The sequence below is a fragment of the Virgibacillus byunsanensis genome (assembly GCF_042675965.1).
GTDB classification, from domain to species: Bacteria; Bacillota; Bacilli; order Bacillales; family Amphibacillaceae; genus Virgibacillus_R; species Virgibacillus_R byunsanensis.
On sequence record NZ_JBHTKJ010000007.1, the window covers coordinates 173,014 to 230,684 of the forward strand.

The following is a 57,671-nucleotide window of genomic DNA, read 5'->3' on the forward strand; positions in this document are numbered from 1 at the left end:
TTATAAATGAGTTAAAAAAATTGTTGTCTCATCTACGTCTTGCTTTTTATAAGAATAAGGGTGAACAGGAATCCCGAGTAGAAGGATTAAAGGGATTAAAGAGAGGTATTTTTATAACAATATTAATAGTATTTGGCGGGCTTTTAACAACTTGGTACCTTCAGCCGTCAATTATTGATGTCTTCTATTTTAATAGTGTATTTTTTGCTTCGGTATGTGCTCCGATTGTGATAGCTGTATTAAGAACACAGAAAAGTACACGATTTGTCCCATTGATAATATGTATCAGTGTAGCAACAGGCTACATCATTACAATATTTTGGGGCATAACAACAGCGTTAATAGCAGTATTTATCATTTCAACTAGCCTATGTGTGTTACGTGTAGGTCGCAACATATAAGGGGTCGAATACCCTTTGCTATTGATTTCTGACTCTAGGAGTAGCCCTCAATTTAGATTGTTTTATATTAACAGAATATTATATAACTATGAAGGAAATGGCAAACCAGTATATGAATCAAAGTGTTAAAATTAGGCTGGTTTGTTTTACGTTTTGTCCATTTGCAATCGATAGTTTTTGATGGATACTGGATTGCATTAAGTGGAAAATAGTTATCCTTGTCAATAAAAATGAAAATCACCAGCACTCTAAGGTGATTTTTTTTTAATCCATGTGACCAATAGAGAAAGACAAATACCAATAACAAGTCCAATAAAAATATCAATCAGTAATGTTGCTATGAAAGTAGCAAGATAAATGGCAGCATCTGTGGACTTATATTTAAGATAAATTATAAAGTTTTTAAAGTTAATGAGGTTTGAGACAGCTATTATAATTATAGCAGCAAGTGCTGCTTTAGGTAGATGGTAAAATAAAGGGGTGAGGTAAATTATTGATAGTAGCATGAAAATTGCAGTAATTAACAATGATAGATTACTTTTTGCACCGGATTGATAGTTAACAGCTGACCTTGAGATGGCTCCGGCTACCGGAATTGCACCAACAAATGAACTAGTTACATTTGCAAGTCCTAAACCGATTAACTCTTGATTAGGGTTTAACTCCTCGTTTTTTTTATTCGCTAACGTTTTTCCAATGGCATAAGATTCAATAAAGGAAATAAACCCAATCATCAGGGCAATTGGCACTAACAATAAAATAGTATCAAACGTTGTCGTGTGCATGGACATACTTGGCAGTTCCTGTGGGATTTCCCCAATAATGTCAACACCTTTTTTATGTAGATTAAAATAATCAACAATAATGATTGATGCAATAAGAACGATAAATGGGCCAGGAGAAACGGTGAATTTCTTTTTTAATACTAGTAAAATAAAAAGACTTCCTAGACCTATTCCAACTGAAAAAATGTTTGCTTTTGGAATATGGTTGGCAATTTCAATTAAATAATAAAAAAAATTGTGATAGCTAGGTAATTTTACACCTATAATTGATTTGATTTGGTTTAAAGCGATAATAATCGCAATTGCAGATGTAAAGCCACTAATCAATGCGGGAGATACATAATCAAAAATAGATCCAAACCGAATCAGTCCCATTATAATTTGAACTACCCCAACTAACAGGGCAAGGACGATCATTAAGCCCATAAATTGGGAAGAATGCGGTTGTACAATGCTGGAAATACCTGAAAAGGCTAATAGGGAGACAACAGACACTGGACCTACGGATAAATATTTTGAATTCCCAAATAGAGAATAAATAATCAATGGAAAAGTGGCAGCAACTAAACCAATGGAGAGTGGTACTCCTGCAATGGTTGCATAAGCCATGCTTTGTGGCAGTAATAAAAATGCAACAATCAATCCCGCTGTAACATCACCTACCAAGTTCTCATGTTTGTATTGCGTAAGTTGCTGTAATCCAGGCATAATTTTAAAAATCATAGAATAGATGCCCCTCCCCTAGTAAATAAAACTGTACTTGTACTATATTTATCGATTAAATTAAATATTCATTAACTTCTTTTGAATATCTATATGTAAGCTCCTATTTATAACCAGAGCGAACAACAAGCTTTAAGGGTATACTACTAACTCTTCACCAGAAAAAATTCAGTTAAGCGTTAGAAGGAGATGGAGTTAACACATTTTGCTATCACTTTCCTTCTAAAACATAGATTTCATGTTAGTTAGCCAGTTCACAATAATTAATACAATAGAAAGTATGAGTGTAGTTTGTTATTTGTGACCAAGCCTTCTTTTATCGATAGTAAGGGGGTCGAGGAGGCGGTTCTACTGCTTTATTTGCATTTATGTCCTCTTCATCAATTCTGCTTAACCTAATAGGAATTAAGCTTCAAAAAGCGGATAATATTTTTTTAGCCTCATTCTTTTGTGTTTATACAAAATGGCAGATATTTCATACATATATATTCAAAAAGAAGTCATTTTTTGAATAAAACCGATTGACTGTAAGTGAAAAGTGAATTATAATATCATAAAGTATTCAGATTATTTTTAATTGCCTTCTATATTAAAAAGTAGGTAATTCTCTGGATAATTCATTTTAAACCATATATAAATGGTGGAAAGTAAATAAAAGGAGTTGGAATTATGGGAAAAAATAGAATGCGTTTAGTCATCACATTTCTTTTATTTACTTCTGTCGTAATGATATTAGCGGCATGTGGAAATGAAGAAGAATCTGCGGAAAATTACCCTAATCGTGAGATAGAGATGGTAATTCCTTGGGATCCGGGTGGCGGCAGTGATATCGAAGGGCGTGTAGTCGTCGATCATGCGGAAGAAGCATTAGGTGAATCAATGGTTGTTGTGAATATACCAGGAGTGGGCGGCACAATTGGTGCGGAAGAATTATTAGAAAAAGAAGCTAATGGATATCATTTGGGACAAATCCATGAAGGCCATCTTGTAGCCCATCACACAGGCGTTACAGATGTAAATTATGATGATTTTGTGCCGATTGCATCTATGTCATCCTCTGATCAGATTCTTACAGTATCAAGTGAATTGGGTATAGATTCATTTGAAGAATTCGTCGAATACGGAAAAGAGAATCAAATAAATTTTGGAGGAACAGTTAGTGGTATACCACGTGTCTGGGTGGAACAGATTGGCAGAACTCTCGATATCAACTACAACCTCGTTGGTTATGAAGGACTCGGTGAAGCAATACAAGCGCTCGCGGGTGGACATGTTGATGCTGTCATTGCCGATTATCCATCAGCCGTTGAATTCGTCGAGGCGGGTCACATGAAATTCCTGGCAATTGGAACAGAGGAGCGATCAGATACATTACCAGATGTCCCAACGTTTGTAGAAGCAGGTTATGATATAACAATGGGAATAAATCGTGGATATGTGGCTCCAGCTGGCACCGACATGCAGATCATTGAGCACCTAAGTGAAAAACTTGGAGAGGTTGCAACTAGTGATGCATTTATTGAAGAGATTACAGCCCTTGGTGCAAGTGTAAACTTTATGGATCACGACAAATATGCAACGTATCTAGAGGAACAGAATGCTATAATAGAAGATACCATTTCCGAAATTAATGCAGAAGAATAGTATTATAATAGAGTTATGAGGGCGAAGCGAAGAATCGCCCTCTACTTTTTTCTAAAATGAATAAATCTAGGAGGTTATCATGGGTGAAATTTTGATTGGGATTCTATTAATTTTTTTTAGTGCGTTAATATATTTTAATTCGGGAGACTTCCCACAGCTTAATGAAACCCATTTGGATCCAGGGTCCTACCCCAAATTGATTGCCCTACTATTAATCTTATTATCGCTGGTCATGATAATTAAGAAGACAGTACAATTACTGCAGTCGAAAACAATCAGCTTCGATACAGGGATGAAGGACTTTGTGAAAAAACAATGGAAAGAATACCACTTGGTTGTTTATACGTTAGTGATATTGGCATTATATATCTTTTTATTGAATGTACTTGGTTTCATCATTTCCAGCATCGCTTTCATCATAGCAGCTGGCTTATTGATTGGCCCACGAAAGAAAAAGGATGTTATGGTCATCAGTCTTATCTCTTTCGTCATCACCTTTGGAGTTTATTTATTTTTCGAAAATGTGTTGTACGTCAGATTTCCAAATGGGATACTCTTTTAGTAACAAGTAAGGGGATGATGCAAAATGCTTGATTTATTATTGCTCGGAATAAGTGAAATTTTTCAATTACACATCTTAGTAGTCATCTTGTTAGGGGTTATAGCTGGTATTTTAGCTGGATTAATTCCCGGGTTTACTGTGACGATGGCAATCGTGCTAACACTACCATTAACGTTTGGAATGGAGCCGATTACTGGGGTGGCAGCAATGATAGGTGTCCTTGTTGGTGGAATGTCAGGTGGGCTTATTACAGCAGCTTTGCTTGGAATTCCGGGAACACCATCTGCTGTAGCAACCACTTTTGATGCCTATCCAATGTCACGGAAAGGACAGCCGGGAAAAGCCTTATCGCTTGGTATTTGGGCATCCTTTCTAAGTTCGATTATCAGTCTCTTTCTACTCGTATCCATTGCGCCCCAAATTGCCAATCTGGCATTGAAGTTTGGTCCATGGGAGATGTTTTCCTTAATTGTGGCGGCCTTAACAATCATTGCGAGTGTGACAGGAGAATCGATTCTAAAAGGCCTAATAGCTGGTTTGTTTGGCTTGTTAATTGCGACAGTTGGCGCAGATCCAATTGCTGGAATTACCCGTTTTTCTTTTGATATGCAAGTGCTTCGTGCTGGCATACCTTTCCTTGTAGTATTGATTGGTATGTTTGCTATATCAAGACTACTTAATTCTGTCGAGCGGTCGGAGTTGGACAGAGATATTTTACAAAAACAAGAAGATAAGATTAAAGGTATTCAGTTTGTGTTGAAACCAAAAGAAACATTTATTTCTGTTATAAGGAAACCAGTCAACCTCATTCGCTCTTCCGCTATCGGTTCCATTATTGGTGCCATACCAGGTGCTGGAGGAAGTATTGCTAATATAATTGCGTACGACCAAGCGAAAAAGTGGTCGAAGGAGTCGGAGAAATTTGGTACTGGCCATGAAGAAGGAGTAGTTGCTTCAGAAGCGGGTAACAACTCTACCGTCGGCGGGGATTTAATTCCTACTATCGCTTTGGGCATACCAGGCTCAGCTGTGACGGCAGTATTATTGTCCGCCTTAATGGTGCATGGAGTAAATCCAGGACCATTGCTAATTGCAAATGAACCAAATATTGTTGGAGGTATCTTCTTAGCATTTTTAGTGGCATCCTTTTTCATGCTGATTACACAGTTTGTGGGTATTCGGTACTTTATTCGAGTCACGGAGATACCCGCACATATACTAGTGCCGTTGATTCTGGTGTTATGTGTAACTGGTACGTTTGTATTGAATAATCGTATAACAGATATATATTTATTGTTCATAATTGGAATTGTCGGCTACTTTTTCACGAAATATAAATTCGCACTGGCTCCTATAATTATTGGAGTTATTCTTGGGCCAATTGCTGAAGTGAACTTGCGCCGGGCATTTATGTCAGATCCCAATTGGACGCTATTCCTGACACGTCCAATCTCATTGACTTTCCTAATACTTGGTGTCTTATCCATCGCGTTCACCATATGGCAAAGCAGAAGAGCTGGTGCGAGGTAATCGAATTGTTTGGTAGCGGATTTCCACTACTTCAAGTGCAAGTTAATACAATGTGCAACCCCAGAATTGCTTAATAGGAAATTCTGGGGTTTTGTGCATCTGCAAATAAATACGTAGCTCATTTTGTTCGAGTATTTATTAGCATAGAATTGCTACTTAACTATGAAATTCTGAGATGGAAAGATTAGAAGGTTGCAAGTTGCTACGTGATGGCGGAAGAGTATCAGGACTTTTAAAATATGGCATACGAATGTTCGGCGATTAGGGTTAAAGGGTTAGATCTAATTTTACATGCCATCAAATTGACAGTGAATATTTAATACTTCAGCTAGTTGTATATCTTCTCCTCTTTCCATTGACACTAGGTGCTAGGAATGGATTATTGCATGAACGCACTATACCGAAAATGGAAGCATGGGAACGGATCTTTTGCTTCATTTTTCTTTCAGATATACAGGAGCCCATCCTAATGACGAAACTGCCACATGAAGAACAAAATAATCTACATAGTTAACAAATATTGGGGACACGTTATACAAATATACCCAAGTGAAAAATGTAGCTATCAAATAATTGAAAATAATATGTCAAAATTTGCAGGTGCTCACATCAGCACTCGAATAAACACCGTAAAGTTATTATGCTCTGTGGTGTTTTTTATCGTCTATTTAAAATAATTTATTTTTCTTTTTCTGGAATTGAAACAAAAATATTTTGCCTAGGTGTTACCAACTGTTATTACAGAGTTCTTCATTTAATCACCATTACATAAATAAACCGCTATTCATAAAGTTTATAATTATTAGAGAATAAGTCAAAAAGTAGTTGACAAAAGCAACTTTTATCCCTAAAATTAGTTTGAATACAGAAAAGGAGGAATTTACAGATAAATGGGCGAGAGTGTTCAGGAAATTAAACGCTTTAATCGATTCTATTTAAGGATGATGGGACTTTTTTCTTTATATACAGATCAAAGTTCATATTCAGCCACCGAAGTAATGATATTGTTTGAGATTTATTCCAGTAAAAAATGTACAGCCTCATTTCTGTCTGAACACTTTTTATTCGATAAGGGTTATATAAGTAGAATGGTGAAAAAATTTCAGCAAAAGAATGTTATAGAGAAAGTTGCATCAGAAGAAGATCGTCGAATTCAGTACTTACAAGTAACAGAAAAAGGGTTGAAAGATTTAAATGTCCTGGCAAAAAAAGCAGATTTGAGTGTAAAGAGTATGATCAAAGATATTAGTCAGGAAGATCTTAAGGTAATGATAGATTCAATGAGAAAAATTGAAGATGTATTAGAAGGAAAATAATATTAAAAGGGTGGTATTTAATGAAGAAGTTCATAGTTGCACTTTTAGCTGTAAGTCTATTATTGGTGATCTCGGCTTGTACGGAAGGGACAAGCAGTCAGGACACTGAATCTGATGGCACTACGGATGGTAGTGAGGATACAAAAGATAGTATTGTTATCGGATTTGAATCTGACGCTGTTACTTTGATAGCTAACAATGATGTTAATTATACTACTGACGCACAGATCAGAAACATTTATGATCCTTTAATTGAAAGAGATGGTAACACAGGAGAGTTTGTCCCTGCCTTGGCTGAAAAATGGGAAAATATTGATGAGTTAACGTGGCGCTTGAAATTAAAAGAAGGTATTACATTCCATAACGGTGCAGAATTTAATGCCGAATCCGCCAAGTTCAGTATTGATTATATTTTAGATGAGGCAAATCAATCTTATTACCGCTCAAGATGGGCTAATGTTGAACAGGTGGAAGTACTTTCACCATATGAAGTAGAAATTACTACTTCTGAACCTTTCCCAAGCTTAATACAGCGTATTGCAGATGACCTGCTGATTATGGAACCAGGCTATGTAAATGAAGTTGGTACAGAACAGGCAGCGAAAGAACCAGTCGGAACGGGCGCATATAAATTTGTAGAATGGTCCCGTGATAACTACCTTAAATTAGAGGCTTTTGAAGATTATTATAAAGAAACGCCTGAAATCAAGAATCTTGAATTTCGTTATATTCCTGAATTTAGTTCAAGAATGTCCGCATTTTTAAGCGGGGAAATCGATTTATTTAAAAATATCCCAGTAGATTCAGTTGAGGAAATTAAAAATGCTGAAAACTCTAAAGTGGAAGAGGTTTCTTCATCACGTATCAATTACTTGGCGTTAAATACGTTCCATGATGGACCTATGCAAGATGAAAAAGTTCGTGAAGCTATTAATTATGCAGTTAACGTTGATGAGCTACTAGAGTCCATTTTAAATGGATTTGGAACAAAAATGACAGGGCCTTTATCCAAAATCAACTCTGGATACACGGAAACAGAAGACTATGGGCACGATTCTGAGAAAGCTGTAGAACTTTTGAAAGAAGCTGGGTATGATCCAGAATCACTTGAATTAACGTTAGATACTCCTAATGGCCGTTACCCAATGGATTCACATATTGCTCAGGGGATTGCGTCACAATTGCAAAAAATTGGAGTAACCGTAAATGTTCAAGTAAATGAGTGGGGGAACCACCTGGAAAAAATTCAAAACAGAGAGATGCAGGACATGTATATCTTAGGGTGGGGTCCAGCATTTGACGCACAGTCAACAATTGAAAATCTGTTTACAGAAGTTGCCCCATACAGCAGTTTCTATAATGAAGAGATCGAAGAAAAAATATACAAAACAAACGCATTGTTTAACCAAGAAGAAAGATTAGCAGGTTATGCGGAAATCCAGCGTGATTTAGTTGATAAAGCTGCATGGGTCCCACTATGGCAACAAGCAGACTTATACGCAGTACGAGAGAACCTGGAATTCAACCCAAGAGTTGATGAGAAAATGCAAGGATACTATATGTCCTGGGAATAGAACTGGATGAATAGAGGAGAGGGTTACACCTCTCCCATTCTATAATTAAAGTGATTTGGATAGAAAGGGGGACCTTACATGTTGGACTTTGTTATTAAAAGATTCTTACAGGTTATCTTGGTAGTCTTCTTAGCGCTTACTGTCGTTTTCTTTATGATTCGACTGTCTGGTGATCCAACTACGCTATTTCTACCACCTGATGCACCAAGAGAACAAATAGAAGAATATAGGGAGTTACTGGGATTCAATAGACCTCTATATGTACAGTATGGGGACTTCATGATAAATGCAGTACAAGGAGATTTCGGTGAATCTTTAAGAAGTCATGAGGATGCCCTGCAAATCGTACTGGATCGATTCCCAGCAACATTTCAACTCGCCATATCCGCTTTGATAATTTCCTTATCAATTGCTATCCCACTTGGTGTTTTATCTGCATATAAAAGAAATACAGTGTTCGATAAAATAGGTGTCGGGCTCACGGTTGTAGGACAAGCTGTACCAAGTTTCTGGCTGGGACTTATTCTGATTTATTTTTTCGCTGCACAGTTTAAGATGCTGCCATATGGCGGTGGTGGATCCTTGGTGCATATGATTCTTCCTACTATCACATTAGCGGCATATAGTGTTGCTAGATTTACCCGTTTTACCAGATCAGCAATGCTTGATGTAATGCGAAAAGACTATATTCGGACTGCTAAATCCTCAGGCGTCCCTACCAGAAGACTTATCATGCGGTACGCTTTACGCAATTCACTGATTCCAATTATCACTTTGGTAGCTCTTGATTTAGGGGTATTGCTTGGCGGAGCTGTTATTACAGAAGTTGTATTCTCCTGGCCTGGAATAGGAAGGTTGTTGATGCAGTCCTTAATGAATCGGGATTTTCCAATTGTTCTAGCTGGAGTATTTATCATCGCATTAACTTACGCAGTAATTAATTTTATTGCTGACGTGCTGTATGCATATGTTAATCCGCAAATACGTGTAAAGTAGGTGAAAAAAATGGCTTCAAGTCTTCCAGAAAGCGGACAGGTTTTAACTAATGTTGTTAAACCAAAAAGAAAATCGAAAACAAGTACATTTTTCTCTAATCTATCAAGAAGCTGGAGCGGGATGCTGGGCTTTTTGATCATAACTTTATTAATCGTCATTAGTTTAGTTGGCCCGTGGATTACACCATTTGATCCTTTATACGCAGAATTCAGTAAGAAACTATTACCGCCAATGACTGAAGGCCATTTATTGGGAACAGATCAGCTTGGAAGAGATATCTTCTCAAGGATATTAATTGGTGCTCGAGTGTCCGTCATTATTGGAGTTGCAACTGTGTTAATTGCAGGTTTATTTGGGACAATTATTGGCATTATATCAGGATTCTTCAGAGGATGGCTTGATGTAGTGTTAATGAGAATAGTAGACGTGCAGTTAAGCTTTCCATTTATTCTTTTGGTGCTTGTAATCAACGCGATAATTGGAGCGGGTCTTAAAAATATTATCATTTCGCTGGCTATTGGCGGCTGGGTTATTTTTGCCCGTGTAATTCGAAGTGAAGTTCTTGCATTACGAGAAAAAGAATTCATAACATCCTGTGTAGCAACAGGGGTTTCCAGGTTTGAAATTCTTATAAAACATATTGTCCCTAATCTATTTACACCAATCATTATTCTGGCATCGCTACAGATTGGTACGTATGTTATTGCAGAGGCATCTGTCAGTTTCTTAGGATTCGGCGTGCAGCCACCTACACCTGCTTGGGGAAATATGCTTAGTGAAGGAAAGGATTATATCTTAAGTTCCTGGTGGTTAATCACTTTTCCTGGACTTGCAATTGTTATCACGGCACTAGGTGTCAATCTATTTGGCGACTGGCTGCGAGATACGTTAGACCCCGAACTAAAGGGAGAATGATAGGAGGCGAAATTCATGTCTGATGCAATCCTTGAGATAAAAGATTTACAGATTCAATTTAAAAGCGGAAAAGAAACTGTTCAGCCGATTAGAGGGGTGGATTTCACTCTAAAAAAAGGAGAAACCTTAGGCGTTGTTGGAGAGTCTGGTAGTGGCAAGAGTGTAACATCATTAGCGATAATGGGGCTGCTTCCAGATAAAACAAGTGAAATTATTTCCGGGGAGATTCTATTTAATGGCAAGGATTTATCGAAGCTTAAAGAAAACCAGTACCGGAAAATAAGAGGTAACGAGATCTCCATGATATTTCAGGAGCCAATGACATCTTTAAATCCCGTTTTTACAATAGGGGAACAGTTAAGTGAACCGTTAAGGCAGCATAAGAAAATGCCAAAGAAAGAAATTAATGCTGCTATTATAGCCGTATTAAAACAAGTTGGAATTGCAAGAGCGGAACAAATTATTAACGAATACCCCCATCAGCTCTCTGGAGGCATGAGACAGCGGGTAATGATTTCACTCGCCTTATTGTGCCAGCCTGATTTAATGATCGCTGATGAACCAACAACTGCATTGGATGTAACGATACAAGCTCAAATACTGAAACTGATGAAAGACATTAAAAAGAAGAACGATATGAGCCTGCTGCTTATAACGCATGATTTGGGTGTAGTGGCTGAAATGTGCGACCGGGTTGTAGTTATGTATGCTGGGGAAATTGTTGAAGTTGCCGAAATAAACGAGTTGTTTAACAACCCATTACATCCATATACAAAAGGCTTAATAAATTCATTGCCTTCAAAGAACACAAGAAAAAATCGACTCTATTCAATTAGCGGGCAAGTTCCAAAGCCAAATGAAATAACCAAGGGGTGCGTTTTTGCCAATAGGTGTCCTGTCGCCTTTTCGAAGTGCTTTGAAGAAACGCCACCTGTCTTTGGAACAGGAAGTCATATCAGTAAGTGCTGGCTACAGGATCCAAACGAGGGTGAGGTGAGTTAAATGGAAGACAACGTGTTATTGGAAGTTCGGAATTTAAAAAAACATTATGAAATATCACAGGGAATTTTCAAGAAAAGTTTGATTGTCCGAGCGGTGGATGATATTAGTTTCAACGTTTTAAAGGGAGAAACGTTTGCATTAGTGGGAGAATCTGGCTGCGGAAAGTCAACAACAGGGAAAACAATTCTACGGCTGACAGATCCAACAGATGGACAGGTGGTATTTGACGGAGATGACATTGCTAACCTGCCATACAATGAAATGCGGTCATTACGGAAACGTATGCAAATGATCTTCCAGGATCCGTATGCCTCGTTGAATCCTAAAAAAACCGTCCAACAGATTTTAATGGAACCTTTACGTGTTCATAAGCAATTTGACGCAAAAGACCGGCATCAGAAAATATTAAATATCCTCGATATCGTTGGACTTTCAGAGGAACACCTGGAACGTTACCCCCATGAATTTTCTGGGGGACAACGGCAGCGAATTGGGATTGCCAAAGCGGTGATCCTTCAACCAGATTTCATTGTCGCTGATGAACCTGTATCGGCATTAGATGTGTCCGTACAGTCGCAGGTTATTAACCTGATGCTTGATCTACAAAAAGAATTCGGATTAACTTACTTATTTATTTCACACGATTTGAGTGTTATTGAACATATGACAGATCGGGTTGCGGTAATGTATCTTGGCGAAATCGTAGAGGTGGCAGAAACAGAAGAGTTATTTGCAAACCCAAAACACCCGTATACACAAGCTTTAATTTCTGCTGTACCTATTTCTCACCCAGCGGAAGAAAGGGAACGGATTATTCTGGAGGGCGATGTACCGAGCCCTGTAAATCCACCACCAGGCTGTTCGTTCCACACAAGATGTCCATTTGCAATGGAAGTTTGCCGGGAGTCAGCACCGCAGCCAACAACGTTCGCGGATGGTCATACGGCAAATTGCCATTTATATACAAAAAAAGAGGAGGAAACAAAACATGTTATTATCAATTCCTAAATACGAACTGAAAGCCCGTCAAGAGAAGTTTCAAAAGAGGTTATCTGAAAGAAATTGTGATGGAGCGGTTATTTTCGCTGTAACTGATATTTTCTATTTAACCGGATTCCATTTTCATGCTACAGAAAGACCAATGGGGTTAATGGTGGATCCAAATCAGAAGGTACATCTTTTTGTACCGCAACTGGAACATGAGCATGCTGAAGAATATGGAGCTGTAGACTTTGTACATTCTTACCCAGAATATCCTGGTATCAAGCATCCGATGCAATACTTTAAGGAAGTCCTGCAGAAATTTGATTTTGAAGGAAAGACAATTGGCTATGATTCATTAGGTTATGGATCCCCTATGGGATATCGTGGACCAACAGTAGACCAGCTTATTGAAAGTAAAGAATTCGTTTCGTTGCACGGAGTAATTGAAGAATTGCGTTTTATTAAATCTCCTAATGAAGTGGAACTAATTAAAGAATCATGTCGCTGGGGCAATCTCGCACACCGCCTTCTGCAGAAGTATACAAAAGTAGGACTAAGTGAAATTGAAATCACCAGTAAAGCATCACAGGAAGCTACGCTATCCATGATTGAAACATTGGGACCTGATTATAAGCCGCATGGAAAAACTGCATATGCCATTTTCAGAGGTCAAATTGGCCCAGAATCCGCATTTCCACATGCAGTAACTCAAAATCTAATCATGTCAAAAGGTGATACATTAGTAACTGGTGCTGCTTCGGATGTGTTCGGTTACCACAGTGAATTGGAAAGAACCATGTTTGTAGAGGAAGTATCAAAAGAACAGGAGAAATATTTTAATTATATGTATAAGGCACAGGATATTGCTTTCGAAGCTATTAAACCTGGAGTTACCTATGCATCAGTGGAAGAAACTGTCCAGAAATATTTTAAAGAGGAAGGTATTACCGAATTAACACGTCACCATACAGGACATAATATTGGCCTGCTTGGGCATGAAGCACCATTCTTTGACTTAGGAGACGATACTGTCATCGAACCGGGCATGGTTGTCACGGTTGAACCTGGTATTTATGTAAATGGTCTTGGAGGATTCAGACATTCTGATACTGTCCTTGTAACTGAGGATGGCATAGAGATGCTGACTTACTATCCAAGGGATTTAGCTTCACTTATTTGCTAATAAATCTGAGTGCTTGGTGAAATCTTTTTGCCAAGCATTTATTTTATCTATGTTTTGTGGTTGTGGAAATATCCTCACTTTCGTAGGCAATATACAAGCCTCCTCCCCGTGGGGTCTCACGCTTAACAGGATATATCATTCATCTCTGTCCGCCTAAACAGCTTATTGATCACAAACTTATAGAAGACAGCCTGTTAAATAAACAAAGAAGGGATGTACAATATGAAACTATTTATCTCAGCTGATATTGAAGGTATATCAGGTGTTGCAACAATACAGCAATTGGTAACCAATTCAGAGTATCAGCGATTCAGAAAGCTAATGACCAGTGAGGTGAACGCAGCCATCAGAGGGGCATTTAAAGGTGGAGCTAGTGAAGTAGTTGTAGCAGATGGCCATGGTAACATGTCTAATATCATTATAGAAGATCTTGACAACCGTGCCCGATTAGTTTCAGGTAATAATAGAGTAATGGCCCAATTGGAAGGTCTCGATGATACATATGATGGGATCATTTTTATAGGTCATCACGGTAGAGAAAGTGATTCAGATGCTGTCATTTCTCACACATTGGCTGGGGTATGTGTGAAAGAAATGAAGATAAATAATCAAGTGGTTGGGGAAACAGAAATGAATGCAATGGTTGCCGGTAAATTTAGTGTTCCTCCTATCTTTATTAGCGGAGATGACATGTATGTAAGTGAAGTTAAAGAAACATTGCCTAATGTCAGGTCTGTTGTTTCAAAATATGCGAGGAACCGGTTAGCTGCAGAGCTTATTCATCCAGAAGAAGTCCGCAAAGAAATTGAGCAGAAAGTTGAGACGGCTGTAAAAGACTTAGAACAGTATGAGCCATTAGTGATAAAGGAGCCTATAACATTTGAAATTAATTTCAAAGGCCCTCAACAAGCACAAATGACTACTACTATTCCAACTGTACAAATGATCACCCCAACACGAATAAGGTTTACTTGCGATGATATTGTAACTGCCTATAAACAAATGTGGGGTTGTGTGATTATAGCGATGGCTGCAACAAATGGAATATTAGGCAGCGTCAATTCTTAAAATTTTTAAAGAGGAGGGATTCAGGTGATTGCTCAAACGTCTCGAAGATTTTTTATGTTCGCAGCATCAAATAAAATGCTGAATAAAGCAGCTAGAAAATGGGGATTCCGTTTTGGTGCGGCCCAGGTTGTCGCAGGTGAAACAATTGAAAGCGTAATAGAAAAAGTAGCTGAATTAAACGAAAAAGGACTGGTCTGTACGCTTGATCACTTAGGAGAATTTGTAACGAGCAAGGAAGAAGCAATCGAAGCAACACAGTACAATGTGCGTACATTAGAAGCAATCGAAGCATCTAACGTAACAAGTAACTTATCCGTGAAAATGACCCAATTAGGCCTCGACATTGATAGAGAATTCTGTATAAAAAATATGATTAGCATATTAGCAACTGCTAAAAAATATGATAAATTTGTGCGGATTGATATGGAAGATTATGCACACTGTAAGGTTACATTGGACATAATGAAGGAACTTCGCGATGTTCACGGCTTTGACAACGTTGGTACTGTTATTCAATCATACCTGTTTCGTGCTGAGGAAGATGTTGAGGCACTGAAAGGCATCCCGCTGCGTTTGGTAAAAGGTGCCTATAAAGAATCGCCTGAGGTTGCCTATCAAAATAAGTCAGAGATTGATGACAACTATCTGAACATCATCAAAAAGCATCTGTTAAATAAGAGCTATACTGCAATAGCAAGTCATGATCATCACATTATTGAAAAAGTCATTGCGTTTACTAAGGAGCATAATATTTCAAGTAACCAATTCGAATTTCAAATGTTGTACGGATTTAGAAATGAGCTACAGATGGAACTGTTGGAAAAGGGCTATAAAGTCCGTGTATATGTCCCATTTGGCAACGACTGGTTTGGTTACTTTATGAGAAGACTGGCCGAAAGACCACAAAATATATCCTTCGCTTTGAAAGGATTCTTTTCTAAATAGTGATGAAGAGCTGGCGTGCTGTCAGTTCTTCTTAACAAGCAACCTATACATATATTGGGGGATTTTAGAAGTGAAGGGACACTTCTAGTGGTATACCCAAACCGAAGTAGAAGCCCTTTTCCCATCGGTTGGTGCAACCAACCGATACAGCTGATCCAAGCTCACACGTTTGTCATCTGGTGCCTGTCACTTCCCACTTTTTATCAAATTTTGTCGAATGAGTTTACTAGGTTTATAGTAGGTGTTAGAGCTTGTATTGGTACTAGCAGCTTTTAGTTTAAAGTGCAATAATCACCTCAAGTCATGCATAAGAATAAAAAAACGAAAGGAGAGAGTCATGGAGTTATTTGCAGTTATACTAATTGGGCTTTTATTGCTAATGGTTGGATGGAAAGTCGCCAAAAAAATCATTCGCTTTCTTATCTTTTTAGCGCTAGTTGGAGTGGCGATCTACTTCTTTATGAATTACTTATAACTACATAGAATATACATATTCGTAAAAATTCCCTTTCTACTTTTTTATATAGTAGAAAAGGAATTTTTTTGTGTCATATAACTTGTTACCTCGATCCATCGTTATAAGCCGTATATCCTTAGGTGGTGGAGCCTGTCACTTCCCAGGCAGGATTCGACTTTTTAATGTATAAAATAGAATAGTAGATACACCTGCTATATGATAAAATAAGAGATATCAGAAAGCAAATTAGGTTGGTGATTCCTATTGAAAAGACATCTGTTTAAGGTGGATAAAGAACTCTTTGAATTAAATGCGATGGAAATGGACGACTCGTTAATCCACTTCTTTAGGGAAATAGATATAGTAGAAAAGACATTTACTATGGTAAATGATCAGGGATTACATAGAAAGTTTTCCATTGATTGGAAAGAAGGTTTGCTACTAGGAAGAGGAATAAAGGGTTTCTTTGCTCCTTATTCAGCGGAGTGGTTGACGATTTACTATACAGAAGATCATAAAATAATAATTACTGCACAAAATCAGGTAGCCTTGAATAACTTTGAGGGTGAGTTCCATGATCAGGAACAGGCGCAAACTGTTCTCGACGCCTTAACTGGTTTTACTAATAATTCCGATAAATGGTTCCAACTACACCAGGTGGCACAGCAATTCCAAATTAATCCAAGTGATAATGAACTGCTTTGTTTGCCATATGTTCGTGAATTGGAAACATTTGATTACCAGATCAAATCTGTCAAATCGGTGATCAGCCGTTTTAAGGGACGGGTGATGCTGAGTGATGAAGTTGGACTTGGCAAAACAGTGGAAGCTGGATTGGCGATGCTGGAATATATTATGCGTGGGCTCGCAAGGAGAATCTTGATTGTTGTCCCGCCATCACTTGTTGGGCAATGGGAAAATGAAATGAAAAGGAAATTTAACCAGGACTTTATTCGTTCAGATCATCCCGATTTTAAGAAGATGGGTGAGGATGCGTGGACACATTATCCAAAGGTTATTTCTTCAATTGATACAGCAAAACAAAAGAAACATCGAGAAGCTATTTTCACGCAGCAATATGATTTAATCATTGTTGACGAAGCACATCATTTAAAGAATCGAACAACCCAAAAATGGAAGTTCGTCAATGGTATTAACAAAAAATATATTTTCCTATTAACGGCAACTCCAGTCCAAAACCATCTCGAAGAACTGTACAATCTGATTACTCTATTAAAACCTGGGCAATTAAGAACATACAGTTATTTTAAGAAAAACTTTGTTGAAAGCAAAGACGGAATTGAGGCCAAAAACGTAGAAAGGCTTAAAAACCTGTTAGCGGATGTCATGATTCGCAACAAACGAAGCAACGTTGATGTTACATTTACAAAAAGAACAGCACATACGAGGACAGTCGAAATTTCAAAGCGGGAAAAGGCTTTGTATGAAAACTTTAGTACCTTTGTTCGAAACAAATATAAAGAGCAGCATCCAATACTAAACCGATTTCGGCTTAAGAACCTTCAAGAACAAGCAGGCAGTACGATTACGGCGCTTATTCCCTCTCTGGAGAGACTTGCAGCCAATGAAAAGTTGTCTGAATATGACCAAAAAACAATGAAAAGATTCCTTAATGACGCGTATGAAATCATCTTAAACAAAGATGAAGTTCATGCGAAGGCAGAAGAACTTGTTTCTATTTTAACTGAATTTAACGATAAAATGATTGTCTTTACTAAATTTGCATCAACACAAGCGTATATTAGTAATTTGTTAAAGGAAAGCGGTTTTCAAGTTGCTGAATTTCACGGAAGGTTGCGTCGGAGGGAAAAAGAAGAACAAGTTACATTTTTTAGAGATGAAGCGGATGTGTTAGTGAGTACAGAAATTGGTGGTGAAGGAAGGAATCTGCAGTTCTGTCATGGGATGATTAACTTCGATCTGCCTTGGAATCCAATGGCAATCGAACAGCGGATTGGCAGAATTCATCGAATTGGACAGGAAAATGATATTTCTGTTTATAATCTTGTTGCCAAGGATACAATTGAATATTATATTTTAGATTTGCTGGATCGGAAAATTAATATGTTTGAACTTGTTGTTGGTGAAGTTGATGCTATTTTAGGTGATATAGAGGAGAAGGAGGATTTTTCCGAACTTATCATGAAAGCCTGGGTTGATTCCGAAACGAACGAAGAAGTGGAAACGGAACTTGATCAGATTGGAGAAGAACTTCTGAAAAATAAGCAAAAATTAGCTAAACAGAAACAACTGGATGACGCAATATTTTAAGTGAAATGGAGGTGCCCTATGCAGCTGCAACGATTTGTTACTGAGGTGTTTGAGGAGTTGGGCGGGGTTGTTATTCCGGTTGAATATGCCTTATGCCATGTTCTTGTTCCCGAAGCATATACGCCATATTTCCAAAACAAGACAGAATTGGAACTGGCCTTTGACTTTGAAGTTTCACAAGAACACCCCGAGTCAGAATTCGTTACGTTTGGAAGTTTTGTCTTAGAACAGTTACTAGCAATTGTCCATCAAAATGCAAATAGCACACTTCGATTTGCAGAGATTGAACGGCTTGAGCTCGGGAATCCTTTGAAAAAGATAACACGTTATTTGGAGAACGAGCCAGGGAAGATAACAATTGTCGGTGAAAGACCTGTGCTCGGTTTATGGGCTGTTTTTCAATATAATATTACTTATGTTGCAGATGAAAAAACGCAAGACTCTGAACAAATTTGGGTAAACCTGCTTACAAACGAAATTTGTCCAGAAATGAAACGGAAACAAAACTGGATTATTTATAAACAAGAGTCGCTTTACACGTACCCTATTCCGGAAACTGTTGAGATGTCTTATGCATTTGAAAAAGCAACAAAGTATGTGAAGAATAAGGCAGAACAGCAAAAAAACATTCAATCTAATCACACGATTTTAGAAAAAGATGTCGAAAGAATAGCAAACTATTACAAAGAACTTTTAGCGGAAAATAAGAAGAGAGTGAGTCGAAAAGGATTAAGTGATGACAAGAAGAAGGAACTAGCTACAAAATCAGAAACAATCACACTGGAGCGAGACAAACAGCTTCAAGAAATCTACAACAAATATAATGCCCAAATTGAAATGAATATTGATAATGGGATACTATATTTTATTCCATTGCTTGAATATAATGTGGAGATTCAATTTAGAGCTAATATTAAACAGAAAACCCTTTTTTATAATCCGATAACGAAAGACTTTTTTAAAAAGGATACATCGGTTTCAGTGGATGCTGTACAGACTACTGGAAGTATAGGCAATAATTAAATTTATCAAGTATATAAAAACAGAGTGGGATAGGATCGATGATAAGGGAAGTTGACATGATTAAGAATGGGGACGGGTCTAACAGGGGACAATCGGAAGTTTTGCGCGAAAAAAGGCACAATGAGAAGGTTTATTCTACTCGTGGTGCCTTTTTCTTGTTATATGTAATTACTCACCAGCAAAATTTTTGGTTACCTTACCCTAGAAAAATGAAGTCGCGAGAGGTAGTGCGTCCCCCTAAGATTCAATCTTTTTGGCTAGGTGCCTGTCACTTCTCGAATTTTGGAGGTATTTGTCGAATAGATTGCTAGGACTAATGTGTGAAGTTAGTTCTAGCAGTTTTTTTGGGATGCTTGTGAGGACGAGATGGGAATTTCTCCCGTTTCGTTAACAAAGGTGGAATTTCTGCTTCCGTAGAAATTCGTCTATTGGATTAGGAGCCTTGGGACGCGCAATAAATCAACGAAATTCGCTCGACTAGCAGTGAAACTTGCTCGGCAAAAGGCTTAGTACCTGTCACCCCCCCTGAAAGTTGGATTTGAGTGTTGGTTTAGAGTGGATAAAAAAGCTGATAACTTGATGGATTCTCTTTTGGACTTGACAGCTTTATTATTCTAAAAAAACACCACTTATAAAATTTATTTGTCAGATGTCTGAAGCACGTTAATTTTTTATTTTGAACATTATCAGACTGATATAGTTCAATTCTTTACGTTCTGGATGTAGAGAACTGTTTTTTAGGGAACCGAGGGAATTGACCCGGTTGTATTTGGAAATTCCAGGAAGTACAAGAACCGTCCCCATGCTTCACATGCTAGTATGATAAAATAATAGAAAAGCGACAATGTTTGGAGGGATAAGAATGAATCTGGATGAATTGTTGGTTGATGAAGAATTTGAAAAGAATTATTTTGAAAAACTTAAATGTACGTTGGATGCATTTGCTGCTGACTTATATGAAAACCAAGGGCTAAAAATGGAGACCATTAATCATCACACGGGGCGTTTGGAGCTCTTTGCAGAGTTTTTGTATCATCAAGATGTGAAATTACAAGAAATACACGCCGACTATATCATAGACTTTCTGGGAGACTATTATATTCGTAAAGTATTAAATAGCAAACACAGTGACATTGCGCCTTACCTAACTTTATTTAAAAAGTTTGCAAAGTATGCGTATGAAAATGAATATATAAATAAAAAAGTTTTTGATGAAATTAAAATGGTATGTAAACAGAAGCAATTCTTTTTGCATCGCTTTGACACTTATTTTTCATCGAGTGATTTGGAAGAGTGGTATTTTAACAATGATCTATACCAATACCTTGAAGAAATAGAGGACGTATATAGTTTGGCGGACGAAGAAAAGCTAGATATTGATACTAACTTTGTCCAATTACTAAAAGAGAAGAACGTGGAGGCCCCAACTGCAGTCATAGCCTTTTCTTCTTTCCTTAAAAAGATTCAAAGTGAAAAGAACGTGAAACTCACAAGTATGAGGCAAAATATTACACGAAACTTCTGGAAACAATTGGATGAGTTGCTGAATCTTCAGCTATTTAGTAAGCCGACGCTAAACCAAGAGGATATCGGACTATATCATTATTTCTATTTGCTGGGTATACAGTTAAAACTATTCCGGATTACTGGGAATAAAATCATACCGACTGAGCTTCTTAAACATTATCAAGAATTATCCCATGAGGAAAAATTTGTTTTAATGATTGGCGGGTTATGGAACCAACTTTCCTGGCATGAAATCCAACCATCCAATGTAGGGGGGCGAATTGAAGTTACTCAGGCAAGACGTTCCAATTTGGCGGATGTCCTTTCACAATTTCCGGTTGGGGAAAAAATCATTCTTAGTGAGGATCAGCTTGGTATATTGCTAATTAATCAAACATTTATGGGGGGATTACTTGATGCATCGGATGAGTTTATCAAGCACATCCTTCCCATCATGGAATACTTTGGATTATTTCATTTGGAATATGAATTAAAAGAAAGAAAATACGAAAACTATTATGAAATTGTTTCTATTGAACTAAATCAGTTGGGTTATTTTACATGTAATCAACTAAAAAATATGGGGAATACGATCCCCGAAAATGCACCTTCCAATAGCATATCGGATCTTTTTATTCAAATGGGGCCAAATCTTCCTGTTGTAAATCAGAAGGTTGGACGTAACGATCCATGCCCATGTGGAAGTGGGAAGAAATATAAGCGTTGCTGTATTTAGTGGGAGCAATTCTAACAGGGGACAATCGGAAGTTTTGCGCGAAAAAAGGCACAACGAGAGGATTTATTCTGCTCGTGGTGCCTTTTTCTTGTTATATGTAATTACTCACCCGCAAAATTTTTGATTACCCTAGAAAAATGAAGTCGCAAGAGGTAGTGCGTCCCCTAAGATTCAATCTTTTTGGCTAGGTGCCTGTCACTTCTCGAATTTTGGAGGTATTTGTCGAATAGATTGCTAGGACTAATGTGTGAAGTTAGTTCTAGCAGTTTTTTTGGGATGCTTGTGAGGACGAGATGGGAATTTCTCCCGTTTCGTTAACAAAGGTGGAATTTCTGCTTCCGTAGAAATTCGTCTATTGGATAAGGAGCCTTGGGACGCGCAATAAATCAACGAAAGTCGCTCGACTAGCAGTGAAACTCCCTCGGCAAAAGGCTTAGTACCTATCACCCCCCTGAAAGTTATCGATCTTAGTTGAAAGATATTTGTTCCATTATTATAATAATAGGGTAATAGAGATACTGTTAAACAGCTTATCGTTATAATTTTAATTTTCATAGGCGATCATATAATACTAGAAAGGAACTGGTACCAATGGGTAAAGGCAAGAAAAATTCCACCTGGGCAGAGGCTAAAAAACGTTGTCGCTTGAATCAGAATGATATTCAAATGGCGAAAGAGCTTAGCATGACACCGAAAAGCTTACTAAAAAACATTCCTTCACCTAATCAACAATGGAAATCACCCGTAAAGGTTTGGGTACGTGACCTATATGAAAAAAAGTTTGGCAAGGTACTTACCTCTGAAAAAAGTAACTCCATCATAGATCGAGCAGAAAGGAAGACGCATGATATATTGGATGAGGATTTTCCAGACGAGGAGCTGCCATTTTAATGAGAAAGAACCAAAATCAGTTATCAGAAGCAGAAATTCTTGCCATTTTGCGAGCAGCAGATGATATTATTGCGGAAGCGGGACGAACGCTACTTGCTAAAATTTTAAAGGGTTCGCGTGAGAAAAAAATTTTACAACTGGAGTTGAATTTGTGCCCAGTATACGGTTATTTCAAATCATATAAGTTAGCGGAGGTCATAGATAAAATTGACTGGATGATTGACTATGACTTTCTGGATATTCAATACAACGGGAAATTACCGATGATTATTTTTACGGAGCGGGGCTGGGAGATTGAGCGTGATCAGCGCGTGGATGAATTTTTAAGGGAATGGGATCAATGGCTGGAAAAGGGGCGGTCATCTATAGACATGAGCTATTTGAAAGATCGCAATAGGCCCATGATATTTTTACTTCTTGAGAAGGTTAGAGAAACAGGCAACAGGAAGTACATACCTTATTTAAAAGAATGGGAAAAAATTGATTACAAAAAAGTAAAAGCTGAGATTCGAGCGACAATCAATTCTTTGGAAGCAAATGAGTCAATTGATGATCAGCAAGCTGAAATAAAGAGAAAAGATTCAATCAAGGATGCGTTGCAAGGTTCCGCGCCTCAGGATATTCTGTTAAAATGCTGGAAGTGCGGTGATCGATTCACTTTCACAGTGGGCGAGCAACAGTTTTATAAACAAAAAGGATTTGTTCATCCTAAAAGATGTGAAGAGTGCCGAGAACTAAGATTTGGTGACATTCCTTAATAAGATTTGTACATCGGCTTAGGATGTAAATGAAAGAAAGGATGTGTACCATGACGAACACGAAGGAAAAGATAGAAAAAAGGAAATCAGAATTGATCTGGTTAACGTTAGATTTTAGCCAGCAGTATCTAAATGGGATTACAATGAAGTTATTGAAAAACTGATTAAAAAAATGGCTAGAAAAAGAGATGTCCCTTTTGTTACAGGCAGAATTGAAATTTGGGGTGCAGAAGTGATTCATGCACTGGGCACCATCAACTTCTTATTTGACAAGGCCACTCAGCCATATGTTTCTGTAGCTGATATTTGTCAGTTTTTCGATACGAAACAAAGTACTACCTCGCAAAAATCAAAAAAGATCAGAGATATTTTCAACATGTCTTATTTTGACGAGGATTTTACAATAGAATCGGTTGATCAGCGTAATTCGTTTAATCACATGGAAATGGCTAATGGCCTTCTGGTTCCAAAAGGCATGGTACAGGAATTGAAGACAGAGAATGTGGAGATTATCCCTGATGATTGGGAATTAGAAGTGGCACAAATATTAGGCATTTTGAAACTGGAAAAAGAGAAAAAATATAACGAAAGTGATTTATTTGATTGGTTGGAAGTGACAGATAAAAGGTTACTGGCATTCTATAATTATTTACATCATCATTTGAAGTTTCCTTTTTTGGCAGGTAAGAAAGTATAAATACTTTCTTACTGCATAAGTGCAACTATGGCATTCGCCATAAAGGCTTGGCGAATGCCAAGTTTTCTAAGGCTCATTTGAAGAGGAGGTAGGACCGCTAGCTTTTGCAGAATATGATGTGAATTGTATTCGATTGGATCAGGAAGTAAGGATTCATGAATTTTATGGGATTTTAGTGGAATGCAGTCACAAGGGAAAAAAGGCGATAATCCCCTTAGCCGATATTGGGGTAAACGAAGAACATGCTAATTTTTCACTGATAGAGTTGTATCAAGATTGGTTTTGGTCATATCGTTAGGGCATTTTCACACTATACGAGAAGGGATTGCAAAAGCATAGAGACGGTTCTTTAAGAAATTTACTCTTCAGTGCTGGCTCCTCTAACTATATCTTTTCAATCTAATCAAGATCATTTATACTGTTTACGAGGAGGTGAATGAAACTATGGAAAATGAGACAATGCTGAAGGAAATATTAAATGCCTTAACGTCCCATTCAGAGCAGGTCAATAATAAATTTGGTCAAATGGACAAGAAGTTTGAGCAAAAGTTTGACCAAATGGACCAGAAATTTGAGCAAAAGTTTGAGGAAATGGATAAGAAGTTTGAACGAAAGTTTGAGGAAATGGACAAGCGTTTCGATCGATTAGAGACAAAAGTTGATGGTATACGTATGGATTTAACAGAAACACAGAAAACCACTAATTTTTTATTAGGTAAAATAGTCCAACATGATGAAAAGCTTCTACAACTTTCTGAGGAATCTGAGCAATATAAATAACCTTCCTGTATACTATAATCCCAAATTTAAAGCAAAAATACCTCCATACCCATCTACTGGAATGGAGGTATTTTTATGTGATTTTAGGTCATAGGGACAGGTTTATAGTCAGATTTTTAACGTTTTACGCCCCAAGTTAATAAATTCTTTCTATGACTATTCAGATTACGAGTAATACATTCCCTATTAAATGTGTCGCTCTTTTACAATCCTAACAAAGGGTTGCTTACAACTTACTTTAACTATACAATTTGTAACCGGTTTATTGATATGCTTTTGAAAGAGCCCTCAAACCATCCAATTTGGAAAATAGAACCATCCCATGCTTCTCCATCTAAATATACTTTATTGTTTAACCTCTATTTGTCTTAGGATTTTAAGTATTTGAAATAAGTGAAATCAGGTCCATTTCCTGAGTTGGTGAAGGGATGAAGTGTTGCTCCATTTGCATTTAGATATCCTAATAAAGCGATTGTTTTAATCAAAAATAAGTGAAAGTGTTGACACTTTTTAAAAAGAATCTTAAATCCACCGAATTTGGAATTAAAGGATGCACAGGACCATCTCCCCACACCCCACGCGACAATCCCTACTGCGGATACACGTCTATTTAAGTTATAATAAAAAGAACTCCAGTTCGCTGAAGTTCTTCCGTCTTGTCTGGATTGTGAGTGGCTTACATAGCTGGATGTGCGCGCGACTTTGAGCGTGTACCGAGCGACAATTAACTAAGTACGAGTAAGTTTTCTAGTATCGTGCGCGATAAAATGATGATGACGAGCAACTTTAAGCGTCCCCCGCGCGACATCTGGTACGGATGCGAGATAACCTAATATATATCAAGAAGGTTAGACGTTATTTGTGACCAAGCCTTCTTTTATCTGAGGGAATCGAGGTGGTGATTCCACTGCTAAATTTGCATTTATGTCCTAATTAAACATTTGATTTAATCAGAGGCTAGTGTAGTGTGAAGAATTATCGACCTTCATTAAGTTTGGAAAAAGCAGGAAGTACAAGAACCCCCCATGCTTCCCCTGTCAAACGGGAAATTGGAAGGGCATTTTTTACTGTGTTATGTTAGGGTAATTGTTCTCTATTGATATGGAGATGATTCCATGACGTTGACACAGAATAAATTAATCCTTTATGCAATAGGTATTATGATTTTTACGCTTGGCATAGTTCTAACACTCCAATCAGGGCTTGGTGTTTCACCGTTTGATGCACTTCTGGTCGGTTTACACAGAACGATTGGACTTACAATAGGAAGCTGGGAAGTTATTCTTGGCGCATTAAACGCAATTTTGCTGCGATCCCGTCCCGAATATTTAGGAATACTTACGGCATTGATGATTGGAATCTGCATTGATTTCTGGGTGCTGGCACTCGACGGATGGGTTCAGCCTAAAACCTTAGCAGGTCAAATTGCTTGTTTTTCGCTGGGTTTGGTCGTCAACGGGTTTGGGATTGCAACATATCTACAGGCAAAACTTGCATCAGTTCCATTTGATGGTACGATGCTAGCAGTGACAAAGTTAACAGGGTTAAATGTAATCATTTCCCGAGCGCTACTTTTCCTAGTGTTGGTTATTCTTGCATTTATTTTTAATGGCTTAATCGGTATTGGAACTTTATTGATTACCTTTTTGAGCGGGGTAACGATCAATGTCTTTATCCCTTATGTTGGAAGATTCGAGAAAATTCAACAAGAGGGAGAAACAGGGACAGGATCGCTTTAAAATACTAACAGTCGGAAGCGCGGGGGCTGTTCTATTGCTTCATTTGGAAGTCGCGGGAAGCAGGACAAGAATTCTCCCGCTTTACTCCGTACAAAAGCAGATAAGACTTTTTATAATTAAAGGAACTCAAGTTCGCTGAAGTTCTTTCTGCTTATCAGGGTTGTGGGTGGCTTTGATAGCTGGGTGTGTGCGCTACTTTAAGGGTGTACCGGACGACTTTTTCGTGATGGTGAACGAGTTGACAGGTGTACCGAGCGACAATGAAGTAAGTGCGAGATGGTTTTCTAGTATTTTGTGCGAAAATATTATGATGACGCGCGAGTATAAACGCAGGTCGAGCCAATTTTTCATCATCACGAGCTAGTTAACGTGTAGGTTGCGCCACTTTTCCGTGATGACGATCGACTTTAAGAACACCCCGCGCGACATAGGTTAAAGGAAGAACCGCCCCCACGCTTCCCTAAAGATTTACTTCGTATACCGATTGGCATAACTACTGGCTACAACAGCATCGGGTTTAATTTTCGGCTCTAGTCCTAACGATTCCATTCGTGAAACCATTTCGTTCACAAACACTCGGGTTTTATTTCTACTGCCAGAACCGATATCGATATGCCCTTCGATGGTAAAGGACGCACCCTTATAAATGTGGGGCAACACAATATCAATAAGTTGTTGTTTCATTTCCTCTGAAAACAAGGATACTACTTCTTCTGTTAAAGTTGTCTCATACGATATCCGCTCATGAAGGTTAGTCATTTTTCTTGGTACTTTTACTTTACGTATGCAAGCCCATGCCCCTTTTCGCTCACGGTGGATGACAATTCCTGTAATGAAAAGGGTATGATCTGTATGGACTTGTGAGTCAGTTCCGAATATCAAGCGGTAATTCCCGATGACATCCTGCTTCATATACCGAACAATATTATGAAATACTTGATCAAGAGACATACTTTCTTGACTTAAGTTTTGGAATACATTACTATTTGTCATTGCTTCAGATTCCCTCTCTATAATGGAATAGGTGGCAAATTAGATTTATAATATATATGTTATTATATGTTATTCATAAAACGATTATTTGCTAAAAGGGTGTGAGAAATATGGAGGGAAAATTAAAAAGAGCGTTTGCGTTTCTAAACAAGGGGAACTTCAAGCAGGCTGAGATTCTTTATTTGGAATGCTTGGACAGGCTGGAGGATAGTGAGTCAAAGCTATATAAACAAGCCCTACATGGACTCGGGTTTGTAAAAAATGAATTAGAAAATTTTCAAGAAGCAACCGAAATTTATATGAAGCTATTACACATGGCTAGAAAAAAAGGAAATAAAGAAGAGGAGGGCATTAGTTATCATCAGCTTGGGATCGTTCAGCGTAAGTCTGGAAACCATGATCAGGCATTGCTCCATTTTGCGGATGAACATGACATCTACCATGCCCATTTTCCTGATTTTCATTTAGGTCTCGCAGTTAATTTATATGAAAGTGGAATGATATATCAGGTCCAAAACAAGCTAATGGAAGCAGCACATATGATGGAAGAATCGCTGCGCCATGCAAAGCAAACAGATGATTTGGTTGTTATTGGCAGTGTTTACCGAGGTCTTGGAGATATTTTTAAGCAATCCGGTGATAATGACAAAGCAGTGAGTCAGTATCAGAATGCCCTTGCAGTATTTAAGCAGGCTAATGATAGCCAGGCTGTCGAGGAAATGGATGAGAAATTGCGGGATCTGTAATAAGTAGGTCCACTTACCGGTATTCGTCGTTTAATGTCGATGTTAATAAGCCCCTATAATAAGATAAACAAACCATGGAGGTTATTATATATGTCACATCAACTCATATTGGCTTCATCATCGCCAAGGAGGCAAGCTTTGTTAAGGCAGGTTAACATGAATTTTACTGTACGTAAGCAGGATACAGATGAATCCATAGTAAAAGCAAGTGACCCACGTGAAAAAGTTGAGCAACTGGCTTTGCTTAAAGCGAGAAATACCGAGATTATGGACAAGGGTGAGGTTATAGTAACAGCTGACACGGTTGTTTCCTATCAAAACCAGATATTTGGAAAGCCAGAAGATGATAAAGATGCCTATACCATGCTTTCAACCTTAAGCGGTCAAGTACATGAGGTGTATACGGGTGTTGCGATCCGGGCCAATGCAGAGGAGATATTTTTTACGGAGAAGACATCGGTAGAATTCTGGACTTTATCAGACGAAGATATCATGAGCTATATTTCCACGCGTGATCCTTTTGATAAAGCTGGTGGATATGGTATACAAAGTGAAGGTGCAGTACTTGTGAGGAGCATCCATGGTGATTATTATAATGTTGTAGGATTGCCTATATCCCGTGTGGTTAGAGAGTTAAGAGGAGTAATAGGATAAAAGAAATAATAAACAGCACAATTGGAGATGACTTTATTGAACATACTTTTGAATAACCTATATTTTAATATGTTGAAGAGGAATGGTTTTTTGCTGTAAGGTTTGTGCGATTAATTTTCTTGGCAGTTTTTATTTTTGCTAGTAGTCGAAGTATGTGGATGGTTCTGTTACTTTTTTTGGATTCAACTAGTGTAACACCGTATGATGTCCTAAATCTTCCAAAACTAAAAAAACCTAGTCACTGCCTAATAGCAGGCAATAACTAGGGATATGAAACAACAGCTATTATCTAATCTGTCTGTTCCAATTTCATCATATTTTTATTCGTAAGAAAGCAGTCCCACGCGTACGCGTGCAGTTTTTGGGTGGATTCCAATTATCTTTTCGTCATCAATAATATATGCTTCCCCAATGCTTTTCATCAGTTCCTTAGCTAGCAACACTTGATCCATAGCTACATGTCTACCAGGTGAAACGGCTGTTGCTGATTCTTGAATCATGCTAGAAGTATTCGGCATCACGCGGATCACTTGCTGTCTATCGTTTAAATTCTCTTCCATATAAGAAGTAGAGATACCAGCCAAAACAGAAATGAGTAACTGATTGGCTGTGATTCTTCCGCGCAGGTCTTCCAATACCCCATCTATATCTTTCGGTTTCATTGCTAAAATAAAAACATCTATAGTTGAAAAGTCCAAGTTTTCTTTCGTTACTGCTTCAATACCATATTTTTTATTTAATTCGTTTAAACGATCTTGATTACATCGGTTTGTAACGATGATTTGCTCCGGATTTTCTCTAGTTTATTGAGTGCTTTATATAATCGATAAACATTGTTTATCATTTAAACGGATCACTCGGCAACTCATCAGACAAATTAACCACAACAGTTTTAACTTCTGTATACGCATGTAAAGCTTCTAAACCGTTTTCTCTCCCGTAACCACTTAATTTATACCCGCCATAAGGTAAGGTCCAATGAATTGGACGATAGGTATTAATTGAGATAAAACCTGCTTCAAGGTCTGCGGCGAATTTATGTGCACGTTTAATATCTTTTGTCCAAAGTCCAGCGACTAGTCCGTATTGTACGTTATTCGCCATTTGCAGCACATCTTCATCTGTGTCAAATGGTATTATCGCAAGAACAGGTCCAAATATTTCCTCTTGAGCCAAACGTGATTGATTATCAACTTCTGTAAAAACAGTAGGCTCGACGAAATATCCACGAGTAAATTCTTCAGGTTGTTTTCCGCCCACAGCTAAGTGAGCCCCTTCTTCTTTTCCTATTTCAATATACTGAAGGGTTTTATCTAATTGGGCTTTCGAAGTATGTGGTCCAATATGTGTATCTTTATCTAAGGGCATACCCACTCTTATTTGCCTTACTCTATTTATTAATTTCTTAACAAACTCCTTATAAATGTTCCTTTGTACGAATAAACGTGATCCTAACGAGCAGGATTGTCCAGTTGATCTAAAGGCAGAATGAAGGGCAACTGTTAATGCCTTATCTAAATCTGCATCATCAAAAATAATATGAGGGGCTTTCCCTCCGCACTCAAACGAGACCCGCTTTAAATTAACAGCTGCGTCTTTCATAATACTTTGAGCGGTTGAATATTCACCAGTGAAGGCAATTTTATTGACTAAAGGATGTTTAGCCAAGCTACTTCCAGCCACCTTTCCATAGCCAGGAACAACATTAATGACACCAGGCGGAAAACCAGCATCTTGACTTAAACGTGCGATTTCCATTGACGTTACCGGGGTCAATTCAGCAGGCTTAATCACAATTGTATTGCCCGCTGCTAAAGCTGGTGCAATTTTCCAACTATACATACTAATAGGGGAATTCCACGGGGTAATTGCACCTACTACGCCAACAGGTTCCCGGCGAGTGTATGCTAAAGAATCCGGATTATTTGGAATGGTTTCTCCTTGGATTTTATCCGCTGCACCGGCATAATAATAAAACCACTCAGCCGACCGTTTAATTTCCCCTAGTGTATCACGGTAAGGCTTCCCATTATCATTCGTTTCCAAAAAAGCTAATCTTTCTGCATTCTCCAGCAATATATCTCCCATTTTTCGTAAGGATGCCCCTCTTTCGGTAGCTGTCCATCTTCTCCATGGACCATAAAATGCTTCTCTAGCAGCTTTTACTGCAATATCAATATCTATTTCGTCTGCTTCAGCCACTTCAGCCCAAACTTCTTCGGTCACCGGATTGATAGATTTGATGAGACGACCTGAATGTGGCTGAACCCATTCACCACCAATAAAAATCTTTGGATAGGATTGTATTTCTGTACTCACTTTAACATCCTCCTTCTAGTCAACCTTCCGATACTTAAAGTATAAGTGAAGAGATAATAAAAGAACAGACTATTTTAAAATTTTAAAATTTAGTTTAATATAAAGGTGGAATAAAATAATAATAATAGGAGGCGCTTACATGAGTGTACTTATTCATGAACGATTGGGAGGTGGACAGATCTCCCTATTAAAAATAAACCGTCCAGGTTCTATGAACGCACTGAATACAGAATTAGCCCTAAACTTTATTGAGGCTTTGGATGAAATTGAAAAGAACAAAGAAGTTAGGGTAATCGTTATTACAGCTGAAGGAGACAAATCCTTTTGTGCAGGTGGTGATTTAAAAGAACGAAAAGGCATGACCGAAGAACAGTGGTTTGGCCAACATCGTATTTTCCAAGAAATGTATCGGAGAATTAGAGAAAATAAAAGACCTGTTTTGTCCGTGGTAAATGGTTTTGCATTAGGGGGTGGGTGTGAACTAGCCTTAAATGGGGATTTTATTTATGCAGTACCGTCAGCAAAGTTTGGTCTCCCTGAAGTAAAGTTGGGAATTATACCCGGAGTTGGAGGTACACAGACAATCGGCCGATTTTTACCTAGGGCTGTTGCATTAGAGCTACTGTTGACGGGTGATTTCATTTCTTCAGATGATGCCCTACATTATGGAATGGTTAACAAAGTGGCACCAAAAGAGGAGATTATGGATTACGCAATTGGTCAAGCTAAAAAAATTGCAGCTAATTCACCACTTGCCGTGAGAAGTGCGAAGAAGGCCTTTACGAAGGGGTTGGATATGCCACTTGGCGAGGGGGTAGATTATGCGCTACAACTTTATGCAAGGCTGGCCAGCAATGAAGATCGGAATGAAGGGGTAAACGCATTTAACGAAAAAAGAAAACCAAAATTTAAAGATGTTATTGAATAATTCTATTTAAGTGATTGAGTCATCATACTCATTCACTTTTTTAATTATTTTATTTATCTGAAAAAATTTATTGACAGAAAAATCAAAGTATTATAGAATCATTGTACAGGACAGTGTTCCAATAGATGGAACAATATAGGGGGCGGAGATGAATAGTTCAAATCGAAACAGTGTAATCGAAAAAGCATTTACCATTTTATTTGTGTTTATTGATGAGCAAGATGAATGGGGGGTTCGCGATTTAGCCAAGCGTCTTGAATATCCGACTAGTACACTACATAGGATGCTGCGAAGTTTACAAGATTTAGGCTTGTTAGAGTATAATTCCACTACCCGAAAATATGAGATGGGAGTCGAGCTACTTCGAATCGGATCAGTACTATCATCGAAACTGGATATTAAAAAGTTAGCTAGACCCTTTCTAGAACAGTTTGTAGATGAATACAAGGAAACGATTTGTCTCGTTCTCTATCATAGAAAAACTAAAAAGCTTATGTTTGTAGACCAAATCATCGGTCCAGCTCCATTTCAATATGTGATCAATCTTGGAGAGTTGCAACCAGTTCCTTATGGTTCAAGTGGAAAGTCTATTTTAGCTTTTTTAGAGTCCGAAGAAGTGGAACACATTTTACGTATAGAAGATTTTTCGGATGATCAGAAAAATAATATTAGAAAAGAACTTCAAACCATACGTAACAATGGGGTTGCATTATCTGAGGGGGAGAGAGTTAAAGGAGCTAGAGGGATAGCAGCTCCACTTTTTGATTCAAGTGGATTTCCAATAGGATCAGTCATATTTGCTGCCCCAATCATCCAATTAGAAAAAGATTACGAAACGTTACTCTCCTTAGCAATTAAAGAAATATCGACATCTATATCTCAGAAATTAGGATACGTAAACGCGGAGGCAAATGTAAAGAATCATTTAGAATTAAAAAAATGGAAGGGAGAGTGAGGAACTGCTATGCGCCACATTGTAGAGTGGGTAGATTATGAATTGCATACGTTAAATGAGCAAACTGAGAATTACGTAAAGAAATCGCTAGTAGATTTTATCGGAGTATCAATAGCGGCATTACAAGAACCTCTTTATGAAAAAATCGCAAAATATGTAAGCGTTTCCAGTAACGGTGATGTTCCACTTTTAGCAACTAAAGATCAAGTATCTCCTCAACATGCTGCATTAGCCTTAGGTGCGTTAAGTCATGCGATTGATTACGATGATATTTCTGTCCATCAAATTGGACATCCAACCGTAGTATTAGCCCCAATATTATTCACCTTAGGATATCAACAAAAGAAAAGTGGTAAAGAAATTTTTGATGCGTATGTAGCTGGTTATGAAGTGATTGCAAGAATATCCAAAAGTGCAGCTAGAACTCAGTATGAAAAAGGATGGCATACTACATCTACTATTGGCGTTTTAGGTGGAACAGTGAGTGCGGCCAGGTTACTAGGATTAAGTCAAGATCAAACGGAAAATGCCATTGGAATTGCCACTTCATTAGCATCTGGTCTACGAGCGAATTTTGGAACTATGACCAAACCTTTACATGCAGGTTGGGCAGCAAGTAATGCCATTTTTGCGGCTGAGTTGGCAAAGGATAATTTTGACTCATCAGAGGAAGCTTTGGATGGAGTAAATTCATACTTCCAGGCATTTGGAGGTCAAATTGATTATGAGGTATGGCAAAACAAAGAGGAGTTAGTTATTGATGATGGCTTAGTTTTAAAACCCTATCCATCATGTGGTTTAACGACACGGTTAATTGATTGTGGAATTGAACTTCATTCAAAAGTAATCGATCAATTACATGATATCAAATCGATCGATTGCCGAGTATCTCCATTAACTTTAAAGGTGTTGAAATATCCACAGCCAGCATCAGGATTAGAGGCAAAATTTAGTCTGGAATATTGTGTTGCTCAATCCATTATCAGTGGAGAAATGAAAATACAGCACTTTACAGATGAACACATTCAAAATAGCACAGCTTATAAGGAATTAATAAATAAGGTTAGACATGAAATCCCTAAGGATATGGAGAATTTAACGAGCTTTAATGATGAGTACGCCTCCCTAACGATTACTTTTCATAGTGGGGAAAGTATAACGACTAACAAGGTAAAACCAAAAGGCTACCCAGAAAACCCGTTAAGTAACAAAGAACATCAGTTGAAATTTAATGACTGCACAAAAGACTTTTTAGATAATAACAGTCAACAGGATATATATAACAAACTACTAGATTTATATCGTAGTGAAGATGTATCTGTTTTGATTGATCAGTTGAATCAGAGTTTAACATTAATAGATCCTAAAATATGATGGGGGAATGGAAATGGTTAAAATGAGTTGGTTTAAGCTTTTCGGGATTATAGGATTAATTTTGTTGTTTGTAGTTGGATGTGGAAGTTCTGATGAAGCAGGAGGAGAAGGAGATGGGGAATCCGTCTCAGAACCTGATTCTGAGACGATCAAGGTTGCTTATAACTTACCTGAGGAACATGCCGTTGGATTATTTTTTGAAACAATGGCCGATAAAATAGAGGAATACACCGCTGATACTTCTATAAGCTTAGAAGTTCAAACTTTCCCTAACGGCCAGTTATATACGGATGCAGACACACCCGATGCAATTAGTATGGGGAATGCTCATATCGGACAATTAAACTCTGGATTTATTGCAGGAGATAAAGCGGCTCCTTTACGCGTACTAGACTTGCCATTTTTATTCGAATCTTGGGATCATGTTTGGGCTGCAGAAGATGGAGAGTATGGTAGATTATTTGCTCAACATCTAGAAGAATTTGATATGAAAGTATTAGGATGGCCTGCTTATGGAACTGTTGAACTATTTGGAAACTTCCCAATTCAAGTACCAGAAGATATACAAGGTAAAAAGATGAGAGCTTTTGGTCAAGGGGCATCTCTTATGCTTGAGGAAATGGGTGCATCCCCAGTGAGTATGAGTTCCCAAGAAATTTATCAAGCAGTGGAACATAATACGATTGATGGGTTCACAACAGGTCCTTCCTCTGTTGTAGATCGTAGTCTACATGAAGTGAGTACACATGGATCTGATTTAGGATTGTCCTTCTTGTCCTTCCAAGCAGTAGCCAATATAGAATGGTTTAATAACTTGCCAGAAGATGTTCAAGATGCCGTTCAAAAAGCAGCAGATGAAGCGGAAGAAGTGAACCGTGAGACCGTTTTTGAAAGTGAACAAAAATATAAAGATGAACTTGCAGAACTAGGCGTAGAACTTTATCAAGCTACAGATGAAGAATTGGAACTTTGGAGAGAAGGCGCCAGTAGTCGGTATGAGTCTTATCGTGAAAATGCTGGAGAAGATGGTGAAGAATTCTTAAACGCTGTGGAAGAGGCAAAGCAGTAATTATTTTTAAGATGCGCACGATTATTCACCATAATCGTGCGCTATACAATAGAACCCTCCAGAGAGAAAGTAGGTGATTTCCATTAATAGTTATGTAAAATACGTGACAAAATTTGAAAAAGTGTTTTTAAATATTTCAGGGATTTTATTAGCGATATTAGCTTTGAGTGTCTTTTATGAAGTGGTATCCAGGTATGTTTTTAATAATCCAACGATATGGGCAAATGAAATCTCTATTTACTTGATGCAATTTATCGTGTTTTTCACGATGGGGATTTTACTCATCGAGGGAAAACATATACGGGTTACATTTTTGATTGAAAGACTTACAGGGAACGCGCGGAAAGCCTTTGAAATTATTATTGTGTTACTGATTTTCATTTTCGCTCTTGTCCTTATCATATATGGGTATCAATTTACCGGAAATGCTATCAGTCATGGGATGTCATCACCAACACTTTTGGAAATCCCCCTTTGGATACCCTATTCATTTATTCCAATTGGGGGATTTTTATTAGCTCTAGCCACTACATGTTCCATTATAAAAATTCTCGCTACTTCCTATGATAAGGAGGACATTATGTGATTTCCCTAGGATCAATTCTTACATTATTAGGTGTATTATTTTTACTATTATTTCTAGGTGTACCTATAGCTTTTTCACTAGGCTTAACAGGTATTGTTACAATCGTAACTTCCATGGGAATGCAATATTTAAGTCAAATTCCTCTAACGTTATATGGATCGCTATCGGAGTTTATCTTTGTGGCGATTCCATTGTATGTATTAATGGGTGAAATTTTATACCAAGGGAAAAGCGGCGAGAGGTTGTTCATGGCTACTAGAACTTGGTTTCATAAAGTTAGAGGGGGTACAGGAATTTCAAGTGTACTTTCATATACATTTTTTGCAGCCATTGTTGGATCAAGCATGACATCGGTCTTAACCATTGGAAAAATAGCAATTCCTGAAATGGTGAAGGAAAATTATTCAAAGAAACTATCTTATGGATTATCCGCAATCGGTGGATCGTTGGGAATATTAATCCCACCAAGTATCCCACTAATTGTCTATGCATCGTTAAGTGGAGCTTCTCCAGGTAAATTATTTATTGCGGGGATAGTTCCAGGTGTTTTAATTGCTACTCTATTAATTATATGGACCGTAATTAAATCACCAGTAAACCAATCTAGTGAAGGGACTATTTCTAAAGGGCATTATAAATCTACATTTATGGCCATTCCAGAAATGTTGTTACCGCTCATCGTACTAGGAGGTATTTATGCCGGGGTTTTTACACCGACAGAAGCTGCTGCTGTCGGTGTCGTGTACGCTTTCATCATAACTATGTTGATTCACAAAAGTATTAAACTAAAAGATTTACTTCATATATTAATAGAATCCGTTCGAACTTCCTCTATGCTCCTGATGATTGTTACGGGTGCGTTGATTTTTGGAGCGGCCTTAACCTTAATGGGATTACCACAATTCTTATCCGCCGAGATTTTAGGTTTGGATGTTTCACCGTGGATTGTTCTGTTAATGATGAACATTATTTGGCTACTGATGGGATTCTTCTTAGAAGTTGTATCGATCATGTTGATTACTACACCAATTTTCTTCCCTATTGCTATGTCGTTAGGATTTGATCCAATTTGGTTTGGGATTATCATGGTACTGAATATGGAGTTGGCAGTTATTACACCACCAATTGGTATGAACTTGTTTGCTATTAAATCTCTCTATCCAAAGGAGAAAATGGGGACAATTATACAAGGTGTTGCCCCATATGCATTGTTTATCCTATTTGTTCTTATTTTAGTATGGGTTTTCCCAAAAATCCCACTATTTTTAGTTGAATAAGGCTATCTATGATTTGAAGGAAAATAGTTTACAGGAGGATGATAAGAATGGCTGGACCATTAGATGGTACGAAAGTCGTTGATATCACAACAAATATATCTGGGCCAAGTTTGACCATGATTTTAGCGGACTTAGGTGCAGAGGTTATTAAAATTGAAAGATCAGGTACAGGTGATGATTCCCGAAGAATGGGACCTATGTGGAATGGTGAAGGAGCCTTTTTTTTGCAAATTAACCGAAATAAACGGTCGATTGTTGTCGATTTAAAAAAAGAAGACGGGAAAAGGATTGTTAAAAGATTTGTAAAAGAAGCTGATGTATTTGTTGAAAATTTTAGGTTCGGAAAAGCGGAACAACTAGGGTTGGGTTATGAAGATTTGAAAGAATTAAATCCGCAATTAATTTATGCCTCTATTAATGCTTATGGGAACAAAGGGCCTATGAAGGAGAAACCAGGTTATGATGCTGTTGTTCAAGCAGACACTGGTATTATGGGGATGAACGGAACAGAAAACAGTGAAATATCACGTGTTCCCGTTTCCATACTTGATCAAGGAAGTGCGATTTGGGGAGCCCTAGCAGTTGTAAGTGCTATATTAAGTCGTAACCGGATAGAAACGGGACAAAAAGTGGAGACTTCACTATATGAAACCGGGGTCTTTTGGTCAAGCTATAATCTTATGTCACATTTAGTTACTGGTGAAGAACCAAAAAAAATGGGATCAAATCATGCAGCGTTTACGCCCTATGGTGTTTTTCAAACGGCAACAGAACCTATTATGATTGGGGTTTCAAACGACCAATTGTTTAAAAAATTATGTGTAGCTTTGGAAAAGGAAATGTGGAGCGAGGATGATCGTTTTCGCCATAATCAACAACGCATAACGAATAGAAATGAATTGAATTATGAAATTGAAAAAGTTCTTAAGAGCCAAGAAGCTACTTACTGGGCTGATAAGTTAGACTTAAATGGAGTTCCAAGTGCTATTATTCGTAAAATCTCTGATGTCGCAACGAATGAACAGACTGAACAATTAAGTATGCTTCAGGATGTAGAACATTCAACGATAGACAATTTAAAACTTTACCGACTACCTATTTCCTTTTCCGGTAATTCAACCTCTCTACGGAAAGGTCCACCTTTATTAGGAGAGGATACGAAAGATATCTTAAAAGAATTTGGGTATGATGAAGTATCTATTAAACACTTTATCAAAAGTGGTGTTGTGAATTCATAAAAAGGGGGTGATTGATATGAATTTACCGGAAACAGTTACGATAAATGATGTAATGTTAAGAGATGGCTTACAGCTGGAAGATAAAATTCTCTCAGTTGATGAAAAGAATGATTTAGCAATTCGTTTAATTGAAGCGAATGTCAAGACCCTTGAGGTGGGTTCTTTTGTTCATCCAAAACTAGTTGAACAAATGTCTAATACAGGTGAGCTGTTCGACAGGCTAAAAAAATATGAAGCTATGAATCTCATTACTCTAATTCCTAATTTAAAAGGAGCACAACGAGCAGCAAATCATGGTGTATCTCAACTTAATTTTGTGTTTTCTGCGAGTAATACTCATAATTTACAAAATGTGAGACAAACAACAGAGGAATCACTTCTTCATTTTGAAACGATAAAAGACTTTTGTGACGAACATAACATCAAGTTAGATGTTTCCATTGCAACATCGTTCGGATGCCCATTTGAGGGTGAAGTAGCTGAGGAACGTATTCATTTTATTGTTAAGAGAATTATAGATAGGAAGCCTAATACCCTGACATTGGCTGATACAATAGGAGTGGCAAATCCAAAACAAGTATACCAACTAACCAGTAGTATTATTAATTTGTACCCGAATGAACGGTTTAATCTTCACTTTCATGACACAAGAGGGATGGGATTAGCGAATATTCTTGCTGGAATAAAAGCGGGTGTACGAAGCTTTGATACATCACTTGGTGGATTAGGTGGATGTCCTTTTGCTCCAGGTGCAACAGGTAACGTCTGTACCGAGGATGTCGTTCACATGTTACATAGCATGGGGATAGATACGGGTATTAACTTAGATGATTTAATTACAACGTCTGCTATCTTAAGAGATATATTAGGGCATGAATTATCTAGCAGTGTACTCAAAGCAGGCAAATATAATCGAAAATATCCGATACCACAATAAATCAAGAAGAGGTATATTGTGAATAACGCCAACCAGATTGGTGTGGTTAATAAATAGATAATAGTATTGTAATCTTAAGGAGGAATTTAAAATGGCAAAAGTAGCAACAAAAAGTACACCGGAAGAAATAGAAATGATTCGTAGTAGTGTGAGATCACTTTGTGAGAGATTTCCGGAATCGTATTGGAGAGAAACGGATGAAAAGAAGGCGTATCCAGAAGAATTTATTAGAGCATTAACAGAAGAAGGCTGGTTATCCGTTTTAATCCCAGAAGAATATGGTGGTGCTGGTCTTGGGATGATTGAGGCAGGAGTAATCCTAGAAGAAATTAATCGTTCAGGTGGTAATTCCGGTGCGGGTCATGCTCAGATGTATACAATGGGAGCTGTCCTTAGACATGGTAATGAAGACCAAAAACAACGTTATTTACCGAAAATTGCAAGTGGCGAATTGCGCTTACAGGCATTTGGTATAACCGAGCCTACTGCTGGAAGTGATACAACTAGTATAAGTACAACTGCAGAACGTAAAGGGGATAAATACATTGTAAATGGGCAAAAAATATGGATTTCACGAACAGAGCACTCAGATTTAATGCTCCTATTGGCTCGCACAACGCCAAAAGATCAAGTAGCAAAAAAGACTGACGGTTTAAGCCTATTTCTTTTAGATATGAGGGATCAAAAAGATAACCTTACGATCAGACCAATTGATACGATGGTTAATCATGCGACAACCGAAGTCTTCTTTGAGAATACCGAAATCCCTGTTGAAAATTTAATTGGGGAAGAGGGAAAAGGTTTTAAATATGTACTAAGTGGAATGAATGCTGAGCGAATTCTGGTCGCTTCGGAGAGTGTTGGGGATGGGAAGTACTTTGTTGACCGAGCTGTTCAATATGCAAATGAACGTGAGGTCTTCAATCGTCCAATTGGGCAAAATCAAGGCGTTCAATTTCCAATATCACAATCTTATATGGATATAGAGGCATCTAAATTAATGCGTGATAAAGCGGCTAAGCTATTTGATGAAGGTGAGAATTGTGGGGCAGAAGCAAACATGGCTAAATATCTCGCTTCTGAAGCAACATGGAAAGCCGCAAATGCTGCAATGACCACATATGGGGGATATGGATTTGCTACAGAATATAATATTGAGCGTAAATTCCGCGAAGCTCGTTTGTTCATAGTGGCACCTGTTTCAAATAATCTTGTGGCTAGTTATGTGGGACAGCACGTATTAGGGCTACCTAGATCCTTTTAAAAAAATGAAGGAAAGCAACATTAATGACAGGAGGGGAATCTTCTGTGACAAATGCTGCATTGAAAAAACTGGCTGAGAACTTTGATGGTTTTCAGCCTTAATTATTACGATTTAGGAAGGATTTTTTATAATATCAACGATACTTGTGTAACCCAACAAAAAGTTATTAATGATATTGTTAATAAATTACCTACGTTACGGAATAGTGATTTGGATCAAATTAACCATGCCATAGACACTTTAGTGGATGCAAGAAACAATGAATCAATGCATTATTTAGGACAAGTTTTTGGGGATTACTGAAAATGAGTAAGGTTATATGATGGAATTAGGAAAGCAAAATGAAATATATCTGGAGCTGCCCAAGGTGGTGCAGTATACACTTTAGCTTTGCTATTGGATTTTCTATTTTCAAGCAACTACAAGAAGAAGTAAATGTGTATACGCAAGAGTTAAAAATGAATTTTATTAAAAAAGGCGTGGGTGATTTTTTATATGCAATCCCAAACGTACTACATAAGGGTAAACGAACAGTAGTCGCTGACTGTAGCATTAAAGATGTGAATGGTAATTTAGTGGCCCAAGCACTTGATACATTTCATATTACAGGAAGATTGTGATGCGTATTTATCATAAAAGAAAAAGGTTACCGTACGCTCATTATAGAAAATTACATTGCATTTTATCTAGTCAGAGAAGAAGAAAAGCAAGTTGTTGTCATACGTGTTCTGTATGGTAGACAAAAGTACCAAGATCTTATTTAATACCGTCCCCTAAAAGCAAGGGGGCAGTTCCTAGGCTTCTGGGGTAAAGTTCTCAAAGAAGTGTAAGATTGGTTTAACTCTTTTAACTCTTTGATAATGCATACCCTTTTGGTTAATCCCTTACAATATCTGACTCAAAAACACCTTTGTATCGCTACTCATTGTTGTTACCCTTCAGATAATTGTTCTGGATATGCATTTGCTTTATCACTGAGCCCGAACTTTTCGAGTAATTGATGTGTCAGCTTTTCGGCACCAGTTGCTGACACTTTCCGGATCCGTTTCGGAGCGTGGGCGATATTAGCTAACACCCGCATATGTGGAAAGAGGTTAAACTGTTGAAACACCATTCCTACATCTCGTCGTATTTCATTTATATTTGTTTTACATCGTTCACTTTAACATCATCAGTAAAAATATTACTCGTGCAACACCGTATGATGTCCTCAATCTTCCAAAACTAAAAAAACCTAGTCACTGCCTAATAGCAGGCAATAACTAGGGATATGAAACAACAGCTATTATCTAATCTGTCTGTTCCAATTTCATCATATTTTTATTCGTAAGAAAGCAGTCCCACGCGTACGCGTGCAGTTTTTGGGTGGATTCCAATTTCTGCACCAAAGCTATCAAAGCGGGTTGAAGCATTGTGGTACAATGCGGCTGAATCAACTAGTTTCATAAAAAGTTATTTCTGAAGTGCCAATTCCTTCTCCGGCTGTTTACTCAACTCTTTCGAACGAGAAGCTGCACTTTTCACGGCCTCTATAATTGCCATGCCACCGCCATAAGCATTCAATGCATCCAGTCCGGCTGCTGTAGTTCCTTTTGGAGACGTTATATTTTCTCTAAGCTCTGTTGGCGTTTCTTCCTGTTCGAGTATCATTTTTGCAGCACCGTAAAGGGTCTGTGCTCCAATTTCACGTACCAGTTCTCGATCAAATCCTGCTTGATGGCCAACTTCTTCAATGTGTTCGATTAAGTTGTAAAAGTAGGCTGGCCCACTACCAGCGATACCGGTGTAAATATCCATCTTTTCTTCATCGATAATATATGCTTCCCCGATGCTTTTCATCAGTTCTTTAGCTAGTAACACTTGATCCATTGCTACATGCCTCCCTGGGGAAACGGCTGTTGCTGATTCTTGAATCATGCTAGAAGTATTCGGCATCACGCGGATCACTTGCTGTCTATCGTTTAAATTCTCTTCCATATAAGAAGTAGAGATACCAGCCAAAACAGAAATGAGTAACTGATCGGCTGTGATTCTTCCGCGCAGGTCTTCCAATACCCCATCTATATCTTTCGGTTTCATTGCTAAAATAAAAACATCTATAGTTGAAAAGTCCAAGTTTTCTTTCGTTACTGCTTCAATACCATATTTGTTATTTAATTCGTTCAAACGATCTTGATTACATCGGTTTGTAACGATGATTTGCTCCGCTGCCAATTTTCCTGATTGTATAAATCCCGACATAATTGCTTCCGCCATATTACCGGCACCTAAGAATGCAATTCGTTTAGTTTTCAATTGTATACGCTCCTATTTACGTTTTCTAACACCGTTTCTTATCTTAACATGTACATATCATACTTCAAGCGTCTTTGTGCAAGTCGGGTGTATATAGCCGAAAAAGTGATGGTAAGCGGTACCATATGGAGATATATTTATTTCATTCGTATAGGGGAGGTTAAATCGCTTTATATTGAAAGATAAAAGAGGACGATGCGCTCGATAGATAGAGAAAGTCGCGCACCATTGACTTGTAGTCGCGCGATAATAAGTGAAACTCACGCGGCAAGAGATAAAACAAGCGCAATAATGTTTAGACTCGCACGTCAATTGTCAAAAGTAGCGCGGTCACAGGGAAGCAGTGGTGTCTTTCACTGTTTTGAAGCAGTAAAGTAAGGCAGATGAAATTCATTTGTGGAGAAGAATGTAGTAATCCCCATCCGAGCTATTCAAATGGGGATTATACTATGTTCACTATTATTCTCTTTGACTATAATCCTGTAAATACTTTTTTATTTGGGACTACTAATTCCCTTCACAAACTCCAAAATAGTATCATTAAAAGCCTCAGCTTCATCCTTTAAAACATTGTGGCTGCTATTTTCAAAGACAACAAATTCACTATTCGGTATTTTTTCGGCTATCAATTCATTCTCATCTACAGGAGTAATCCAGTCGTGTCGGCCGGCAATGACTAGTGTTGGTACTTGAACATTAGGAAGTTTATCAATTATATCAAACTTTCTTAAAAACCCACCAAATCCTTGATTTATTGCCTCATAAGATTTCTTTGTTTCCGGTCTTAGTGATGGATCAGCAGCTGATTCATCAGCCGTGGAGTATAGTGGTGCCATAAGTGTATAGTACTTCGCTAATTGCTCGCTTGATGTGAAGGCACCGTCCCATAAAACATTAGCTATTTCTTTCTGTTCTGGTGTACCATGTTTTGCTACGTAAGATATTGCTTTTTCAATAAAACGATAACTGGGGGATGTTGCAACAAGTATCATCCCTGTTAGATTCTCTTGATACTTGTCTGCGTAACTCATTGCAGTCATACCGCCATACGAATGACCAAGCAGTAAGATTTTATTCAGGCCAAGATATTTACGCAATGATTCAATATCTTCCACATTGTTTTCTAATGTATACGTGGATTGCGGCCCTTCCTCTGAAAAACCACTCCCACGATTGTCGATATATACTAGCTGCATTTCTCCCGTCAATTTGTCTAGATACGGTTTGAAATTCACATGATTACCACCTGGACCGCCGTGCAACACAAAGCAGACAGGTTTTTCCTTTAGTTGGTCTTTATTCACCGTCCAGCCAGCACCATCGATATCAAAAAAGAGTCTAGTTCCGTTGATTTGTGCAAACATATTATCACGCTCCTTTACTTTTTGGAAAAATGTATATGATCAGAAGTACTATGCTAAGGGTTAACGCTACTAAAGTAATTAAAATGAGATATGGCCATGTGTTCAGGTTCATCATTCCTAAGAGGAACAAGACAAAAAATACACTGATTACACCAAGGAACTTCAAATCTTTTGATGCCACAGATTTAAACTGAAATACATCTCCTTTTTCAAAATCTTCCTTCGTAACTAAACTACCAATTACAGTACCGGTAATGGAGAATAGGATACCGATAATGACCGGATCTAAAGCTGTTTGGGCAATGACAGATATGATGGTTGTTAAACCACCAAGAATAATCCCTGCCGCAGCACCTGCTGCATTTGCACGTCTCCAGTAAAGACCAAATAAAATAGGTGCAAACGTTCCCCCAGCAAATAACCCTAACGTGGTAAGTAGTAATTCCATAATGGACGGTGTCATGATAGCAGCCACTGTACTGAGTACACCAATAATCACGATTGTCCATCTTGTCACAACGATACTGCTTTTTTCTTGAACTTCTTTTCCGGCACCTTTTCTTTGTCGTTCATATAAGTCCCTGGAAACGTGAATTCCAGCTCCTAATAGATTAGAATCCACTGTGGACATACAAGCACCTAGTATCCCGGTTACAATGATCATCCCCATAAATGGATTAATCACTTCCATCGCCATCATCGGGAAAACTGTTTCTGGATTACCGATATCAGGTATGATGCTTTTTCCTAGAATACCAACAAGTGCAAGAGCGAAAGCCGTAAATAGACCGACAAACAACACCATAACAAGACTTGTCCGTTGAATGCTTTGTTCACTTTTAGCTGCGTATATACGTTGAATTTGCGTCTGTGAAATTGTATTTAGTGGCATAAACGTAATTACCCACGCTAATACCATCACAAATGTCATACCTTCAGTAAGACTTAGAAAATCACTGCCAACTACTCTTGATAATACATCTGTAATTTGAAATGAAGAACTAATAACACCACTATCTGGCACTAGAGCAGACATACCAAGAGCTACAACAAGAATCAGTCCAACAATCATAATGATAGATTGTATCCAGTCCGTCAGTGCAACTCCCATCAAACCACCAAGCGTTGTGTATAGGATTGTAACAATAGCTGTTATCAATATGGCAATCGTTGTATCGATACCAAGAATTGTATTCAGGATCACCCCAACCCCAAGAATACTACCTCCGGCGCCACCAACTAAGGCAAACAGGGAAAAGGCTGTTGTTAATAAAGCTACTGGTCTGTTATAACGCAGTTCCATTAAATCCGGTAAGGTAAAAACGTTATGTGTTTGTGCAATACGTCGGATTTTTCCGGAAATGAAGAATAGTAGAAAGTAAGATGAACCTGCTGCGACAAGTATCCATGCCATAGAAAACCCACCTGTGTAAACCATCCCACTGAATCCCATATATGTATTTGCACCAACCACTGTTGAGAATATGGTTGCAAAAAGTACACCAGAATTCATTTTGTTGGAAGCAACGTAAAAATCAGATCGCGTTTCTTGCCGTTTTGAGACGATAATTCCTACGATAACCATGACGATTAGATAGATTGCTGGAATAATATAAAGTGAATTGCTCAATTGAAATTGCCTCCTTCTGAAAATTTTGTTGAATTATATAAAATTTATAGACAACTATAAACCTCCTATACAACATAGTCAATAAATTTAACTAAATATTGTAGATTAATTTAAATTTTGGAAAACTAAAATTCGACCTATTTTTTTCGATAGAATAAGAGAAGAAACATAATTCTATTGATATAGGCAGACCCATTTAATTTATTTATAGACCCATTACAAAAAATCGCTATCTATTCTGTAGATAGCGATTTTTTTGAGGACTATTATAATTAACGAATAGCTGTTACAGATGATGAATAATGAATGTGTCTAGGCAGTCCTATATCAGCCACCGTTAGTAAACTAAGTTTTTTAAATTCATTAATTTGTTTTTCTGTATTTATTACCATCGCTGCTGTTGCGGTGTCTCTATAAATACATGTAGTTGTTGTTCACATTATTCACGTCAGAGACTACCTCAAATTCGGTTGGATCTTCTTTTACGATAGTACCTATGTCAACTCCTAACCTTTTCGGGGGCGATATCAACAGAACCTAATATATAATCGGTATTTAACTCATAAAGCTGTTTAAGTATTTCATTAGACCAAACATTAGAAATTTTCTTTCCACATTATTCAACCTTTATTAATTAATAACTTGAATCCTACGCCCCTTCAGGAATTTAATGAACTCGATCATATTATAGAATGGTTCAATCACTATCGGTTATAATTTTTAATAGAAGGAGGACTTATTTAGGTCCTTCTTTTGCTTTGCAGTAGCTGATAGAGGGAAAATAAAAAATCTGTTAGACTTGTCTTATACCACAAAACAAAATACAAAAGGAGATGCGTGCAATTGAATTCTAACATTAATTTTACCAGGATTAGAAGAATTTATTGTAACTAACTCGTTGTTGAACGGGTTTATATCAACTCCACGTGGAGTTGGTAAAGACATCACACAACTGTCCGGAGTGCCATACAGTCACTAATCGTGTCCATGATTATCAAGTGCAAAAAATTCAACACAATCCTATATTTAGAAAGATCAGTTTTGTTTATAGAATACGAACTATGTCTGTATTGCATGTGACAAATGATTTTATGAAGATAATGATGTTGTAAAACGTTATCAGAGACAATCTGTAGAGTTTAAACAGGCTTTAGCGATTGGACTCATACATGGTAACCGTTTTAGAGAAGTGGCATCCCGTTCTGATACATCACCGACGACCAAACTATCATATTCCAAAGATCTTGTTCATTAGATATGGTGAATAATGGTGCTAGGATAGAAATACTGCTTAAAGGAGCTTATGAAGAAAAACGATATCTAAAGGATGATGATGATTCCCAACATACAATAAATTATTTGCACAACTTGTTTGTTACGATGAAGATTTCGAAGCAAAAGCAGCAAGATCAGAATTGTCAAAAAGAAACTATAAGTTGAAATTTGATTTTAAAAATGGGTGGTCAAGATGGGTAAAAGATTAAACCCTTAGCAAATAGTGTAGCAGTTTTTCTAAGGCTGTCTTTTTTCGATAGAATGTATAATTTTTAAATCTGAAATTTATCATATGGATCAATGACAACATTCAATTTTTCTGGATAATTTAATATAGAAAAGGGGACATTCTCGGAAATTATCTTGGAGGGTTTACAACTATAAAATCAAAACTCAATTGAAAAGTTTTCCATTCAACATAAAACCTATTAGGAGGGACTCAATGACTGACCAAACAACAGAATCTATAAAAAGTACATATCAAAAATTAATGGATAACCAATTCATTCAAGAGACATTAGCGTTTATCGAATCAGATCATCAACATACCGTGGACGAGCAAGTGGCACTTACTGAAATTTCAGCACCACCTTTTAAAGAAGAAACGCGTGCTAACAATTTTAAAGATCGATTAGAAAGTTTAGGTCTATCTGATGTTCGTATGGATCAAGAAGGAAATGTATATGGTATGAAATATGGAACAGGAAAAGGACCGAAAATTTTCATATCGGCGCATCTTGACACCGTATTCCCAGAAGGAACGGAGGTGACCGTAACAGAAAAGGATGGAATTTTATACGCTCCAGGAATTAGTGATGATACAAGAGGCTTGGCGGAACTACTTGCTGTGATCAGAGCGGTGAATCATGCTAATTTACCAACAGTTGGTGATATTATTTTTGGGGGAACCGTTGGTGAAGAAGGTGCGGGAGACTTACGTGGGGTAAAGGCGTTTTTTAATGAGCATAAAGATATAGATGGCTTTATTTCCATCGATGGTCCCGGTGCCAATAGTATTGTGTACTTAGGTACTGGAAGTTATCGTTATACGGTCACGTCCAAAGGGGATGGTGGTCATAGCTTTGGTGACTTTGGGATTCCAAGTGCAACCCATGCGCTAGGAAGAGCAATTGCTACTATTTCAGATTTACAAACAAAAGCGGATCCGAAAACAACGTTTACTGTTGGGGAAGTATGGGGTGGAACCTCTGTCAATGCGATTGCTCAAGAAGCAGGAATGACAGTCGATTTGAGGTCCAATGATCAAGAGGAATTAGACAAAATGGAAGAACAATTTTTACAAATGATTGATAAAGCGGTTGAGGCAGAAAATGTAAGATGGGACAGTAATAAGATCAAGGCAGAACTTAATAAGTTCGGAAATCGTCCACCAGCAAGTCAATCAAAAGACGCACCAATTGTACAAGCTGCATATGGGGCCATTGAAGAAATTGTTGGACAGCCATCGTTAACAGGTGCAGTCAGTACAGATGCGAACTACCCAATGAGTTTAGGAATTCCATCAATAACAATCGGGCTAGGTGGTAAAGCAGGATCCGCGCATACCCTACAGGAGTGGTATGATCCGACTAGTGCTTATGTAGGAGTGCAGAAGGATTTCTTAACTTTAGTTGGATTAGTGGGAGTGGAAGGTATTACCGAACCTTTATTGGGGAAGCGTAGGACATAAACGATTGCCTAAAGTATAAAAAATGAGAGTCGGAAACGACGGGAAAGATACGATCATTATTGCGACTCAGACTATAATAAGCAGAAATGTTAATCCAATGGAGTTAGGTGTAATTAGGAGGATATCGCTATACTGTTATAGCGGACGAAGTTAAAATTGAAGGGACTATTAGATCACTAACACGTTCGACTAAACAGAATATAAAAAATAGTTTTTTATGAAATAGTAATAGGGACATGTAAAGCTATGCAAGTCGAAGTAGAAATTAACTATTATGACGGTTATCCTCCTAACTGTAAATGCATCTGAAATTTCAGAATTAGCATGGAGCACAATCGCGGGTCTTTACGGTCAGGAATCTGTACCGAATGTCCAGCCGAGCTTAGATGGAGAGGATTTTGGTCGGTTTTTGAAAAAATAGGTTGGGTAGTTCCACTGGTAACAGTCAAAGACCTCTTCACGATCCATGTTTTGAATTAAATGAAGATTTTCTAGAAGTTGGATTGAATGTCATGATAGGTTCTACCATACCGTATTTAGGGAAGCCTAGTACTTAACATCTCTGTTGCTTATTCTAATTGCAATCCATTCATTGGATCATGAACTTGATGACCAATGGAACAGTACTAGTTTATTCTTTACTAGTAAATAAGTATGATAGGGTGTATTCAAACGTATGTTAGTGACACACACCTAACATTAATGTAAAGTAAGAAGAAGCAACTCAGAAACTAGGTGAATCGTTTTATGGTTAAAATTTATATTCTTATATTATTGGTCATGTTATTGTGGGGGTTAAATTTATCGGCGCTGAAGGTGCTTGTTGATGCAATTGACCCAATGTTGTTGACCTCTTTTCGAATTATGACTGCAGGGATTGCTGTTTTGGTGATTTGTTCTGTGATGGGGATTCTTCGGTTACCACTCAAGCATGAATGGCTCGTTATTTTTTACATATCTATTTTTAATGTGGTTTTACACCATTCGCTTATAGCTGTTGGGCTAGAGATGACAACAGGTATAAATGGCGGATTAATATTAGGATTGATGCCGCTCGTTACAGTGATGATGGCTGTGATCATTTTGCGTCAGCGTGTCTCGTTGTTAAGAGTATCTGGTTTTATATTGGGTTTTATCGGCGTGGCCGTGACGACTTTGACCGGTGCTGATGGATTGGCGGCTATTTCCTTAGGTGACCTCGTCGTATTTTTAGGTGTCATTGCACAAGGGTTTAGTTTTGTATTGATTAGTAAACTAAAACCGACATTTGACCCACGGTTGGCTACTGGTTATATGCTTGTAATTGGTTCGGTGTTTATCTTTTTATTTAGCCAGGCTTTTGGAGCGGGAATTCAGGAGATTACTTATTTGTTTGACTGGAAGTTGGGATCAGTCTTTTTATTCAGTGCCATTTTAGCATCAGCCTTTGGCCATATGACGTATAATTACGCCATTAAAAAAGTAGGGCCAGCAGAATCAGCCATATTTATTAATCTAAATACGCTTTTTTCGATTATTGGAGCATCTATATTCTTAAATGAAATCATTACTTTGAATCATGTAATTGGATTTATATTGATTTTGAGTGGTGTGTTTATTGGTACTGGTGCTGTGGAGTATATGTTGGGGAAGAGGAAGGAGCGGGAAGTAAAAAGGTAAATATTACAAAAACAGGACTATTGAACCATTTGAAAACTAGTGTATTTGAAGGATAATACACGTAACAACATAAATCGTACGAAATGGCAAAATCGCTGAAAGGTGATGACGCAAAACTACAGGGGCTAACGTCAAACGACTATGCTTGCCAGGTGTCGAACACGATCTCCGTCGATTTATGGGATTCGAAGGGGGAATATGTTTGAGAAAAATTTTCTATCGTAGTAAATATTGTTGGCATCAATTTAAGGTGAGGGAGCTTTCAACTGTGATTTCCGATTGCCTAGATGAGAGGTTCAAACATAAACTAGAAAAGAAAATTAATTATCATGAACAAGCATCCTTGAATTACATAGTGAAACACTAAAAAGTGCCCAAGAGGCGCTTTTTTATTTTGGAAAAATTATCCGACAGAATCAGTGGCAAGTTTAGGAATACTAAGGTAGGAATTCTTAAACTTTCTCATAATATTAGATATAATAGTCTCTTCTACCTGTTCCAACGAGCATACTAGGATAACATTACCATTTATTACAAAATTAAAATAATTCTAATTAATCATGAAGTTGTGATTCTAGTACTCTATAATGAAACTATTAACTAAATGGGAGGAATGTATATGAAGAAGTTTATGAAGTTAGCAATTCCAATAACCTTTGCAGCGACAATGGTCTTATCATCAAGTGTTTTCGCGGATCCACAGTCTAACCCTAATGGTCCTTACATTGAAAATGAACAGAACATCTCGCTTTCCAGCTATATGAGTAATGAAGATTTGTACGAAAAACTTCAAAAGCTAGAAAGCCAATCTAATGGAAAGATGCAGCTTGATATAGCAGGATATTCGAATCAATCCCCAGATGGATATAGTACTGAGGATGATATAGGTGAACCACTCCATGTTGTGAAATTCGGGGATAATGATCCAAACAAAAAGCGAGTACTCATAACTACTCAAATCCATGGAAATGAACAAATTGGAACGGAAGCTGCTTTGGATATTATTCAAAAACTTTCATCAAATGGTAAAGAAGTAAATGAGATTCTGGAAAATGTATCGATTTGGATTATGCCACGTATTAATCCAGAAGGTGCTGATAACGAATATGAGGGAAGCTGGTATCCAATTAGGTATACCCATCAAACCTGGGATCCTGAAGCAATAGATTTGCCAGTCGATACAAGTGCACCTTGGTATTATAACGAAGATGGTAGTGAACGTGCCCAAAATAATAATGGTCGTATCGTTTATGGAATTCCAGGATATGATCAAAATAGGGATTATAACCCTAACTTGGGCTTGAACATTGAAGATCAGGACAAGTCCGAAGTGGCTGACTTCCTAAATAATCGTAGTACAAATAATAGTAGATACGGTGGTTTATATGTAACAGCTGAGGCTAGAACAGTAACGTCTGTATTTGAAGAATTCCAGCCTGATGTTTTTGTAGATGTCCATCACCGTGGATTTAATACTGTATCAGATGAGGATAATCGTTCTGTACCTGTCCAGCTTGCTGCCGTTGTAGCAACTCAAGATTATGAGGATCCTTTCACTGGTAAGACGTATGAGGTAGATGAGGACGTCTTAAAGCTTGGAAAACAAGTAAACGCACTTTCCTACCTTTCTCTACAAAACGGTGAATCCCATTTTGGGGCAATTCAAAAGTATCCTGACGTTAATCTACCAGGAACTGCATTGGGAGCATTTGCATTAAATGATGCTGCTATTATGTTAATTGAAATAAAAGGCCAAAGCCAAACGTTGGGTCAAAAACAAAATGGTATGCTTAAAGAAACGGTTAAGAAGCCACTTTATGAGGTGTTTAAAGGGCTAGCGGATGGAACAATTAATGATGTTGATCCACAAATCTATGATGACATTCCTGAATCTACTAATAGGATTAGTGATCCGACAACTAGGGATGATGATGCATTTTAAAGAAGTTTGATTTGACTCGAAATGTTTATTTTTAAAGAAGTATTTGAAATGAAAGTAGCCACCCCATGTATATTATGGAGGTGGTTACTTTTTATTTTGGGCAGGAAAATGAAGGTTAAATTTTCATTCAACACCGATTCCTACAGATTTTGTAAATGACCTAGAACTTAATGCAAATATGGGGCAAGCTCATGCAACTTTTCTTCTGGAAGTGCTTTTTCGATCATGGGAAAAATTACACGTTCTTCTTTTCGAATATGTGACTCTAGTAACGTGCCCAATTCATGCATGGCATCCAGGTTTTCATCGTTGTTGAGAAGCTTCTCTATTTGGGAACGAATCTTTACATGTTCTAATAGCATTTCTATTATTTCTGGTTGGTTAACATTTGCGTACTGGGCATAGGCGGGTAACAGAATTTCCTCTTCTTCCCGGAAATGGTTTTGGCCATTCGGAATCCAAAACTCTTTAGCCTCTTTCATTATTTCTTCCATTGTTAAACGACTTTCTTCTGTACCAGCACGCTTTAGCTTAAGTGCCAAATGCAAACCAATCATATGGTGGCGTGATAAAGGTTTCAGTGATTCGTGTCGCTTGATGCCTTTTCGCATAGTCATTGGAATTACTCCTTTTTCCACTATTCTCCTATTGGCGATGCTTTTTCCATCATTTCTTCCGGTACATCAATTTCATTGTAGGCATTGAAGTCCGAAAGTGTATAAGTTCCTTTACTGTATTGTTCAATTGATCCTAATTCACCTGTCGTGTTTGCTTCGTATTCATACGTGTATTGTGTCATAAAAAACGTTTCTTTATTGATTTTAATTTCGTAGGTACCACTACTAATTTCCATATTATCATAGTGTTCTTCAAATAAGTCGCTTATCGCACCAAAACTTGAATTCATGATAACAGATTTATAATTTTCACTATCATCAGCAAAGGATATTAAATAATGATCCCCATTATCACTAACTTCAAACGAGTTGCTATGCTCTACGTATTGTTCTATTTGGTCATCTTCAAGCATTTTGTAGTCTTCATATAAATTTCCATATCCAAAATCAGTTGGCATGGAATACCAATTTTCTTCTGAGTTTATATATAACATTCCATCTTTCATGAACATCTCTACACTTCCTTCTTCTGTTTCGCTTGAGACAGAAGTCATATCTGCGTGCATGACAGCCGGATCAGAAAGGATTATTTCCATAGTGAAGTTTGTTTCACTCTTTTCTCTAGTTCCATTAAATGTACTATCATCAATAAAATCACTGACCCCTTTAAAGCTGGTTACTCCTGCCATTGCCTCAGCAGATTTTTGAAGAATACTCGCAACATCCTCTGTAACAACAGGATCACCACTAGCTTCTGTGTCCTCATTTTCTTCTTCATTCGCCTCTTCAGCAGCTTCTTCGTCATTTTGTTCCTGTGTTTGGTCGTTTGATTGAATTTCATCTGAACTAACATCGTTCTCGGTTTCGTCATTACCTGCGCTACAAGCAACTAACAAGAATAAACACGTCGTTATTAATAAAATTATGATCCTTTTCAATAGTGACACCCTCTTTTAGTAGTTTCTTCATATTAAAAAGGTACCACACACTAAGGTGATTTGTGATGTATCCTTAAGTATAACTTTTTGAAATGGAGGGTATCTTCCAAAATTAACGTTTTTTTCTGATTCGCATTGTTCTATATATCGAATTTATGTATAATTCACTTTAACATATACTGAGATTTAATAGTTTACGAGAATAAGGAGCGTTAATATAATCATGCAAAGGCCAATTAAACAAAAATATTATGTACTTATTTTAATTTTTATGACGGCATATCCTTTTCTAGTTTTACCTTTTTGGAATATTTATTATGTTACTTTAATTAAGTTAGTTTATCTAAGCTTATTTGTAATTATTATGTGGTACTTTTTTATTTATCAATGTTTTAGGGAAAAACGACTCCTGGGTGTTCTTCAGACAAAGGGAGAGAAGTTAGCCGTACTATTTTTTCTCCTTATTTGTATATCCACTCTGTTTTCACAGGATCCAATGGTTTCCTTTCTCGGGGGTTTACATAAAGTTCAAGGATTAATTGCTTGGTTTAGCTATATTTCTCTTTTTCTTTTTACATATATATTAATCCCTATTAACAAGCAGGTAAATATTATTCGGTTGGTGGTCTTTGCATCCTTTTTTGTTGGGGTGTATGGAATTGTACAGCATTTTCATCTTGATAGTTTAACAGGTAAGCCAGTAGATAGGAGCTTTGTTAAAAGCTGGGCGGTCTTTGATAACGCCAATTACTTTGGAACGTACCTTGTAATAGTGATCATTCTTGCAATGACTTTGTATCTTTCGGTAGAAAGTCGCAGGGGGTACTTCATTTACTGGATAATCGTATCTACTCTTTTTATATCCTTATTATATACAACGACAAGAGGTGCTTGGATTGGTGCCTTTAGTGGTGTTTTCATTCTTACTGTTTTACTAGTTTGGAAGAGACGGGATATATGGAAGAGATGGGCTATATTGCTTTTTAGCTTATTGTTCTTACTCGTCATCGTTAATGTTAGTGAAGACAATTACATATTTAATAGAATTTTTAGTATTGGTGAGGATGCTAACGCACTTGTTTCAGAGGATGATGGTGATGCTGGAGCAGGCCGTTGGACCCTCTGGAAGACATCTTTTCCTTTAATAAAGGATTACTATTTAATAGGATCAGGACCAAGTACATTTTCTATTGTCTACCCAACGGTGGCTGGAGAGAATAAATTACACGATAATTCCCATAATGAATATCTTGAAACAGCCATAACCTTAGGGGTTCCAGCATTATTGGTATACTTAGCTTTAATGTTTATTATTTTAAAAAGTAGTCTTTCAACTGCCAAACGACTTAACGGCAACGAAGCTATCTTTGCATACGGTTTGATAGCAGCAATAATTGGTTATCTAGTACAAACATTTTTCAATGTTAGTGTTGTCACGGTCGCCCCATTTTTTTGGATGGTATTGGGGATGAGTTATGCTTTTTCGATGAGTAAGAGAGACACCTAGAAAAACTATACAAATTACCTAGTCTGTTTTTGGGTAAATAGATCTATTTTTTTGATAGTATTTAGGGCTTCTTCATTACTTTTAGTTTAAGCTTGATTTAATACTGCAAGAATCCAGTGTTTATGCCATGCTTTACCGATATAAGAACTTATTTGTCAAAATCAGTACTTCTGTAGGATGTATATATTCACATAATGATTTATGATGCATATAAGAGATGAGTCGGAAAATAAATATTTCTGAATCTCGATAAAGGCAAACCCGGTGCAAGCCGGCGACGCAAAACTATAGGGGCTGTGAATATACACGCAGCTAGCCAGTTACCGAAAGATCAGGGAAAGTGTAATTTGATAATTGAATTAGTTTGGCAGGATTTTACATAAATGACTGCATAAACTTGTTAATTGTCGAAGTCACTTGGAAACCCCGCTTTCGGTAGAGGCGGGGTTATTTTTAGTAGATAATAAAGTATAAACTTTTTTATCTACAGTGCAACTTAGGCTTTCGCCATTAAGGCTGGCGATAAGCCAAGTTTTCTAATATACATGGAGGTGAATCTTTGAAGCTAGTAAACCTGAGTAATGATAAAGTGATCGCCGAAACAGTTAATCAAGCGTACAGTTTCGTTAAGAGGTTAAAAGGCTTGATGTTTACGGATAAACTTGAATCAGGTACTGGTGTACACATTAGACCCTGTCAATCCGTACACACGTTCTTCATGAATTACTCCATCGATATTATATACCTAAACAAAGCAAACATAGTAGTTGCAATTGATGAAGCATTACCTCCGGGAAAAGTTGGAGGACGTTACGCTGACGCTGTTTCTGTTATTGAATTACCAACAGGAACCACTGGTAGAACGGAAACAAAAGTCGGAGATGAACTTATTTTTATATCATAAAAAAACTTTAATAAAGGGAGAGATTATGTTGATTAACAAATTAAAAGGCTTGTTTTTAGAAGAAGAAGGACAAGGTATGACTGAGTATGCGATCGTGTTGGGAGTAATTGCTGTTGGAGCTATTGGTGTACTTGTTGCTTTTGGAGACCAACTATCAGTAATTATTGGTGACGTAACTTCTAAAATTACAGGTGGATTTGGTTCATAAAGATCTAAGGATTATATTTTAACAAAAACAGCTTTACACATGTAAAGCTGTTTTTGTAAACCAATAACATTAGAAAGGGGAGCATTGACTTGTTAAATGGATTATTACTAATAGTTTTAGTAATCAGCGTCATAACAGACCTGAAATCACGAAAAATTTATAATAAAGTCATTTTTCCAGCATTGCTTCTTGCCTTTCTATTAAATGGAATCCTTTATGGGTGGTCAGGTCTTTTGGAAAGTTTCTTAGGTTTTCTAACTGGGCTTGGCATTCTATTGATTCCTTATCTGATGGGCGGCATGGGAGCAGGTGATGTCAAACTGTTAGCTTTAGTTGGAGCAGTTAAAGGAGCATCATTTGTATTTATTTCAGCTATATATATGGGTTTGATTGGCGGAGTAATTGGATTAATCGTTTTACTATTTAAAAAAGGTGTATTCAATCGCTTTAAAGCTATCTTCAAATCACTATGCGGCATCAGATACGGTATCAAACCTTCTCTTAAGCCTAACAAAGATGGGCTTCAAGCAACCTTTCCTTATGGAGTTGCGATTGCGGGTGGGGCCATAATGACATTTATGCTTAATGGAGTTGGATCACTATGATTCGTGAGGAAAAAGGGCAATCAATTGTCGAGTTTACGTTAGTTATACCGATCCTTTTACTATTATTAGTCGGTATATTCGATGTGGGTAAGTTGACTTTTGAATATTCTTCGCTTCACTTTTCTGGACAGGAATCAGTAAGAGTAGCAGGTCTAGGGGGGACTTTTGATGAAATTGAAACAAAAGCTCG

At 37.5% G+C, this 57,671-nt stretch carries 53 protein-coding genes, 2 pseudogenes and 2 riboswitches (2 of these 57 only partly in view); of the genes and pseudogenes, 45 read left to right on the plus strand and 10 right to left on the minus strand.

What is annotated here, in order from left to right:
* Positions 1 to 401: the 3' portion of a hypothetical protein gene (locus ACFQ3N_RS02515; protein WP_390359230.1), read on the plus strand. It extends 868 nt beyond the left edge of the window; 401 of the gene's 1,269 nt are visible here — the last part of the coding sequence; its start codon lies beyond the left edge, outside the window; its stop codon occupies positions 399 to 401.
* A 248-nt stretch (positions 402 to 649) separates the two neighbouring features.
* Here ACFQ3N_RS02515 and ACFQ3N_RS02520 read toward each other — a convergent pair whose 3' ends face one another.
* Entirely contained in the window at positions 650 to 1,909 is a 1,260-nt protein-coding gene (locus ACFQ3N_RS02520; RefSeq protein WP_390359232.1) for a SulP family inorganic anion transporter, read from the minus strand.
* 669 nt (positions 1,910 to 2,578) lie between these two features.
* Here ACFQ3N_RS02520 and ACFQ3N_RS02525 point away from each other — a divergent pair.
* From ACFQ3N_RS02525 to ACFQ3N_RS02630, 22 genes are all read left to right on the plus strand, one after another.
* Positions 2,579 to 3,553: a Bug family tripartite tricarboxylate transporter substrate binding protein gene (locus ACFQ3N_RS02525; protein WP_390359234.1), complete on the plus strand. Its 975-nt coding sequence runs from the start codon at positions 2,579 to 2,581 to the stop codon at positions 3,551 to 3,553.
* 79 nt (positions 3,554 to 3,632) lie between these two features.
* Positions 3,633 to 4,115: a tripartite tricarboxylate transporter TctB family protein gene (locus tag ACFQ3N_RS02530; protein WP_390359236.1), complete on the plus strand. Its 483-nt coding sequence runs from the start codon at positions 3,633 to 3,635 to the stop codon at positions 4,113 to 4,115.
* A 24-nt stretch (positions 4,116 to 4,139) separates the two neighbouring features.
* Positions 4,140 to 5,645, plus strand: a complete 1,506-nt coding sequence (locus ACFQ3N_RS02535; protein ID WP_390359238.1) for a tripartite tricarboxylate transporter permease — start codon at positions 4,140 to 4,142, stop codon at positions 5,643 to 5,645.
* Positions 5,646 to 6,535: 890 nt separating this feature from the next.
* Positions 6,536 to 6,961 carry a MarR family winged helix-turn-helix transcriptional regulator gene (locus ACFQ3N_RS02540; protein WP_390359240.1) on the plus strand — a complete coding sequence of 142 codons (426 nt, stop codon included), beginning with the start codon at positions 6,536 to 6,538 and terminating at the stop codon, positions 6,959 to 6,961.
* A 20-nt stretch (positions 6,962 to 6,981) separates the two neighbouring features.
* The gene (locus tag ACFQ3N_RS02545; RefSeq protein ID WP_390359242.1) at positions 6,982 to 8,535 is read left to right on the plus strand and encodes an ABC transporter substrate-binding protein; all 1,554 of its coding nucleotides are present in this window, start codon (positions 6,982 to 6,984) and stop codon (positions 8,533 to 8,535) included.
* 78 nt (positions 8,536 to 8,613) lie between these two features.
* A complete protein-coding gene (locus ACFQ3N_RS02550; RefSeq protein ID WP_390359244.1) occupies positions 8,614 to 9,531 on the plus strand; it encodes an ABC transporter permease in 918 nt (305 codons plus the stop codon).
* Between the two features lie 9 nt (positions 9,532 to 9,540).
* Positions 9,541 to 10,446: an ABC transporter permease gene (locus ACFQ3N_RS02555; protein ID WP_390359246.1), complete on the plus strand. Its 906-nt coding sequence runs from the start codon at positions 9,541 to 9,543 to the stop codon at positions 10,444 to 10,446.
* Between the two features lie 15 nt (positions 10,447 to 10,461).
* Entirely contained in the window at positions 10,462 to 11,448 is a 987-nt protein-coding gene (locus ACFQ3N_RS02560; protein WP_390359248.1) for an ABC transporter ATP-binding protein, read from the plus strand.
* A complete protein-coding gene (locus tag ACFQ3N_RS02565) occupies positions 11,449 to 12,456 on the plus strand; it encodes an ABC transporter ATP-binding protein (protein WP_390359250.1) in 1,008 nt (335 codons plus the stop codon).
* A complete protein-coding gene (locus tag ACFQ3N_RS02570) occupies positions 12,437 to 13,615 on the plus strand; it encodes a M24 family metallopeptidase (RefSeq protein WP_390359252.1) in 1,179 nt (392 codons plus the stop codon). Before ACFQ3N_RS02565 ends, ACFQ3N_RS02570 begins: the two co-directional genes overlap by 20 nt.
* Positions 13,616 to 13,837: 222 nt before the next feature.
* Positions 13,838 to 14,683, plus strand: a complete 846-nt coding sequence (locus ACFQ3N_RS02575; protein ID WP_390359254.1) for a M55 family metallopeptidase — start codon at positions 13,838 to 13,840, stop codon at positions 14,681 to 14,683.
* Between the two features lie 54 nt (positions 14,684 to 14,737).
* Complete coding sequence (locus ACFQ3N_RS02580; RefSeq protein ID WP_390359770.1) at positions 14,738 to 15,628, plus strand: proline dehydrogenase family protein; 891 nt, start codon at positions 14,738 to 14,740, stop codon at positions 15,626 to 15,628.
* A 337-nt stretch (positions 15,629 to 15,965) separates the two neighbouring features.
* Positions 15,966 to 16,103, plus strand: a complete 138-nt coding sequence (locus ACFQ3N_RS02585; protein WP_390359256.1) for a hypothetical protein — start codon at positions 15,966 to 15,968, stop codon at positions 16,101 to 16,103.
* A gap of 246 nt (positions 16,104 to 16,349) precedes the next feature.
* Positions 16,350 to 18,377, plus strand: a complete 2,028-nt coding sequence (locus tag ACFQ3N_RS02590; protein WP_390359258.1) for a DEAD/DEAH box helicase — start codon at positions 16,350 to 16,352, stop codon at positions 18,375 to 18,377.
* Between the two features lie 18 nt (positions 18,378 to 18,395).
* On the plus strand, positions 18,396 to 19,400 hold the full coding sequence (locus ACFQ3N_RS02595; RefSeq protein WP_390359260.1) for a hypothetical protein: 1,005 nt from the start codon (positions 18,396 to 18,398) through the stop codon (positions 19,398 to 19,400).
* Between the two features lie 862 nt (positions 19,401 to 20,262).
* A complete protein-coding gene (locus tag ACFQ3N_RS02600) occupies positions 20,263 to 21,642 on the plus strand; it encodes an SEC-C metal-binding domain-containing protein (RefSeq protein WP_390359262.1) in 1,380 nt (459 codons plus the stop codon).
* 591 nt (positions 21,643 to 22,233) lie between these two features.
* Positions 22,234 to 22,533 (plus strand): hypothetical protein, encoded by a 300-nt coding sequence (locus ACFQ3N_RS02605; protein WP_390359264.1) that lies wholly within the window; start codon positions 22,234 to 22,236, stop codon positions 22,531 to 22,533.
* The gene (locus tag ACFQ3N_RS02610; protein WP_390359266.1) at positions 22,533 to 23,291 is read left to right on the plus strand and encodes an RQC-minor-1 family DNA-binding protein; all 759 of its coding nucleotides are present in this window, start codon (positions 22,533 to 22,535) and stop codon (positions 23,289 to 23,291) included. The genes ACFQ3N_RS02605 and ACFQ3N_RS02610 overlap by 1 nt, the downstream gene beginning before the upstream one ends.
* Before the next feature lie 172 nt (positions 23,292 to 23,463).
* Positions 23,464 to 23,988, plus strand: coding sequence for a DUF6398 domain-containing protein (locus tag ACFQ3N_RS02615; RefSeq protein ID WP_390359268.1), 525 nt, complete (start codon positions 23,464 to 23,466; stop codon positions 23,986 to 23,988).
* 118 nt (positions 23,989 to 24,106) lie between these two features.
* Positions 24,107 to 24,286, plus strand: coding sequence for a hypothetical protein (locus tag ACFQ3N_RS02620; protein WP_390359270.1), 180 nt, complete (start codon positions 24,107 to 24,109; stop codon positions 24,284 to 24,286).
* A 146-nt stretch (positions 24,287 to 24,432) separates the two neighbouring features.
* A complete protein-coding gene (locus ACFQ3N_RS02625; protein ID WP_390359272.1) occupies positions 24,433 to 24,768 on the plus strand; it encodes a hypothetical protein in 336 nt (111 codons plus the stop codon).
* A 1,115-nt stretch (positions 24,769 to 25,883) separates the two neighbouring features.
* Positions 25,884 to 26,507 (plus strand): YczE/YyaS/YitT family protein, encoded by a 624-nt coding sequence (locus ACFQ3N_RS02630; protein ID WP_390359273.1) that lies wholly within the window; start codon positions 25,884 to 25,886, stop codon positions 26,505 to 26,507.
* Positions 26,508 to 26,975: 468 nt separating this feature from the next.
* Here the strand turns inward: ACFQ3N_RS02630 and ACFQ3N_RS02635 are convergent, their stop codons facing one another.
* Positions 26,976 to 27,500, minus strand: coding sequence for a ribonuclease H-like YkuK family protein (locus ACFQ3N_RS02635; RefSeq protein WP_390359275.1), 525 nt, complete (start codon positions 27,498 to 27,500; stop codon positions 26,976 to 26,978).
* Between the two features lie 110 nt (positions 27,501 to 27,610).
* On the opposite strand from ACFQ3N_RS02635, the gene ACFQ3N_RS02640 reads away from it, so the two are divergent.
* Both ACFQ3N_RS02640 and ACFQ3N_RS02645 read left to right on the plus strand, forming a co-directional pair.
* On the plus strand, positions 27,611 to 28,246 hold the full coding sequence (locus ACFQ3N_RS02640) for a tetratricopeptide repeat protein (protein ID WP_390359277.1): 636 nt from the start codon (positions 27,611 to 27,613) through the stop codon (positions 28,244 to 28,246).
* 90 nt (positions 28,247 to 28,336) lie between these two features.
* Positions 28,337 to 28,900 carry a Maf family protein gene (locus ACFQ3N_RS02645; protein ID WP_390359279.1) on the plus strand — a complete coding sequence of 188 codons (564 nt, stop codon included), beginning with the start codon at positions 28,337 to 28,339 and terminating at the stop codon, positions 28,898 to 28,900.
* 320 nt (positions 28,901 to 29,220) lie between these two features.
* Here the strand turns inward: ACFQ3N_RS02645 and ACFQ3N_RS02650 are convergent.
* Both ACFQ3N_RS02650 and ACFQ3N_RS02655 read right to left on the minus strand, forming a co-directional pair.
* A pseudogene (locus ACFQ3N_RS02650) lies at positions 29,221 to 29,685 on the minus strand (pyrroline-5-carboxylate reductase family protein); the annotation flags it as partial.
* A gap of 55 nt (positions 29,686 to 29,740) precedes the next feature.
* Positions 29,741 to 31,219 (minus strand): aldehyde dehydrogenase, encoded by a 1,479-nt coding sequence (locus ACFQ3N_RS02655; RefSeq protein ID WP_390359281.1) that lies wholly within the window; start codon positions 31,217 to 31,219, stop codon positions 29,741 to 29,743.
* Between the two features lie 139 nt (positions 31,220 to 31,358).
* On the opposite strand from ACFQ3N_RS02655, the gene ACFQ3N_RS02660 reads away from it, so the two are divergent.
* The 11 genes from ACFQ3N_RS02660 (at position 31,359) to ACFQ3N_RS02710 (ending at position 41,611) form a co-directional block, all read left to right on the plus strand.
* A complete protein-coding gene (locus ACFQ3N_RS02660; RefSeq protein WP_390359282.1) occupies positions 31,359 to 32,147 on the plus strand; it encodes an enoyl-CoA hydratase/isomerase family protein in 789 nt (262 codons plus the stop codon).
* Positions 32,148 to 32,295: 148 nt separating this feature from the next.
* A complete protein-coding gene (locus ACFQ3N_RS02665) occupies positions 32,296 to 33,102 on the plus strand; it encodes an IclR family transcriptional regulator (RefSeq protein ID WP_390359284.1) in 807 nt (268 codons plus the stop codon).
* A gap of 9 nt (positions 33,103 to 33,111) precedes the next feature.
* Positions 33,112 to 34,476, plus strand: a complete 1,365-nt coding sequence (locus ACFQ3N_RS02670) for an MmgE/PrpD family protein (protein WP_390359286.1) — start codon at positions 33,112 to 33,114, stop codon at positions 34,474 to 34,476.
* Between the two features lie 13 nt (positions 34,477 to 34,489).
* Positions 34,490 to 35,545: a TRAP transporter substrate-binding protein gene (locus tag ACFQ3N_RS02675; RefSeq protein WP_390359288.1), complete on the plus strand. Its 1,056-nt coding sequence runs from the start codon at positions 34,490 to 34,492 to the stop codon at positions 35,543 to 35,545.
* Between the two features lie 103 nt (positions 35,546 to 35,648).
* Positions 35,649 to 36,131 (plus strand): TRAP transporter small permease, encoded by a 483-nt coding sequence (locus ACFQ3N_RS02680; RefSeq protein ID WP_390359290.1) that lies wholly within the window; start codon positions 35,649 to 35,651, stop codon positions 36,129 to 36,131.
* The gene (locus ACFQ3N_RS02685) at positions 36,128 to 37,408 is read left to right on the plus strand and encodes a TRAP transporter large permease (RefSeq protein WP_390359292.1); all 1,281 of its coding nucleotides are present in this window, start codon (positions 36,128 to 36,130) and stop codon (positions 37,406 to 37,408) included. The genes ACFQ3N_RS02680 and ACFQ3N_RS02685 overlap by 4 nt, the downstream gene beginning before the upstream one ends.
* Positions 37,409 to 37,455: 47 nt before the next feature.
* Positions 37,456 to 38,646, plus strand: a complete 1,191-nt coding sequence (locus ACFQ3N_RS02690) for a CaiB/BaiF CoA transferase family protein (RefSeq protein ID WP_390359294.1) — start codon at positions 37,456 to 37,458, stop codon at positions 38,644 to 38,646.
* A 16-nt stretch (positions 38,647 to 38,662) separates the two neighbouring features.
* On the plus strand, positions 38,663 to 39,583 hold the full coding sequence (locus ACFQ3N_RS02695; protein ID WP_390359296.1) for a hydroxymethylglutaryl-CoA lyase: 921 nt from the start codon (positions 38,663 to 38,665) through the stop codon (positions 39,581 to 39,583).
* Between the two features lie 91 nt (positions 39,584 to 39,674).
* Positions 39,675 to 40,847, plus strand: coding sequence for an acyl-CoA dehydrogenase family protein (locus tag ACFQ3N_RS02700; protein ID WP_390359298.1), 1,173 nt, complete (start codon positions 39,675 to 39,677; stop codon positions 40,845 to 40,847).
* A 341-nt stretch (positions 40,848 to 41,188) separates the two neighbouring features.
* Complete coding sequence (locus ACFQ3N_RS02705) at positions 41,189 to 41,467, plus strand: PaaI family thioesterase (protein ID WP_390359300.1); 279 nt, start codon at positions 41,189 to 41,191, stop codon at positions 41,465 to 41,467.
* 12 nt (positions 41,468 to 41,479) lie between these two features.
* Positions 41,480 to 41,611, plus strand: a complete 132-nt coding sequence (locus ACFQ3N_RS02710; RefSeq protein WP_390359771.1) for a type II toxin-antitoxin system RelE/ParE family toxin — start codon at positions 41,480 to 41,482, stop codon at positions 41,609 to 41,611.
* Positions 41,612 to 41,781: 170 nt separating this feature from the next.
* Here the strand turns inward: ACFQ3N_RS02710 and ACFQ3N_RS02715 are convergent.
* From ACFQ3N_RS02715 to ACFQ3N_RS02730, 4 genes and pseudogenes are all read right to left on the minus strand, one after another.
* Positions 41,782 to 42,029 (minus strand): annotated as a pseudogene (locus tag ACFQ3N_RS02715) (ATP-binding cassette domain-containing protein); the annotation flags it as partial.
* Between the two features lie 270 nt (positions 42,030 to 42,299).
* Positions 42,300 to 43,142, minus strand: a complete 843-nt coding sequence (gene proC / locus ACFQ3N_RS02720) for a pyrroline-5-carboxylate reductase (protein WP_390359302.1) — start codon at positions 43,140 to 43,142, stop codon at positions 42,300 to 42,302.
* Between the two features lie 494 nt (positions 43,143 to 43,636).
* Entirely contained in the window at positions 43,637 to 44,506 is an 870-nt protein-coding gene (locus ACFQ3N_RS02725) for an alpha/beta fold hydrolase (RefSeq protein WP_390359304.1), read from the minus strand.
* A gap of 4 nt (positions 44,507 to 44,510) precedes the next feature.
* A complete protein-coding gene (locus tag ACFQ3N_RS02730; RefSeq protein ID WP_390359306.1) occupies positions 44,511 to 46,136 on the minus strand; it encodes a sodium:solute symporter family protein in 1,626 nt (541 codons plus the stop codon).
* Between the two features lie 926 nt (positions 46,137 to 47,062).
* On the opposite strand from ACFQ3N_RS02730, the gene ACFQ3N_RS02735 reads away from it, so the two are divergent.
* The 4 genes from ACFQ3N_RS02735 to ACFQ3N_RS02750 all read left to right on the plus strand — a co-directional run bounded on the left by ACFQ3N_RS02735 (position 47,063) and on the right by ACFQ3N_RS02750 (position 52,702).
* The gene (locus ACFQ3N_RS02735; protein ID WP_390359307.1) at positions 47,063 to 47,248 is read left to right on the plus strand and encodes a transposase family protein; all 186 of its coding nucleotides are present in this window, start codon (positions 47,063 to 47,065) and stop codon (positions 47,246 to 47,248) included.
* Between the two features lie 605 nt (positions 47,249 to 47,853).
* Positions 47,854 to 49,101: a M20/M25/M40 family metallo-hydrolase gene (locus ACFQ3N_RS02740; protein WP_390359309.1), complete on the plus strand. Its 1,248-nt coding sequence runs from the start codon at positions 47,854 to 47,856 to the stop codon at positions 49,099 to 49,101.
* A 747-nt stretch (positions 49,102 to 49,848) separates the two neighbouring features.
* Entirely contained in the window at positions 49,849 to 50,760 is a 912-nt protein-coding gene (locus ACFQ3N_RS02745) for a DMT family transporter (RefSeq protein WP_390359311.1), read from the plus strand.
* A 75-nt stretch (positions 50,761 to 50,835) separates the two neighbouring features.
* Positions 50,836 to 50,920: riboswitch (cyclic di-GMP riboswitch) on the plus strand.
* Between the two features lie 459 nt (positions 50,921 to 51,379).
* A complete protein-coding gene (locus ACFQ3N_RS02750; protein WP_390359313.1) occupies positions 51,380 to 52,702 on the plus strand; it encodes a M14 family zinc carboxypeptidase in 1,323 nt (440 codons plus the stop codon).
* A 167-nt stretch (positions 52,703 to 52,869) separates the two neighbouring features.
* Here the strand turns inward: ACFQ3N_RS02750 and ACFQ3N_RS02755 are convergent, their stop codons facing one another.
* Positions 52,870 to 53,319 carry a hemerythrin domain-containing protein gene (locus ACFQ3N_RS02755; RefSeq protein ID WP_390359315.1) on the minus strand — a complete coding sequence of 150 codons (450 nt, stop codon included), beginning with the start codon at positions 53,317 to 53,319 and terminating at the stop codon, positions 52,870 to 52,872.
* A 20-nt stretch (positions 53,320 to 53,339) separates the two neighbouring features.
* A complete protein-coding gene (locus tag ACFQ3N_RS02760; protein ID WP_390359317.1) occupies positions 53,340 to 54,257 on the minus strand; it encodes a DUF6612 family protein in 918 nt (305 codons plus the stop codon).
* Positions 54,258 to 54,480: 223 nt separating this feature from the next.
* On the opposite strand from ACFQ3N_RS02760, the gene ACFQ3N_RS02765 reads away from it, so the two are divergent.
* The 5 genes from ACFQ3N_RS02765 to ACFQ3N_RS02785 all read left to right on the plus strand — a co-directional run.
* Positions 54,481 to 55,764: an O-antigen ligase family protein gene (locus ACFQ3N_RS02765; RefSeq protein ID WP_390359319.1), complete on the plus strand. Its 1,284-nt coding sequence runs from the start codon at positions 54,481 to 54,483 to the stop codon at positions 55,762 to 55,764.
* Between the two features lie 244 nt (positions 55,765 to 56,008).
* Positions 56,009 to 56,092, plus strand: a riboswitch (cyclic di-GMP riboswitch).
* A gap of 231 nt (positions 56,093 to 56,323) precedes the next feature.
* Positions 56,324 to 56,668, plus strand: coding sequence for a DUF192 domain-containing protein (locus tag ACFQ3N_RS02770; protein WP_390359321.1), 345 nt, complete (start codon positions 56,324 to 56,326; stop codon positions 56,666 to 56,668).
* 28 nt (positions 56,669 to 56,696) lie between these two features.
* Positions 56,697 to 56,876, plus strand: coding sequence for a Flp family type IVb pilin (locus tag ACFQ3N_RS02775; RefSeq protein WP_390359323.1), 180 nt, complete (start codon positions 56,697 to 56,699; stop codon positions 56,874 to 56,876).
* 89 nt (positions 56,877 to 56,965) lie between these two features.
* The gene (locus ACFQ3N_RS02780; RefSeq protein WP_390359325.1) at positions 56,966 to 57,481 is read left to right on the plus strand and encodes an A24 family peptidase; all 516 of its coding nucleotides are present in this window, start codon (positions 56,966 to 56,968) and stop codon (positions 57,479 to 57,481) included.
* On the plus strand, positions 57,478 to 57,671 hold the 5' portion of the coding sequence (locus tag ACFQ3N_RS02785; protein ID WP_390359327.1) for a TadE/TadG family type IV pilus assembly protein. 178 nt of this gene lie beyond the right edge of the window; the window shows 194 of its 372 coding nt (coding positions 1-194); the start codon lies at positions 57,478 to 57,480; its stop codon lies beyond the right edge, outside the window. The genes ACFQ3N_RS02780 and ACFQ3N_RS02785 overlap by 4 nt, the downstream gene beginning before the upstream one ends.

Coding starts and splice junctions, on each gene's coding strand:
- ACFQ3N_RS02600 (WP_390359262.1), top strand. CDS start 20,263: ATGAATCTGGATGAATTGTTGGTTGATGAAGAATTTGAAAAGAATTAT.
- ACFQ3N_RS02690 (WP_390359294.1), top strand. CDS start 37,456: ATGGCTGGACCATTAGATGGTACGAAAGTCGTTGATATCACAACAAAT.
- ACFQ3N_RS02625 (WP_390359272.1), top strand. CDS start 24,433: ATGGAAAATGAGACAATGCTGAAGGAAATATTAAATGCCTTAACGTCC.
- ACFQ3N_RS02675 (WP_390359288.1), top strand. CDS start 34,490: ATGGTTAAAATGAGTTGGTTTAAGCTTTTCGGGATTATAGGATTAATT.
- ACFQ3N_RS02640 (WP_390359277.1), top strand. CDS start 27,611: ATGGAGGGAAAATTAAAAAGAGCGTTTGCGTTTCTAAACAAGGGGAAC.
- ACFQ3N_RS02560 (WP_390359248.1), top strand. CDS start 10,462: ATGTCTGATGCAATCCTTGAGATAAAAGATTTACAGATTCAATTTAAA.
- ACFQ3N_RS02755 (WP_390359315.1), bottom strand. CDS start 53,319: ATGACTATGCGAAAAGGCATCAAGCGACACGAATCACTGAAACCTTTA.
- ACFQ3N_RS02535 (WP_390359238.1), top strand. CDS start 4,140: ATGCTTGATTTATTATTGCTCGGAATAAGTGAAATTTTTCAATTACAC.
- ACFQ3N_RS02520 (WP_390359232.1), bottom strand. CDS start 1,909: ATGATTTTTAAAATTATGCCTGGATTACAGCAACTTACGCAATACAAA.
- ACFQ3N_RS02635 (WP_390359275.1), bottom strand. CDS start 27,500: ATGACAAATAGTAATGTATTCCAAAACTTAAGTCAAGAAAGTATGTCT.
- ACFQ3N_RS02695 (WP_390359296.1), top strand. CDS start 38,663: ATGAATTTACCGGAAACAGTTACGATAAATGATGTAATGTTAAGAGAT.
- ACFQ3N_RS02585 (WP_390359256.1), top strand. CDS start 15,966: ATGGAGTTATTTGCAGTTATACTAATTGGGCTTTTATTGCTAATGGTT.
- ACFQ3N_RS02525 (WP_390359234.1), top strand. CDS start 2,579: ATGGGAAAAAATAGAATGCGTTTAGTCATCACATTTCTTTTATTTACT.
- ACFQ3N_RS02610 (WP_390359266.1), top strand. CDS start 22,533: ATGAGAAAGAACCAAAATCAGTTATCAGAAGCAGAAATTCTTGCCATT.
- ACFQ3N_RS02540 (WP_390359240.1), top strand. CDS start 6,536: ATGGGCGAGAGTGTTCAGGAAATTAAACGCTTTAATCGATTCTATTTA.
- ACFQ3N_RS02575 (WP_390359254.1), top strand. CDS start 13,838: ATGAAACTATTTATCTCAGCTGATATTGAAGGTATATCAGGTGTTGCA.
- ACFQ3N_RS02725 (WP_390359304.1), bottom strand. CDS start 44,506: ATGTTTGCACAAATCAACGGAACTAGACTCTTTTTTGATATCGATGGT.
- ACFQ3N_RS02570 (WP_390359252.1), top strand. CDS start 12,437: ATGTTATTATCAATTCCTAAATACGAACTGAAAGCCCGTCAAGAGAAG.
- ACFQ3N_RS02750 (WP_390359313.1), top strand. CDS start 51,380: ATGAAGAAGTTTATGAAGTTAGCAATTCCAATAACCTTTGCAGCGACA.
- ACFQ3N_RS02670 (WP_390359286.1), top strand. CDS start 33,112: ATGCGCCACATTGTAGAGTGGGTAGATTATGAATTGCATACGTTAAAT.
- ACFQ3N_RS02545 (WP_390359242.1), top strand. CDS start 6,982: ATGAAGAAGTTCATAGTTGCACTTTTAGCTGTAAGTCTATTATTGGTG.
- ACFQ3N_RS02595 (WP_390359260.1), top strand. CDS start 18,396: ATGCAGCTGCAACGATTTGTTACTGAGGTGTTTGAGGAGTTGGGCGGG.
- ACFQ3N_RS02745 (WP_390359311.1), top strand. CDS start 49,849: ATGGTTAAAATTTATATTCTTATATTATTGGTCATGTTATTGTGGGGG.
- ACFQ3N_RS02660 (WP_390359282.1), top strand. CDS start 31,359: ATGAGTGTACTTATTCATGAACGATTGGGAGGTGGACAGATCTCCCTA.
- ACFQ3N_RS02705 (WP_390359300.1), top strand. CDS start 41,189: ATGAAATATATCTGGAGCTGCCCAAGGTGGTGCAGTATACACTTTAGC.
- ACFQ3N_RS02740 (WP_390359309.1), top strand. CDS start 47,854: ATGACTGACCAAACAACAGAATCTATAAAAAGTACATATCAAAAATTA.
- ACFQ3N_RS02630 (WP_390359273.1), top strand. CDS start 25,884: ATGACGTTGACACAGAATAAATTAATCCTTTATGCAATAGGTATTATG.
- ACFQ3N_RS02765 (WP_390359319.1), top strand. CDS start 54,481: ATGCAAAGGCCAATTAAACAAAAATATTATGTACTTATTTTAATTTTT.
- ACFQ3N_RS02645 (WP_390359279.1), top strand. CDS start 28,337: ATGTCACATCAACTCATATTGGCTTCATCATCGCCAAGGAGGCAAGCT.
- ACFQ3N_RS02530 (WP_390359236.1), top strand. CDS start 3,633: ATGGGTGAAATTTTGATTGGGATTCTATTAATTTTTTTTAGTGCGTTA.
- ACFQ3N_RS02700 (WP_390359298.1), top strand. CDS start 39,675: ATGGCAAAAGTAGCAACAAAAAGTACACCGGAAGAAATAGAAATGATT.
- ACFQ3N_RS02565 (WP_390359250.1), top strand. CDS start 11,449: ATGGAAGACAACGTGTTATTGGAAGTTCGGAATTTAAAAAAACATTAT.
- ACFQ3N_RS02550 (WP_390359244.1), top strand. CDS start 8,614: ATGTTGGACTTTGTTATTAAAAGATTCTTACAGGTTATCTTGGTAGTC.
- ACFQ3N_RS02665 (WP_390359284.1), top strand. CDS start 32,296: ATGAATAGTTCAAATCGAAACAGTGTAATCGAAAAAGCATTTACCATT.
- ACFQ3N_RS02615 (WP_390359268.1), top strand. CDS start 23,464: ATGGCTAGAAAAAGAGATGTCCCTTTTGTTACAGGCAGAATTGAAATT.
- ACFQ3N_RS02555 (WP_390359246.1), top strand. CDS start 9,541: ATGGCTTCAAGTCTTCCAGAAAGCGGACAGGTTTTAACTAATGTTGTT.
- ACFQ3N_RS02605 (WP_390359264.1), top strand. CDS start 22,234: ATGGGTAAAGGCAAGAAAAATTCCACCTGGGCAGAGGCTAAAAAACGT.
- ACFQ3N_RS02580 (WP_390359770.1), top strand. CDS start 14,738: ATGTTCGCAGCATCAAATAAAATGCTGAATAAAGCAGCTAGAAAATGG.